This is a genomic window from Polyangium sorediatum, from assembly GCF_029946465.1.
In the GTDB taxonomy this organism is placed as follows: Bacteria; Myxococcota_A; Polyangia; order Polyangiales; family Polyangiaceae; genus Polyangium; species Polyangium fumosum.
In genome coordinates this window covers 401477-456859 of sequence record NZ_JARZHI010000003.1, presented here as the reverse complement: position 1 = coordinate 456859, position 55383 = coordinate 401477, and the positions used below count along the sequence as shown (strand labels likewise).

General features: G+C 69.0%; 56 protein-coding genes, 1 tRNA gene and 1 pseudogene (2 of these 58 only partly in view). 37 read left to right on the top strand and 21 right to left on the bottom strand.

Annotated elements, in window-relative coordinates:
* From QHF89_RS06060 to QHF89_RS06025, 8 genes are all read left to right on the top strand, one after another.
* Positions 1–146: the 3' end of a hypothetical protein gene (locus QHF89_RS06060; RefSeq protein ID WP_136967085.1), read on the top strand. Its footprint begins 301 nt before the window's first position; 146 of the gene's 447 nt are visible here — the last part of the coding sequence; the start codon falls outside the window, past its left edge; it ends in the stop codon at positions 144–146.
* The gene (locus tag QHF89_RS06055) at positions 127–327 is read left to right on the top strand and encodes a hypothetical protein (protein WP_136967086.1); all 201 of its coding nucleotides are present in this window, start codon (positions 127–129) and stop codon (positions 325–327) included. The genes QHF89_RS06060 and QHF89_RS06055 overlap by 20 nt, the downstream gene beginning before the upstream one ends.
* On the top strand, positions 327–548 hold the full coding sequence (locus tag QHF89_RS06050) for a hypothetical protein (RefSeq protein ID WP_136967087.1): 222 nt from the start codon (positions 327–329) through the stop codon (positions 546–548). Before QHF89_RS06055 ends, QHF89_RS06050 begins: the two co-directional genes overlap by 1 nt.
* An 87-nt stretch (positions 549–635) precedes the next feature.
* Complete coding sequence (locus QHF89_RS06045) at positions 636–1652, top strand: RNA polymerase sigma factor (RefSeq protein ID WP_136967088.1); 1017 nt, start codon at positions 636–638, stop codon at positions 1650–1652.
* Between the two features lie 391 nt (positions 1653–2043).
* A complete protein-coding gene (locus QHF89_RS06040; protein ID WP_136967089.1) occupies positions 2044–2895 on the top strand; it encodes a hypothetical protein in 852 nt (283 codons plus the stop codon).
* 2 nt (positions 2896–2897) lie between these two features.
* Positions 2898–3296, top strand: coding sequence for a helix-turn-helix domain-containing protein (locus QHF89_RS06035; protein WP_284720136.1), 399 nt, complete (start codon positions 2898–2900; stop codon positions 3294–3296).
* 47 nt (positions 3297–3343) lie between these two features.
* Complete coding sequence (locus QHF89_RS06030; protein ID WP_136967091.1) at positions 3344–4483, top strand: PEGA domain-containing protein; 1140 nt, start codon at positions 3344–3346, stop codon at positions 4481–4483.
* A gap of 197 nt (positions 4484–4680) precedes the next feature.
* Entirely contained in the window at positions 4681–5730 is a 1050-nt protein-coding gene (locus QHF89_RS06025; RefSeq protein WP_136967092.1) for a hypothetical protein, read from the top strand.
* 28 nt (positions 5731–5758) lie between these two features.
* Here the strand turns inward: QHF89_RS06025 and QHF89_RS50135 are convergent, their stop codons facing one another.
* The 8 genes from QHF89_RS50135 to QHF89_RS05985 form a co-directional block, all read right to left on the bottom strand.
* Positions 5759–6484, bottom strand: a complete 726-nt coding sequence (locus tag QHF89_RS50135) for a hypothetical protein (RefSeq protein ID WP_136967093.1) — start codon at positions 6482–6484, stop codon at positions 5759–5761.
* Between the two features lie 66 nt (positions 6485–6550).
* Positions 6551–7192 carry a transglycosylase SLT domain-containing protein gene (locus tag QHF89_RS06015; protein WP_284720145.1) on the bottom strand — a complete coding sequence of 214 codons (642 nt, stop codon included), beginning with the start codon at positions 7190–7192 and terminating at the stop codon, positions 6551–6553.
* On the bottom strand, positions 7189–7743 hold the full coding sequence (locus tag QHF89_RS06010; RefSeq protein WP_284720135.1) for a hypothetical protein: 555 nt from the start codon (positions 7741–7743) through the stop codon (positions 7189–7191). Before QHF89_RS06010 ends, QHF89_RS06015 begins: the two co-directional genes overlap by 4 nt.
* A 2-nt stretch (positions 7744–7745) precedes the next feature.
* Complete coding sequence (locus tag QHF89_RS06005; RefSeq protein ID WP_284720134.1) at positions 7746–8783, bottom strand: hypothetical protein; 1038 nt, start codon at positions 8781–8783, stop codon at positions 7746–7748.
* Positions 8770–9156, bottom strand: a complete 387-nt coding sequence (locus QHF89_RS06000) for a hypothetical protein (RefSeq protein ID WP_136967095.1) — start codon at positions 9154–9156, stop codon at positions 8770–8772. Before QHF89_RS06000 ends, QHF89_RS06005 begins: the two co-directional genes overlap by 14 nt.
* A gap of 126 nt (positions 9157–9282) precedes the next feature.
* Positions 9283–9432, bottom strand: a complete 150-nt coding sequence (locus tag QHF89_RS05995) for a hypothetical protein (RefSeq protein ID WP_284720133.1) — start codon at positions 9430–9432, stop codon at positions 9283–9285.
* Positions 9432–10013 (bottom strand): hypothetical protein, encoded by a 582-nt coding sequence (locus tag QHF89_RS05990; RefSeq protein ID WP_136967096.1) that lies wholly within the window; start codon positions 10011–10013, stop codon positions 9432–9434. Before QHF89_RS05990 ends, QHF89_RS05995 begins: the two co-directional genes overlap by 1 nt.
* Positions 10014–10016: 3 nt before the next feature.
* Positions 10017–10493 (bottom strand): hypothetical protein, encoded by a 477-nt coding sequence (locus QHF89_RS05985; protein ID WP_136967097.1) that lies wholly within the window; start codon positions 10491–10493, stop codon positions 10017–10019.
* Between the two features lie 129 nt (positions 10494–10622).
* Between QHF89_RS05985 and QHF89_RS05980 the strand changes: the two genes are divergently transcribed.
* Positions 10623–11243: a hypothetical protein gene (locus QHF89_RS05980; RefSeq protein ID WP_136967098.1), complete on the top strand. Its 621-nt coding sequence runs from the start codon at positions 10623–10625 to the stop codon at positions 11241–11243.
* A gap of 99 nt (positions 11244–11342) precedes the next feature.
* On the opposite strand, the gene QHF89_RS05975 is transcribed toward QHF89_RS05980, so the two are convergent.
* Positions 11343–12896: a DUF1254 domain-containing protein gene (locus QHF89_RS05975; RefSeq protein ID WP_136967099.1), complete on the bottom strand. Its 1554-nt coding sequence runs from the start codon at positions 12894–12896 to the stop codon at positions 11343–11345.
* 737 nt (positions 12897–13633) lie between these two features.
* Here QHF89_RS05975 and QHF89_RS05970 point away from each other — a divergent pair.
* The 3 genes and pseudogenes from QHF89_RS05970 to QHF89_RS50130 all read left to right on the top strand — a co-directional run.
* Complete coding sequence (locus QHF89_RS05970; RefSeq protein ID WP_136967100.1) at positions 13634–14392, top strand: hypothetical protein; 759 nt, start codon at positions 13634–13636, stop codon at positions 14390–14392.
* A 14-nt stretch (positions 14393–14406) separates the two neighbouring features.
* Complete coding sequence (locus tag QHF89_RS05965) at positions 14407–14538, top strand: hypothetical protein (protein ID WP_284720132.1); 132 nt, start codon at positions 14407–14409, stop codon at positions 14536–14538.
* Positions 14539–14754: 216 nt separating this feature from the next.
* Positions 14755–15513 (top strand): annotated as a pseudogene (locus QHF89_RS50130) (tyrosine-type recombinase/integrase); the annotation flags it as partial.
* Positions 15514–15630: 117 nt separating this feature from the next.
* Here the strand turns inward: QHF89_RS50130 and QHF89_RS05960 are convergent.
* Positions 15631–15704, bottom strand: a tRNA-Arg gene (locus tag QHF89_RS05960).
* Positions 15705–15862: 158 nt separating this feature from the next.
* On the opposite strand from QHF89_RS05960, the gene QHF89_RS05955 reads away from it, so the two are divergent.
* Complete coding sequence (locus QHF89_RS05955) at positions 15863–17437, top strand: L,D-transpeptidase (protein WP_136967101.1); 1575 nt, start codon at positions 15863–15865, stop codon at positions 17435–17437.
* A 30-nt stretch (positions 17438–17467) separates the two neighbouring features.
* Here the strand turns inward: QHF89_RS05955 and QHF89_RS05950 are convergent, their stop codons facing one another.
* From QHF89_RS05950 to QHF89_RS05940, 3 genes are read right to left on the bottom strand one after another with little or no spacing between them, the layout of a single operon-like run.
* Positions 17468–18154, bottom strand: a complete 687-nt coding sequence (locus QHF89_RS05950; RefSeq protein ID WP_136967102.1) for a class I SAM-dependent methyltransferase — start codon at positions 18152–18154, stop codon at positions 17468–17470.
* Positions 18155–18181: 27 nt separating this feature from the next.
* Positions 18182–19189, bottom strand: coding sequence for a pyridoxal-phosphate dependent enzyme (locus tag QHF89_RS05945; RefSeq protein ID WP_136967103.1), 1008 nt, complete (start codon positions 19187–19189; stop codon positions 18182–18184).
* Positions 19186–19689, bottom strand: coding sequence for an acyl-CoA carboxylase biotin carboxyl carrier protein subunit (locus tag QHF89_RS05940; protein ID WP_136967104.1), 504 nt, complete (start codon positions 19687–19689; stop codon positions 19186–19188). The genes QHF89_RS05945 and QHF89_RS05940 overlap by 4 nt, the downstream gene beginning before the upstream one ends.
* 47 nt (positions 19690–19736) lie before the next feature.
* On the opposite strand from QHF89_RS05940, the gene QHF89_RS05935 reads away from it, so the two are divergent.
* The 4 genes from QHF89_RS05935 to QHF89_RS05920 all read left to right on the top strand — a co-directional run bounded on the left by QHF89_RS05935 (position 19737) and on the right by QHF89_RS05920 (position 25129).
* The gene (locus tag QHF89_RS05935; RefSeq protein WP_284720131.1) at positions 19737–20165 is read left to right on the top strand and encodes a hypothetical protein; all 429 of its coding nucleotides are present in this window, start codon (positions 19737–19739) and stop codon (positions 20163–20165) included.
* 26 nt (positions 20166–20191) lie between these two features.
* Positions 20192–21748: a histidine ammonia-lyase gene (gene hutH / locus QHF89_RS05930; protein ID WP_284720130.1), complete on the top strand. Its 1557-nt coding sequence runs from the start codon at positions 20192–20194 to the stop codon at positions 21746–21748.
* A 55-nt stretch (positions 21749–21803) separates the two neighbouring features.
* On the top strand, positions 21804–22151 hold the full coding sequence (locus QHF89_RS05925) for a hypothetical protein (protein WP_136928615.1): 348 nt from the start codon (positions 21804–21806) through the stop codon (positions 22149–22151).
* Positions 22152–22273: 122 nt separating this feature from the next.
* Positions 22274–25129 (top strand): protein kinase domain-containing protein, encoded by a 2856-nt coding sequence (locus QHF89_RS05920; protein WP_284720129.1) that lies wholly within the window; start codon positions 22274–22276, stop codon positions 25127–25129.
* Positions 25130–25159: 30 nt separating this feature from the next.
* Here the strand turns inward: QHF89_RS05920 and QHF89_RS05915 are convergent, their stop codons facing one another.
* The gene (locus QHF89_RS05915; RefSeq protein ID WP_136967107.1) at positions 25160–25690 is read right to left on the bottom strand and encodes a hypothetical protein; all 531 of its coding nucleotides are present in this window, start codon (positions 25688–25690) and stop codon (positions 25160–25162) included.
* The gene (locus tag QHF89_RS05910) at positions 25687–27306 is read right to left on the bottom strand and encodes a hypothetical protein (RefSeq protein WP_136967108.1); all 1620 of its coding nucleotides are present in this window, start codon (positions 27304–27306) and stop codon (positions 25687–25689) included. Before QHF89_RS05910 ends, QHF89_RS05915 begins: the two co-directional genes overlap by 4 nt.
* Before the next feature lie 110 nt (positions 27307–27416).
* Between QHF89_RS05910 and QHF89_RS05905 the strand changes: the two genes are divergently transcribed.
* From QHF89_RS05905 to QHF89_RS49940, 6 genes are all read left to right on the top strand, one after another.
* Entirely contained in the window at positions 27417–28034 is a 618-nt protein-coding gene (locus QHF89_RS05905) for a hypothetical protein (protein ID WP_136967109.1), read from the top strand.
* A gap of 82 nt (positions 28035–28116) precedes the next feature.
* On the top strand, positions 28117–29568 hold the full coding sequence (locus QHF89_RS05900; RefSeq protein WP_136967110.1) for a serine/threonine-protein kinase: 1452 nt from the start codon (positions 28117–28119) through the stop codon (positions 29566–29568).
* Between the two features lie 90 nt (positions 29569–29658).
* Positions 29659–31839 carry a cytochrome c peroxidase gene (locus QHF89_RS05895; RefSeq protein ID WP_136967111.1) on the top strand — a complete coding sequence of 727 codons (2181 nt, stop codon included), beginning with the start codon at positions 29659–29661 and terminating at the stop codon, positions 31837–31839.
* A complete protein-coding gene (locus QHF89_RS05890) occupies positions 31836–32474 on the top strand; it encodes a hypothetical protein (RefSeq protein WP_284720128.1) in 639 nt (212 codons plus the stop codon). Before QHF89_RS05895 ends, QHF89_RS05890 begins: the two co-directional genes overlap by 4 nt.
* Positions 32475–32933: 459 nt before the next feature.
* The gene (locus tag QHF89_RS05885; RefSeq protein WP_170228992.1) at positions 32934–33269 is read left to right on the top strand and encodes a helix-turn-helix domain-containing protein; all 336 of its coding nucleotides are present in this window, start codon (positions 32934–32936) and stop codon (positions 33267–33269) included.
* A 162-nt stretch (positions 33270–33431) separates the two neighbouring features.
* The gene (locus QHF89_RS49940; RefSeq protein ID WP_136967113.1) at positions 33432–33965 is read left to right on the top strand and encodes a helix-turn-helix domain-containing protein; all 534 of its coding nucleotides are present in this window, start codon (positions 33432–33434) and stop codon (positions 33963–33965) included.
* A 102-nt stretch (positions 33966–34067) separates the two neighbouring features.
* Here QHF89_RS49940 and QHF89_RS05875 read toward each other — a convergent pair whose 3' ends face one another.
* Both QHF89_RS05875 and QHF89_RS05870 read right to left on the bottom strand, forming a co-directional pair.
* Positions 34068–34514 carry a hypothetical protein gene (locus tag QHF89_RS05875; protein WP_284720127.1) on the bottom strand — a complete coding sequence of 149 codons (447 nt, stop codon included), beginning with the start codon at positions 34512–34514 and terminating at the stop codon, positions 34068–34070.
* Positions 34511–37003: a peptidase U32 family protein gene (locus QHF89_RS05870; protein ID WP_136967115.1), complete on the bottom strand. Its 2493-nt coding sequence runs from the start codon at positions 37001–37003 to the stop codon at positions 34511–34513. The genes QHF89_RS05875 and QHF89_RS05870 overlap by 4 nt, the downstream gene beginning before the upstream one ends.
* 69 nt (positions 37004–37072) lie before the next feature.
* Between QHF89_RS05870 and QHF89_RS05865 the strand changes: the two genes are divergently transcribed.
* From QHF89_RS05865 to QHF89_RS05840, 6 genes are all read left to right on the top strand, one after another.
* Positions 37073–37336, top strand: a complete 264-nt coding sequence (locus QHF89_RS05865) for a chorismate mutase (protein WP_136928601.1) — start codon at positions 37073–37075, stop codon at positions 37334–37336.
* Positions 37337–37382: 46 nt separating this feature from the next.
* Positions 37383–37718, top strand: coding sequence for a YciI family protein (locus QHF89_RS05860; protein ID WP_136928600.1), 336 nt, complete (start codon positions 37383–37385; stop codon positions 37716–37718).
* Between the two features lie 3 nt (positions 37719–37721).
* A complete protein-coding gene (locus QHF89_RS05855; protein ID WP_136967116.1) occupies positions 37722–39038 on the top strand; it encodes a globin domain-containing protein in 1317 nt (438 codons plus the stop codon).
* Between the two features lie 49 nt (positions 39039–39087).
* Complete coding sequence (locus tag QHF89_RS05850; RefSeq protein WP_136967117.1) at positions 39088–42045, top strand: DEAD/DEAH box helicase; 2958 nt, start codon at positions 39088–39090, stop codon at positions 42043–42045.
* Positions 42046–42177: 132 nt separating this feature from the next.
* Complete coding sequence (locus tag QHF89_RS05845; protein ID WP_136967118.1) at positions 42178–43413, top strand: hypothetical protein; 1236 nt, start codon at positions 42178–42180, stop codon at positions 43411–43413.
* Between the two features lie 74 nt (positions 43414–43487).
* A complete protein-coding gene (locus QHF89_RS05840) occupies positions 43488–44414 on the top strand; it encodes an aldo/keto reductase (RefSeq protein ID WP_284720126.1) in 927 nt (308 codons plus the stop codon).
* Here QHF89_RS05840 and QHF89_RS05835 read toward each other — a convergent pair.
* The 4 genes from QHF89_RS05835 to QHF89_RS05820 form a co-directional block, all read right to left on the bottom strand.
* Positions 44411–45103: a hypothetical protein gene (locus QHF89_RS05835; protein ID WP_136967120.1), complete on the bottom strand. Its 693-nt coding sequence runs from the start codon at positions 45101–45103 to the stop codon at positions 44411–44413. The genes QHF89_RS05840 and QHF89_RS05835 overlap by 4 nt on opposite strands.
* A 12-nt stretch (positions 45104–45115) precedes the next feature.
* Positions 45116–45673 (bottom strand): hypothetical protein, encoded by a 558-nt coding sequence (locus QHF89_RS05830; protein WP_136928594.1) that lies wholly within the window; start codon positions 45671–45673, stop codon positions 45116–45118.
* A gap of 126 nt (positions 45674–45799) precedes the next feature.
* Positions 45800–46327 (bottom strand): hypothetical protein, encoded by a 528-nt coding sequence (locus QHF89_RS05825; RefSeq protein WP_136967121.1) that lies wholly within the window; start codon positions 46325–46327, stop codon positions 45800–45802.
* Positions 46328–46350: 23 nt separating this feature from the next.
* Complete coding sequence (locus tag QHF89_RS05820) at positions 46351–47634, bottom strand: penicillin-insensitive murein endopeptidase (RefSeq protein ID WP_284720125.1); 1284 nt, start codon at positions 47632–47634, stop codon at positions 46351–46353.
* A 92-nt stretch (positions 47635–47726) separates the two neighbouring features.
* Here QHF89_RS05820 and QHF89_RS05815 point away from each other — a divergent pair, with 92 nt between their 5' ends.
* The 8 genes from QHF89_RS05815 to QHF89_RS05780 all read left to right on the top strand — a co-directional run.
* Positions 47727–48488, top strand: coding sequence for a CoA transferase subunit A (locus QHF89_RS05815; RefSeq protein WP_136928591.1), 762 nt, complete (start codon positions 47727–47729; stop codon positions 48486–48488).
* 4 nt (positions 48489–48492) lie between these two features.
* Entirely contained in the window at positions 48493–49170 is a 678-nt protein-coding gene (locus QHF89_RS05810; RefSeq protein ID WP_136928590.1) for a CoA transferase subunit B, read from the top strand.
* 40 nt (positions 49171–49210) lie between these two features.
* Positions 49211–50068, top strand: coding sequence for an acetyl-CoA carboxylase, carboxyltransferase subunit beta (gene accD / locus QHF89_RS05805; protein WP_136928589.1), 858 nt, complete (start codon positions 49211–49213; stop codon positions 50066–50068).
* 4 nt (positions 50069–50072) lie between these two features.
* The gene (locus QHF89_RS05800; RefSeq protein ID WP_284720124.1) at positions 50073–51395 is read left to right on the top strand and encodes a bifunctional folylpolyglutamate synthase/dihydrofolate synthase; all 1323 of its coding nucleotides are present in this window, start codon (positions 50073–50075) and stop codon (positions 51393–51395) included.
* 79 nt (positions 51396–51474) lie between these two features.
* A complete protein-coding gene (gene sthA / locus QHF89_RS05795; protein WP_136967123.1) occupies positions 51475–52869 on the top strand; it encodes a Si-specific NAD(P)(+) transhydrogenase in 1395 nt (464 codons plus the stop codon).
* Positions 52870–53018: 149 nt separating this feature from the next.
* The gene (locus QHF89_RS05790) at positions 53019–53801 is read left to right on the top strand and encodes an alpha/beta fold hydrolase (RefSeq protein ID WP_136967124.1); all 783 of its coding nucleotides are present in this window, start codon (positions 53019–53021) and stop codon (positions 53799–53801) included.
* On the top strand, positions 53798–54793 hold the full coding sequence (locus QHF89_RS05785; RefSeq protein WP_136967125.1) for an STAS domain-containing protein: 996 nt from the start codon (positions 53798–53800) through the stop codon (positions 54791–54793). The genes QHF89_RS05790 and QHF89_RS05785 overlap by 4 nt, the downstream gene beginning before the upstream one ends.
* Positions 54794–54806: 13 nt before the next feature.
* Positions 54807–55383: the 5' portion of a hypothetical protein gene (locus QHF89_RS05780; protein WP_136967126.1), read on the top strand. It continues 530 nt past the right edge of the window; the window shows 577 of its 1107 coding nt (coding positions 1–577); its start codon is at positions 54807–54809; its stop codon lies off the right edge, out of view.

Here is a 55383-nt window from a genome sequence, read left to right as displayed (position 1 = left end):
GGCCGCTCGAGGTCATCGAAGGGCCCGAGGGATTCGAGGGGCTTCACGAGCCGCGCCGGATTCACGTGGACACCGAGGCCGATCGCGTCACGGAGCCCGGCCCCATCCTCTGCGATCGAGGCGAGCATGCCGCCGACGTGCGGTGAGCAGGTCCGCGCGGAGCTGGCCGCGCGGGGGCCGAGCAGCGCGGCGATGGTCGCCGCGCTGCTCGGTCTGCCGGCTAAGCGGGTCGAGGCGACCCTGGCCACACTCGCCCGCGACGGCCAGGCCTGGCAGTCGCCGGAGCTCGCCCTCTGGCACGTGGGAACGAGAAAGGAGCCGCGGTAATGGCGGTGGAAGAGGTTGTCCTGGCCTTCGCCGCGGCCGTCGAGGAAGCGGCACGGGGGCCCGCGTGGAACGAACCCGACGAGGCGCCGCCGGTATCGCCCGAGTTCGCGATCGCTCGGGGCGTCGCGGCCGCGCTGGAGCTTTGCATTACGCCTCGGGCGCGCGCCGTGCTGCGCTTGACCGCGCGCAACCTGCGCGAGCGACGCGAGCGCGGCGGTTGACCGCTCCAGGCCGACCAGGGCGGACCCCTCTCGAAAAAATCGACACCCGGGTAAATCAAAACGTCTCCGAGAGGGCCATATGGGGATGTGACACCCGCGCCCGTCGAGACCCCGCCCCGCGACGTCGCCTTCGCCGAGCTGTACGAGCGGTTCGCCCTGGAACTCCCGCGCTGGCTCCGTTGGTTTGGCGTCACCGGGGCCGAGCATGAAGACGCGGTCCAAGAGGCGATCGTTGCGATCTGGACGAACGCACCCGAGGTGATGCGAGATCCGCGCGGCCCGAGGGTGGCCATGTTGCGGCTCGCGCATGCGGTCGCTCAGAGCGTCCGCCGTGGCGCGGCTCGTCGGCGCCGGCTCGAGTCCGAGGCCGGGGAGCTTACGCCGTCGCGAGGTGTCGACATCGAGCGCTCGATCGAGCTCGTTCTGGCGATCGAAGCGTTGCGCCAACCGTATCGGCAGGCCGTGATCCTCTGTGACGTGTACGAATACACAGTTGCGCAGGCGGCGGCCGAAATGCGCGCCACCGTGCCTTCGGTGAAGAACTGGCTGGCCCGAGGTCGAGTGGACGTGCGGCGCGACGTCGACAACCGGAGCGAGCGCACGGGGCTCATCGTCGCGCCGTTTGCGCTGGGGCTCGATCCGGTCACGCGTGCGGCCGTCGCCGCGTTGCGCGCGGCGGAGGGAGGTGCCCCGAGCGTTGGGGGGCTGGGGGGGCCGCCGGGCCAGCCTCCTGCGGCCCCTGCGTTCTTCGGACCGCTCCCGCTCCTGCCGGTCAATCCATGGATCGTCGCGGCAATCATGGGAGGCGTGGTGCTCGGGTTTGGCGTCATCGTCGGCCTCGCGGTGCTGTTCGCACCGCGGCCGGTGAGGCGACCGCCGATGATTGCGCGTGACGGTCTGTACGTGCCCGAGGTAGGCAGCGACATGGCGCCCGAGGCGCCCGCGGAGGTCGCTCCCGTCGAACCCGCGCCGAGGCCGACGCAGGCCGCGCGCGGAGGCGCGCCCCGGAGGAGTTCGTCCCCGAAGCCTCCCGCTGACGCGCCTGAGCTTCCGGACGTGCCGGACGTGCCGCGGCATGTCGTGCCGCCTCGCGCCGGCCCGTAGTCGCAGCGTTCGGACGAGACGGCACGCAGAGCGGGCGCAGGCGTATGGACGCCCGGCTCGTGCACCTGGCCAAGGAACACGGAGAGGACTGCTCCTGCGTCCGCTCTGCGTGCCGTCTCGCTGAGCCTTGATCGCCGCGGCGTCGCATTCCGCCGCGCTGGGGAGAGGTGCGGCCATTGAATCCGAGACACGTAAACGCCGTGCCGATCGGGCCTGCTGGCGCGTCGGCCGAAGACCGATCGACGGAGCCCGGCACGTATTGGGAGCGCCCTACATTGCCGGAGGCCGGTCATCTGGCCAGGCGAGAATCGGAGCCGGGGCCCCCGTTGATTCCTCGGTGGTCTTTTCTGCGATGGCTCGCGGGTGCCGTGGCGTGCCTGAGGGGGCGCACATGATTGCCGCCCGTGTGCGAAGCTCCGCGCCCGAGACGGTGCCCTGGCGAAAGGGGCCGCGGTCCTCGGCGGCCGGGGTTCTCGAACGTCTGCCGCTGTTGAACCGCGCCGAGATGGCCGACGCTCTCGACATGCTGCGCGCCGAGCTCGCGATGCGCGGCGATGGGCACGACGTGCGGCCGCTTCTCTTGGCCCTCGAGCGCCTTGCGCCTATCGCCCTCGATAGAGGCGCGCCGGGCGTCCCGTTGGTCCGCGTGCGCCAGGCGTTCCCGCTCGTGTCGCGTGGAGATCTCGACGCGGCCCTGCTCGACGCGGAGGCGCGCCGCCTTGTGGCGCTCGTGCCCGCCGACTACGTGCTGCGGGGCATTGAGCGGGCCGCCGCGCTCCCGACCCTCGACCGGGGGCTGCTCTACTACTGCGCGCCGCCGGATAGCGGGAGCTTGCCGCCGTCGCGCCGCACCGTGCCCAAAGCCCTCGCGCTCATGCGCGAGCTGGCCAAGCGCGAGGACACCGCCGAGGCCTTCGCCAAGTTGGACGCGTGGATCGTGCGGCTGCTCGAGGCTCGCCACGCGCCTCTTTCGACGGACGGGCGGGAGGTGCTTCGGAAGATCGGGTCCTTCGCGGCCAGCTACCAGGGATTGCCCGGGGTTCCGTTCTCCGTGCTCCGGTACGCGTTCGCGGAGGAGCTGCCGCGCCCTGCATTTGATCGCGTCGTCCTCGCGCTCGAGGCGGAGAGGCGGCTGCGCCTCTCGCCGCTGTTTCCCGGCGAGGCCTTCGCCGATCCATGCGCGGCCATCGAGGACCCGCGCGGCCAGCTCTACTTCTGCGCCGCCGACCTCGGGAGGCGCTGACCGTGGACCGGCTCGCGTTCTCCTGGTGGCTCCATGCCCTGGGAAAACGGGTTCGGGATCTACGTCTCGCGCTCGACTTATCCCAGGCGGTTGTCGCGGCCCGGGCGGGAATCAGCGCCTCGCACCTGTCGGCGCTCGAAAACGGCTGCGCGAATGCCGCCGTGGACACGCTGCACGGGCTCGCGGTGGCTCTCGGCGTCGCGTTGATGGACGTGCTGAACATCGAAAGCGGCCCGCGCGGCGTTTTCATCGAGGCCACCCGCGGCCTACCCCGCGGCGCCCTGGCGCGCGCGCGGAAGCGGCTTGAGTCGAAGAGCCCGCCGATCCGCCCGGGCCCGAGGTCGCACACGGGGGGTCGCGTCCGTCGTGGCCGTGCGCGACGCCTTGCGCCGCGAACCTAGAATCACCTCGCCAATCGGAGCGGTTTGTCAGAGAATGACCGCCGCCCATGGCCCGCGCCTTCGTTCGGCTTACCGTGACTGCCGCCGCGCTTGCGTTTACGCCCGCGGCCGCGGCAGAGACCTCTGCCGCCGTCGCGCCGACGACCACGGCGCAGGGCCTCGACTTCCAAACGCTCGTCGACCTCGGTGATGCGGCACGCGCTCAGGGCAAGTCGGAGGCCGCGCGCCGTGCGTACCTGCACGCCCTGACACTCCGGCCGAACGAGCCGACCGTTCTGGGCCGCTTGGGCCTCACCGCTGCGGAGCTCGGGCAATGGGTCCGGGCGGTGGAGCTCCTGCACGATGCCATCGAGGGCAACGGCGGTGACTCCGACGCCGAGCGGGAGACGTTCGGAAAAATGTTCACCCGGGCCCGTAACGAGATCGGGCTGGTCCGGGTGAAGCTCAACGTCGTTGGCGCCGTCGTGCGCATCGACGCGGAGCGGCTGACCGGCACGGGGGCCGGGTTCGTGGCGTACCTCGAGCCCGGCCGGCACGTGCTCCGCGTCGAGGCCCCGGGGTTCGCGCCGTACGTGCAAGCCTTCATGGTGACGAAGGGAGGGACGCTTCCACTCGACATCGAGATGCAGCGCGTCCCGGAGCCGTCACCGGACCCCGCGCCAAGCGCTGCGCCGGCCCGCGAGCCGGTAGGCCCATCCCCTTCTCACAGCCCCCGCTTTCTCGTGGGCCTCGGGGCCTCGCTTGCTGGGGGGTTCGCTCCGGGGTCGGCGCTCGGTCCGGTCGGGCTCTTCGAGGTTCGATGGCCCGTGGGCAGCATCGGGCTGTCTGTGGGGCTCGATGCGCGCGGAGTGATGGGGCTCGGTCGTCTCGAGTTAGCCCCCAACTCGGCGCTCTGGTCGGTATCGGCAACGCTCCCCGTCTGTGTCCACGCCCATCGCGTTTTCTTGTGCGGCTTGGGGCAGATCGAAGCCGTGATCACACCGGGGGTCACGGACACGGTCCGCCCGCTGGCGGGCGGCGGGGCGCGGGTCGGAACGGAGTTTGTCTGGGGGGCTTTCGGCGTGCGCGCATGGGGCGATGTGGTGGTGCGACCGTCGCCCCCGGATTATTCGCTTGGCGGTGTCGAGGTTTGGCGAGGCTCGCCCATTGCCGGGGCTCTGAGCATCGCGGGGGTACTGACTCTCTAGGCCCGGGAGGTTTTTCCGTGTATCGTGCAGCCATGCGGCGACAAACTTGGATGGGGGCGGCAATAGCGGCAGCGGTTGCTGGCGCGGGCCTTGTGCATGGGTGCGGCTGGGACGGTCACGCCGCAGACAGATGTCCGTACGGTCCCGATCATCCGCAATACAATGAGCCTGCTTGCCGCTACGCGCGTGGAGAGTGCGTGCCGGAGCTCCCCGCGTTCTCGAAATACTGCGACGCCGGCACCGATGCTGCCCAGGCTGACGACGCGGCCATGGAGGCGAAGAGCTGCGAGCCACGCGGCGACTGCATCCCGAACGAGCCCGATGGCTTCGAGCCGCCGCAACCCTTCTGGATCGGCCCGCACGACAAGGCGAAGCTCTTTTGTCCCGACGACGTGGGCTCGTTCGGCTCGCTCGCGTACGCCGATCTTCAGCCCGTTACCGCAAGCTGCCCCGCGTGCGTGTGCGGGCCGATCGAGGGCACCTGTTCGCCGAGGCCGGGACAGATCCAGATCCGCGCGGGCTCGTGCGCCGAGGCGCAGACGCCCACCGTCGACTTCGGAGCGCCGGCCGGTTGGGACGGCTCCTGCACGAGCGCAGGCGCGCTCCCGGCCGGCGCGGAGTGCCCGCCAGGGAGCGGCATCCCGTGCGCGCAATCGGTCTACGCTTCGGCGCTGCCTGACCCGGTGGAAGGGTGCAAGCCCGAGCCGGTGCCCGTACCCAAGGCGACGGCCGACGCGCCGTGGTGGGGCCAGGTCGCGCTATCGTGCAGCGCGAGCCCGCCCGCGCCCGCGTGGACGTGCGAGGCGGCGGATACCACGTGCCAGTGGAAGCTGCCCCCGGGCTATCGGCACTGCGCGCGGCGCGAGGGGGTCCACGCGTGCGTCGAGGGATCGCCCTACGCGGAGCGGTTCGTTGTCTATCCGTACGACGCGATCAAGGACTCGCGAGGGTGCAGCCCGTGCGAGTGCAAGGCCTCCGGGGGCGCGTGTTACGGGTCGTTCCGCGTGTACGAGGACGAGGCGTGTTCGGTCCCGCTCATCGTCCAGCCGAAGGACTCGATCCAGCACTCGTGCGACCCCGTGACGCCTCCCGGCGGTCCGATCGGCAGCAAAGAGATCACCGATCTTCAGTACGCGCCGGGGAAGTGCCAACCGTCCGGGGGCGCGGCCTTCGGGACGGTTGAGCTTGACGACGCGCGCGCCGTCACGTGGTGCTGCATGGCGGAGACGAAAGCGCCCGACCTATGATGCTGTCGGCAAATTTTGACTGCATGCCCTATGAAGACAGCGCCGTCAATTTTTCCGTGATCCGATCAATAAGTAGTTTTTGGCGCGCTGCCTTGAACCCCTCCCAATTTACGCCTTGATATTCCATCAATGGGATGCACTGAGTGGGAAGGGACGATTTTTTGAAATTCGGTCGCGCTGTCGTCTCCGCTGGACTCTCGTTCCGAATGGTTGCGTTGGTGCTCTCCGTGACGATCGCGAAATTGACGATTGCATCGCAGTCATCAATTTTCTTGGATCCAAGCTTCTTCGGAAAAAGATGATGGATTTCCAATGGCTTATCAACATCGCGAAGCCGTAGATCCGCCAGCAGATCGCGTGCATCGTATGACGCCAGGAGGCACAGCATGCCTCGGAGGAAAATCTCGTTTCGCTTTCGGTGGTCTGCAAGTAGATCTCGGTCCAGGCGAAAACCCGTGACGCTTGCGGGCGCTGCTGAGGCATCGAGGCGCCAGGCCCTCAAGGCGCGAGCATCGGCGATGGCCTGCGTGTTAGCGCCCTGCGCGGCGGGCGGCGCGGGAGGATCCGGCGGAGGCCGGAACGCGCTCGCGGTCATCCGCCCCGCGACGACGGCCGCAATCCACCCCGCCGCGGCCGTCCCGTCGAGGACCCGCGCCCAGGCGAGCACCACGAGCCCGAGGATTGCAACGACGTCGACCACGACGCCGGACCACGGCCGATGGCTTCCGCCGCCCTGCTCCGCGTGGTTGCTCATCGACGAGCCTCCGGGCACGCCGGACGCGAGTGCTCCGCGTGCGCGATTGCGATGCCTCGGACGGCCCTATAACTCAGGTAAGCCATCCCAGCCCACATGAGCAGCGATATCAGGTCGCCCGCGGCCAGGGTCCTCCGGCTTTCCCGCCTCGTCGGGTAGGAAGTTCATCATGTAGAGGTGGCCCGGCGTCGCGCGTTTCGCGCGAGGCATTCGCGCGTAGAGCGGCGCAACGATCGCCTCGAGCTGCTGCTCCGGGCTCATGTTCAACACGCCCAGGATCGCCTCCTTCGTGCCGAACCCGGGGAGGTGTGCCCCGACCGTCAACTGGATCAGCCCCGCCGCCGGCAGAGGGTTTAGAGCCTTCGGGTTGAAGCCGCTCTCGCTCGACATGATGGCGGCCATCGAGTCGACAGGAATGCCGAGCCCTTCGCAGAGGTCGAGGAGCCGCGCGCGGAAGGCCGGCGTCATCTTCTCGAGACCCTTGACGGCGAGAATCGTGTTCCTTGGGGCGCCACGCAGCTCAGGGCGCGCGCCTCCGTAGCGGGCCCACTCGGGCGGGACCGGGCCCGGCTTGTCTTCGCCGACTGCATAGGCGCGCGAGCGCCAGAACTCGCGGCCGCCGCGGCGGAAGCGCTCGCGCAGCGCCGCGAGCAGGTCACGCGCGGCCGGGGCGCTCAGCGCGCCGAGCTGTAGAATGACGTCAATCATCCCCACCACTCCGTGATGAAGGTCACCCCGCGTTCAGCGAATGCGATCAGGTCACCACCGATGCAAGGGATCGGGATGTGATCGAGGGTGCCGGTCATCGGTCCGAGCACGAAGCCCACAGCCTGTTTCGTGCACCGGATGCGGCTGTGATGCTTCGGCACGTAATACGGCAAATCGATGTTGACCACTCTCGTCGTGAGCGGGTGCCATGTGAATTGAGGCGCGCACCGCAAAACCGACGTTTCGACCCGGTACTCGAGCTCCGGATCGCCGTCGCACAGGTAGAGGGATCCGGGCCAATTCAGATGGATCGGCCCCGCGAGGTCGAAGTGCACTTCGATCGCGGCGTCCGTCGCATCCCCACCGAGCCCAGCGGCAGCCGGCCGGATCTTGCCGTGGTCGATGACATACACGGCGTGCAGGTTGCGGCCGGTCCCCCCGTAGACCCGCTCCGCGCCGAGCACACTACCCGTCAAGAGGCAGGGCGAGCAGACATCGAGGAGTTTGACCCAGCTCCCCCGATCAGCGCCGAGGCCGCGAATGGCCCACACGACTATTCCTCGTCCTCGTCGTCGTCCTCATCGAAGGCGCCGCCATCGTCGTCATCCTCGTCGTCGTCCTCATCGAAGGCGCCGCCATCGTCGTTATCTTCGTCGTCGTCCTCGTCGAAGGCGCCGCCATCGTCGTCATCCTCGTCGTCGTCCTCGTCGAAGGCGCCACCCTCGTCGTCATCCTCGTCGTCGTCCTCGTCGAAGGCGTCGCCCTCGTCGTCATCCTCGTCGTCGTCCTCGTCAAAGGCGCCGCCCTCGTCGTCATCCTCGTCGTCGTCCTCGTCGAAGGCGCCGCCCTCGTCGTCATCCTCGTCGTCGTCCTCGTCAAAGGCGCCGCCCTCGTCGTCATCCTCGTCGTCGTCCTCATCGCCTTCGGCGCCGCCGTCGTCGTCCTCGGCACCGTGCGCGCTGCACGTTCCGCCCTCGCAGGGCTTGCCGTGGGCGCACGCCTCGCGTCCTGTGCGCGCTTGATCGCCGCGTCGTCGACGGGTTGCATCCCGCGAGCGACAGCCACGAGCCGAATCCGCGAAGGAGGCGCCCGCAGCACCTTCGCCGTGATCACCTTCTCGGGCCGCGCGGCCTTGCGCGGCTTCTTGCCCTGCGCGCGGCGCGCGCGGGCCTTGGCGAGTGCGTCTTGCTTGGCCTGCTCGATCGCGCCGCCGACGAGGCCGAGCGCGGCCGAGAGGACTCCTGCCACGGCCCCGGCCGGCGGGAAGACGGTGGCAAGCCCGGTCGCCGCGACGGCAGTAACCTGGCTGGCGGTATTGAAGGCGCGGATCGCGTCGTCGGCTTTGACCGGGCCCGCCCCCTGCTCGCCCATATCGAACATCGTGGGATCGATTCGCACCTGATACCCCTCGCCCTCGTATTCGCTCGGCTGCATTGCCGGCATTCCGTGCCGCACCGAGGGATCCAGGATCGTCCCGTCGATCTCTCGGAGATAGTAATGCCACATCCGCGCCCCCGTCCGCACAATGCAGAGCAGGATTGGGCGGCGTCGCGCGAGGAATGCGGCGTACCGGATCATCAGATCCTCGCAATCACCGCGCCCTTGCGCGTCGGTCTGCTCCGGGCGTTGCCATTGGTCCAGAGCCCGCAGGCGACGATCCCGACGCCGTGTATCCCGTTCATATCGCAGGGCCGCGCTCGGGGCGCCCGGATCGGGGGCCGCGAGCACGAGCGCAGCCCGTGGAAGAGCTGCGGCGTGGACTGGATGTTGCGGACCGTGGCCTCCACGGTCGTGCCGCTCTGGAACACGCGGCCCGTGAGGGGGCCGGGGCGATCGCAGCGGTTGACGTTCGCGAGAAAGCTCGCGAGGTTGATCGGCGAGCCGCCCACGACGTCATAGCCCGCCACTTTGAGCGACGTCAAAAGGAAGTTCGTCGCGTCCTCGTCGACCGCGGACCAGTACACGAGGTAAGCGTCGTCAGGCAGCGTGAAGGATGCCGTGGCCGTCGCGCTCGCGTGGATGGCCGCGGTCGGGTCGGAGGGAACCAGGCTGTAGGCCTTGTTCGGGCGCGCGTTCTCCTCCGCGGACTTCTACGCCATGGCCCCGAGGAACGCGCCGATCGACCGATCGACGACGGGATTGACCGGCGCCGCAGGCTTCCGAAGGGGCGCAGGCACCTTCTTCGTCAGCTTCATCTTGATACGCTTGGTCCCCTCGGTCAGCTCGTCCAGAATATCCATCAGGTCGTCTTTTCTTCCCCCTGGGGCATCGCCCCAGAAACTTCGGTAAGAAGCTCGTGCACCAATTCGATGCCGGCATCCTGTTGCAGTCGTTCGATCGTTTCGTCGGACAACCGAGCCCATATCTCCGCGAGCACCGCCGCAATGGGCCGCCCCTGCTCGGGGCGCGCGATGGCCACCGCCGGCTCAGCCGCAGGCGTCGCCGCGGCGAGCATTCGACCCGCGACGACCTGCTGCACGACGGAGCCCCCCACCTCGCGAAGCGTGCCGATGATCGCAGCGCTCCTCCGTTCGCGCCCCTCCATCTCGGCGCGCTTGAGCTCGATCTCGGCGACGAATTTTGCCCGCTCGAGGTCGGAGCGCTGAAGCCCTGCGATCTCGGCCCCCTGCGCCTTGATCGTCGCGGCCTGTTCGCCGATGGTCCCGGCCAAACCCTTGACCATGCTGTCGTAAGTCAAGAGCGTCCCGGAGATCTGCGCGAGCGTGTCGTTTTGCCGCGCCATGATCTTGTCGGCGAAGCGGGTAAACGACTCGGCAAGCTCCGAGGCGCCTGAAAAGTCCGGCTGGGCGCGGCCGGACATGGGCTACACCCGGGCCGGCGCCGTCGTGGTGAGCCCAGGCTGCTGCGCGGTCTGTCCGCGCTGCGCCATCTTGCGCCCGTTGTCCCGGCCCGACACATAGAGCGGGCCTGCCGCGAGGCCGCGCGCGAGCGCCGACGCGCCCTCGGCGAAGTCGGGATCGTCGAGCCACACGCCCGCGAGCGCGAGGCCGAGGCCCGCTACGGAGACGAGCTTGAAGGGGCCCACCTTGTCGGAGCCCTTCGCCTCGAGATAGCCATCGGCGACGCCCGCGCCGAATGCCGCGCCCGCCGTGATCGCCGAGGAGAGGCCCGAGCCCACCCGGTCACGCACGCCGCGCGAGAGCACCGCGAGATCGGCCTTGAGCGCTGCGTTTTCCTTCTTGATCGCGCTGGCCTCGCGGCGAACCTGGGCCATCTCGGCCTGGTTCTTCACGAGCGCCAACTGCGCCGGCCCGACGGCCGGCATCGCCATGGTTGCCATTTCCTGCGTTTCCTCCCGCGTCCCTGCTGCGCCGTGAGCGCAGGGAGGATGTTGGCATTCGATGGAACAGTCGGTTCTTTATGTATCTCGGGTTGCGGGTATCCCGACGCGGGATACGTTGGCCCTCGTATGCCGCTTCCCGAGGTAAAAACGCGCTGGTTTTCGGTCGCCTGCAAGGTCGCGCGGACGCCCGACGAGCTTCTGCGCGATGTTCTCCAGTTGAAGCGCGCCGCGCGGTGCTCGTTCCGTCGAATCGCGAACGTGCACCCGGTGATCGGCCGGCTCATCGACGAGTTGCGCGCGCCGCTCAGCGTCGCAAAGCGTATCGCGCACGCGCCGCCCGCCGAGCAGTGGCGCAGGGCAGAGCAGGAGCTAGCGGCGCTCGTGGAGAAGCGGGAGGGCCGGGGATTGGCGGGCCTCTACGAGCGGGACCTGCTCGCGGAGCTCCAAGCCGCAACGGTGCCTCAGGTAGGCCACGGTGCCGCCCGCCGACCCATCCCGGGGTCCAACAATCGAGCCAGATCCGAGGTGGTGTCAGCGGTGTCGGCGGTGTCGGCGGGTTCTGGGGGGTATAGGCAGACCGAGCACGCCCCCCCGGTGCCGGCACCCGCTGCCGACACACCGCCGAGGCCCCACGTAGCACGAAAAAAAAACGAAAAAGCCCCCACGGGGTTCCTCCGCGGGGGCTTTGTTCTGAGTTGGTCCGGGCTATTCTTCGGCGTGTGGCGGGACCTCGGCGGCTGTCTGTAGACGACCATCGCGATCTGCGGGAATCAACGGGCGAGAGCTTGCTCTTCAGCAGGGCATCGATGGGCTCTCGGCTCGAGCGCAGCCCGATGCGCTTTGCGGTCAGAGGCCTGTTGCGCCGGGGGAGACGGCGGGTATCAGCTCGATCTCGCCGGGGCGCCACGTCTTGTCGAACCAGGGAGCCAGCGGCCCGTAGAGGCGGAGCATACCGAACCACCCCTTTCCTGCGATGGTCTGGATCCAGTTGTTCGGGTGACTCTCGGGCGGCTGCATCGGCCCGAAATAGAGGTCGACAGAGCCATCCGTGTTCTTTGCGAGTTCACTCCGCTGGCTGTTCTTGCTCGGAAACAGCTGGCTCGTCTGGAGCTCGGAGCGCGTCTGCGGATCATAGACGACGACGGACCAGAAGTCCTTCGCGGGCACGTCGCGGGGAATCCTCAGCCTGTAGACATTGGCGCCATCGAGGAAGTTGCCCCCGCTGTCCTTGTTGATGTACGCGTACTGGGAGCCCTTGCCGATCATCTCGACGACCATCGCCGGGGTGTTGACGGTGGCCTGATAGAAAAACAGCGTGCGGGCATCCAGGTACCGGCCGCCGAGGCCATCGTCCTTGAGCCACTCGAAGCTGCCCCCGAGAAATCCGGTCTTCCACTCGCTGCCCGTGCCCGGGTACAGGTAGGCTTCGCTCTCCCGCGTCTGAAAGACGAGCGCCCGGGCGGTGGCGTTTCCGACCGCGACCGCGTCCGTCAGGATTCCCCTCATCCTGGGATCGGGCGCGAACGTCTTGTCTTTCTGGATGCCAATGCTGGCGATGAGCCCGCGAAGCTCCAGATCGATCATTTCGAGCGGCTCCTTCTCGATGACGCGCGCGAGCTCGTCGTAGAACGAGAAGTCGTTGCTGTGGATCGTGTTGAAGATCTTGTTTGTAAAGTTGACGAACTTCATCGCCGGCGGCTTGTCGGCGAGCGATTGCGGATAGATCTTGAGACCCGTCTTGAACAGATCCGTGGCCGCGTCGGGGCTGCCGTTGACGAGGAAACCTCTGAGGATCACCCAGTTGACGTAGGTACGCGACTTGGCGACAAAGTAGCCGTCCTCGACCAGGAAACGGCCTTCCGGATAGTCCCCTGGGTAATCGGGCGGTAAGATCAGGTACTTGCCCCCGTGGCCCGCGTCGAGGCCCGGAATACCCATGTCCACGACGAATCGGAACCACGCATCGTTGATCGTGCTAGGGCCGCAGTTCGGCGGGATCTCGATCACGGTGGGGCCATCTCGTTTCAGGTCGAGGAACGCCGACGCGTAGACGGTATCGGTGTTGCCGGTGAGGAGCAGCGAGTTGGAGTCCAACAGCTTCTCGGCGATGCCGACGTGGTTGCACTGGGTGACGCCGATATCCTCCATCCCGATGCGTATCGCCTCCAGCGATGCCGCCGGGATCCCGTCGAGGAACACCTTCACGCCACGCGACATGTCCAGGAAATCGAAGACCTTCCGCGCCGTCTCCTCGGTCGGAAAGCCATCGAAGAACTCCAGCGTACCGATGCTCGTCTCCACCCTGGGCGGTGTCAGGATCGAGACCGGAATTTCGGTGTTATAGCCCGGCGGCTTTACCATTATCGTTTCATCCGAAGTTTTCGCTTTGGTTGCACTCATGCGATCAAAATCTCCCAAATCTCGGCGCACTGGCCATCTCGAAGCGCTCGACGAGGCGCCTCGGGAAAGGCGGAGGCCGAAAATCTATTCCTTGCTACGTCCTCGCCGCTACGTTCGTTGACGGAGCGCATAACTCTCCTGCGTTTTTTGATCGATCCTGCGCTTTTCGATCAGCGCACGAGGGTCGGCAACGCGAAGGACTTTGCCCAGGTCCGCCCCCCGCCGCCGAGGCCGCGGCGGGGGGTCTTCGAGCGCACCCAGCCGCAACGGTGCCCAGAGTCGCCTTCCCTCGGGCACACGTGGGCCTTGGCGGGCAAGCGCTCGCCTCTGTCGGCGGCCGCCGCGAGCGGGCCGCTACGCCGCCACGAACCCCAGCTCGGTCTGTTCCCAAGAGGGATCGCGAGCCGAGTGCGCGGGGCAGCGGCGACGAGCGGATGCCCAGGTGGTCGAGGATCCTGCGGACGATGGTGGGGTCGGTGATGGTCGCGAGCACCCTCATCTTGCGCCCGCACGTCGGGCGCGTGAGCACATCGAGGCCCCACGTGCGCTTCATGAGCACGGTCCACTCGACGTAACGCGAGCGAGCGAACAGCTCGCCGTGACGGACGGAGCCCCCATCGTCGAGGGGGCTGGTGCGCCCTTCGCGACCGAGCACGGCTTCGCTTCAGCGTTGCCGCATGGCACGCGCTGCGACGCCCGCCGGGCCGAACTCGTAGTCACGTTTTCCGCGGATCCGGGTGATCGTCTACAGCTGTCTCCCGGCGCTTCCACATTCGGGATCTATTCGGACGCTCAAGGATGGCCATGCGCCAGAGTTGGCCATGAGCAGATTGGCCAGGCCAAACACCTTGTGGAACACCCTTCAGAGGATGCACGCCCGGCCGGGCGGGGTGCAGATGGTCCGCGGGGAGGGGGAGGCCGTCGGCATGTTGACCGTTGACACGACGCGGCGAACGTGCAGCGACGATCCGCGTTTTCTGGCGGTGCGGCATGCGCTCGACTACGTGCACGACCTGGTCCGCACGTGGCCGGCGCTCGGCTCGGATGCGCTGCGCGTGGTCGAACTGCTGAGCGAGGACATGATCGCGGGGAGGCTCGACGCCGACGCATGGGCCGGGATCTGGTCCTGGCTCGGTACGCTCGTGCGAACGCACGGCGAGGGTTGGGCCGCGAGCGGCCGGCAGATGCTCGAGGAGAAAGCGCTCGATGCGCGTGCTCGTCGGTTCGCGTTGCAGCGCGTCGTGGAGGGTGAGGCCGAAGCGGCCGCAGGCTGGCTCGCACGTGCCATATGGGGCGCGTGTGCAGGGGGGGCCGGCCTCGAGCTCGCGCGGCAGGCGATCGATCCGTGCGTCGTCGAGCTGATCGAGGCCGAGGCGGCCGCGCTCGTCGACGAAGAAGATGACGGGGGCGCGCATGCGCGACGCCGCGCCCTGCATGAAGCGCTCGCGTCCCGCTGGGCCGAGACGGCGCTAGGACGCGCGGCGATTCGATGCTGATGTCGGGGGACGCCATGGACAACACGAACAAGCCGAGCGGGAAGAAGGGCGGCAACAAGGACAAGAGCACCTACGGGCTTGGAACGGTCGAGCGTCGGCCGTCCGGCGTGGTGCGCGCGCGGATCTACGAGGGCGGTCGCTACTAGGACGTCGCCACGTGTCGAGACGAAGAGCAGGCAGGGAGCGTGCTCCGCGGCCTCGCGAAGCTCCGAGAGGAGCAGGGCGATCCGAACGATCCCACGCTCCGCACCTACGGGGCGCGGTGGCTCGACAAGCGCGAGAAGCGCGGCGTCAAGAGCATCGCGACGGACCGATCGCGGTTCGCACGGCACCTGCTGGAGGCAGACTTTGCCGACGAGCCCATGCGCATCGTGCGTCCACGCGAAGTGCGCGCGTGGGTGGAGAAGTTGATCGAGAAGGCGACCGCGGACCGACGCAAGAAGCGGCGCCTCTCCGCGCAGACGATCAAGCACTGCGTGAACCTCATGGGGAAGGTGTTCCGCGCGGCCGTGGCGGATGAGTACGTCGAGAAATCTCCCGTGAGGGACATCGAGCTACCGAAGATCGATGTCCGCAAGGGCTGGTCGTACCTCTCGCTCGCCGAGCTGCGCGCGCTCGTGCACTACGCGATCGAGACGAAGGACCCGATCGCCCTCATGGCGTGCTTCGCGATCGGCACGGGCCTCCGACAGTCGGAGCAGTGGGATCTGGAGCTGCGGCAGGTTCACCTCGACGACGCGCCGCGGATCGTCGTGGAGAACGCGAAGAACGATCGGATCCGCGTCATCCCGCTCTTCGGTCTCTCGCTTTGGGCGCTTCGTGTGTGGCTGCAAGTCCTCCCGCAGTACGCGCGCGAGAACCCGCGCGGCCTCGTCTTCCCCACGCCGCGCGGCTACCGCCAGTGCGACCGGAAGCCGCCGCGCGGTGGGTCGCGGCTGAAGGCGCGGTTCGGCCTCGATCGTCCGGAGAAGCGCCACGACCGGCGCACGGTTCGCTGGCACGACCTCCGGCACACCTGCGCGAGCGCGCTCGTGTCCGGTTGGTGGGGGCGACGATGGAGAATGGAGGAGGTCCGCGAAGTGCTCGGGCACACGTCCATCAAGATGACGGAGCGGTACGCGCACCTCGCCGCGTCGGCCCTCACGCAGGCCGCGGCGGAGACGGTGCTGGCGCTGAACTTCCCCTGCGACTTCCCCAGGGCTGAGGAGGCTGCGCCAAATTCCTCAGTGATTTCGCTGCGCGCCACAGTGGATTCGAACCACTGGCCTTCGGCTCCGGAGGCCGACGCTCTATCCAGCTGAGCTAGTGGCGCACGCCGCGTTTTCGACGCGGGGGCCAGCAACCTAGCGGGAAGTTTGCCCCTGCGCAAGCTCTTCGAGCGTCCTTTGGTGCGGAGTCCGTCGGGACCGTCGTTTCGGGGCTCGGGTTCAAAACTTGGCCCTCGCGGCTGACTTCCGGCATCCGGGCCCCATGGACGCACGCAAGCGGCTCTCCCTCCTGGCCCTCGGTGTGCTTGTGCTCGCCGGGTGCAAGGGCAAGGGCTCTCCCGAGGGCATCGTCAGCTTGTCCGCGCCTGCGGAGCAGGTCGCGGCGGATCCGGCGACGGTCCCCAAGGAGGGCGGCCCCCGCATCGGCGCCGTGGAAATGGCGGCGCCCGTCTACCTGAAGCCGGATCGGAGGTCGCCGAAGATCGGCTACCTGCGCGCGGGCGCGACCGCGGTGCGCGGGGAGAAGCCGGCCGCGTTCGACGACTGCCAGGGCGGGTATTACCGCGTCCTGCCGGCTGGATACATCTGCGCCGAGGGCAGCGCCTCGATCGACATGAAGCACCCGATCTTGCGGGCGCTCACGCGTCGGCCGGACCTCGCGAAGCCGATGCCGTACCCTTACGCGTTCGTACGAGCCATCGCGCCGAACTACTACCGGCCTGCGACGAAGGCCGAGCAGTTCCAGTACGAGATGCGCCTCAAGGAGCACCTCCGCAGCTACAAGCGCCTCCAGAAGAAGTGGGACGCGATCGAGGTCGGCGCGAACGACGTGCCGCTCGACGCCGAGGGCAACGCGATCGGCGAGCCGCCGACCGAGGCGCCCGACCTCCCGGATCAGGAGCTCTACGGCGGCGACGGGAACGACGCGATCCCCTGGTTTTTCCAGGGCGGCCGCAAGATCCCGAACATCTCGACGTTCAAGGTCCCCGACTACGCGATCATCACGAACCGCGTCGCGCGGCACGCGGGCCTCGCGCTTATCGGCACGTTCGTCGGCGACAACGACCGGCGCTTCGCGATGACCACGGATGCGCGCCTCGTGCCGACGTCGAAGCTCAAGCCTGCGCGGGGATCGACGTTCCACGGCGTCGACATGCGCAAGGGTTGGGAGCTGCCGCTCGCGTTCGTGCGTGTGCCCGACGCGTACAAGTACGACACGAGCAAGCGCTCGCTGGAGAAGGCGGGCAAGCTCGCGTTCCACACGCCCATCCAGCTCACGGGCAAGAGCATGCGGATCGGCGAGACGCGCCTCGTCGAGGCCAAGGACGGGACGTGGCTCAAGGACAGCGACGTGGCGATCGCGGTCAAACCCTCGGAGCTGCCGAGCTTCGCGGCGAAGACGAAGAAGTGGATCGACATCTCGATCCTGAGCCAGATCCTCATCCTGTACGAGGGGACGAAGCCGGTCTACGCGACGGCGGTGGCGACGGGCCGCGACGGGCTCGGGGATCCCAAGAAGACGTACTCGACCGTGCGCGGCACCTTCAAGATCCGCGAGAAGCACGTCACGACCACGATGGACTCGCACGAGGTCGGCAACAAGTTCGAGCTGCGTGATGTCCCGTGGGTGCAGTACTTCGAGGCGGGCTACGCGCTCCACGCGGCGCCGTGGCACGACGAGTACGGAAAGCCCCGGAGCCACGGCTGCATCAACCTCTCGCCGATCGACGCGCGCCGCGTCTTCATGTGGACCGATCCGCCGCTCCCCACGGACTGGCACGGCGTGCAGGCGAGCGAATCCACGGGCGAAGGCACCGTGGTGAACATTCATCCCTGAACCACCACGTGCGCGGGGCGCTCTTCGACGTCAGGGTTTGACGGCGGAGAGCGTCCAGTGCCGATCGCTCGTCTTCCGCACGGCCGACGCCGCGATTCCGAGCGGCGCCACGAACGCGGCGACCTCCGAGACGGTGAGCGCCGCGGCGAGCGAGGCGCGGAAGAGAAATCGTTGGTGCTCGAACGAGGGCACGGCGGCCGGATCGGCAGGGCGTTCGCCGCCGTGGAGCGCGACGAGGTGATCGATCTCGGCTTCGGTTTCGGGCCGGTGCAGGTCGCGCACGAAGAGCAGGCCGCCGCGGGAGGTCACGCGCCACATCTCGGCGAGGACCTGCGCGGGCTCGGGGATGTGGTGGATGATCGAGTTCGACACGACGGCGCCGAAGGATCCGTCGGGGTAGGGCAGGGCCTTCGCGTCGATCTTCGCGACGGTCACGCGGGAGGCGAGGCCCGCGCGCGTGATGTTTTCCCGCGCGAGCGTGAGCATGTGCTCGGCGAGGTCGATGGCCACGACCTCGGCGCCCGGTGAGCGCGCGCAGAGCTCGATCGGGATCCGCGCCGTGCCCGTCCCGACGTCGAGCACGCGCTTCGGGGTCGGGAGGACCGCGAGCACATCCTCGCAGAACGCGCGGTTCACCGCGGCGTGGTCCATGGCGTCGTAGTCACGGGCCTCCTCGGGGGTGTCCATGACCTCGGGTTCGAGGACGCGCGCGAGCATGGGTTCGCCTCTTTCTTCTTTGGTTCTTCAGTCGAGACCGAGCGCGTCTTCGAACGTCGCCCCTTGCGCCAGGAGCCCCGGCAAGCCGCCCGTGTGCACGAACAGGATCCGCTTGCTGGCGAGCGGCCCGCCCGCGCCCGCGAGATCCATCAGCGCCGAGAACGCCTTGCCCGTGTACACCGGGTCGAGCACCATCCCGGACAAACCCGCCACGCTCGTGATCAGGCGGCGTTGCTCGGGCGTGCTCACCGCGTAGGCGGGGCCCTTATGGGCGTCATCGACCGTCACGCGTACGGGCTCCGGCAGGCGCGGGTCGAGCGAACGCGCCTCGCGGACGATGCCCTCGATCCGCGCCTCGAACGTGGGCGCATCGTCGCAGACCGCGACGGCCACGACCTCGCTCGCCACCCCGTGCAGCGCCGCGCCGAGCGCCGCGCCCGCCGCGGTGCCGCCCGATCCACACGCGACGACGACCGCGTCGAACGCCTTGCCCCCGCCGAGCCCGAGGTCGAGCTGCCGTCGCACCTCGCCCATGGCCTCGACGTACCCGAGCGCGCCGAGCCCGTTCGACCCTCCCTCGGGGATCACGTACGGCTTCTGCCCTTCGGCCCGCAGCTCCTCGGCGGCCCGGTCCAGGATGCGCTCGCGATCCCGGTACTGCTCGGGCGTGATGAGCCGGATCTCCGCGCCGGCGAGGCGGTCGATCAGCACGTTGCCCTCCAGCGGAGGGTCGAGCGACGGATCGTTCGTCCTCAAAAAAAGCACCGCGCGCAGGCCGAGCGACGCGGCCGCGAGCGCCGTGGCGCGGGCGTGGTTCGATTGCAGGCCCCCGCAGGTGAGCACCGTGTCGCACTCGAGCGAGAGGGCCTCGCCGAGCAGGAACTCGAGCTTGCGGATCTTGTTGCCCGCCTCGGCGCCGCCCGTCATGTCGTCGCGCTTGACCCAGAGGTCGATGCCCGTCGCGGCGGCGAGCCTCCGCGGGCGCTGGAGGGGGGTCGGCAGGTGGGCGAGCGGGAGGCGCTTTCGAAGACTCATTCGATCTCGACGAGCTTGGCACCCCCCTCGACGGTCGCGCCAGCGGTCACGTAGACCTTCTTCACCCGACCGTCGCGCGTGGACGCGAGCTCGTTCTCCATCTTCATCGCTTCGACCACGACGAGCGGCCGCCCCGCGTGGATCTCGTCGCCCTCGGCCACGAGCACCTTGAGCACGCGGCCCGGCATCGGCGACGTGACGAGCCCCTCGCCGCCGCCGCTCTTGCCGCCCTGCACGCTCGAAAGCGCGCGCAGCCGTTCGTTCTCGACGCGCGCGTAAAACCGCCGCGACGACGTGACGACGCCGACCTCGGGGGGCGTGCCTTCCATCCAGAGCTCGACCGAGCGCCCGCCGAGGTCGAGGTGCACCGCGCCCTGGTGGTCGTAGGCGTCGATCGCGAACGAGCGACCCTCCACCTCGGCGCGGATCTCGCCCGAGGGCAGCACGGTCAGATCGACGGGGACCTCGCGACCGGAAGGGAATTTGACGAAGTAACGCATGAGATCAGTTGGCTTTCGGCACCAGAGCGCAGCGGCCCTCGTAGCACATGCAAGGGTTCACGTCGGCGCTCTGGCAGTCGGCCATCATCGAGCAGACCGTGTCCGGCCTCCGCGGCTCGGCGCGGGACGCAGCGACACACGCCCGCGCGTGGCACGGCACCGAGGGCGCGCAGTCGGCGTCCTTCGTGCACGCGTCGTCGCTCTTCACGGGCGCGGGCAAGCTGCAGACGAACGGGCCCGGCGCTGCTGCACTGGGAGGACTGCTCGCCACGGGCGAGCTCACGGCGGCGCCGGGTCCCCCACCTTCCGACACGCCCGGCCCGGCCGTCGGCTCGCCGCTCGGGGGCGACGTGCTTGGTCCGGGTCCGGGTTCGGCCGCGCCTGCGCAGGCCACGAGCGCGAGCGCGAGCGCCGCGCAGATCGATCGCACGTTCCGCATCGGGGGCGGGAGCTTAGGCGATCCCCCCTTGCCGTGAAAGTGCCGCTTACTAACGTGGCGCGCGTGCACACCCTTTCGCCTCTTCTCGTCGGACGCCCGATCTCCCTCGCCGATCTCGAGGACGTGAGCCGTCGCGGCCGCCCCGTCGCCCTCTGTCCCGAGGCGCGCGCGCGCATCATCGCCTCGCGCCGCGCCGTCGACGCCATCGCCGAGGCTGGTGACGCCGCGCCCGCCGTGTACGGCATCAACACGGGCTTCGGCGCGCTCGCCGAGACGCGTATCGCCGAGCGCGACGTCATCGCCTTGCAGAAGAACCTCGTGCGCAGCCACGCGACTGGCGTCGGTCCCGATCTCGGCGAGCCCGAGATCCGCGCCATGATGGTCCTTCGCGCGCAGGTCGTCGCGCTTGGTTACTCGGGCGTGCGCGCCGAGGTCGTCGATCTCCTCCTCGCCATGCTCAACGCGGGCATCGCGCCGCGCATCCCCTCGCAAGGATCCGTTGGCGCCTCGGGCGACCTCGCGCCGCTCGCGCACCTCGCGCTCGCGCTCATGGGTGAAGGCGAGTCCTCCTTCCGCGGCGAGCGCATGACGAGCGCCGAGGCCCTCGCGCGCGCCCATCTCCGCCCCGTGATCCTCGCGGCGAAGGAGGGCCTCGCGCTCATCAACGGCACGCAGTACATGGCCGCCGTCGGCGCGCTCGCCGTGCGTGACGCGCTCGCCCTCTGCACGATCGCCGACGTCGCCGGGGCGATGAGCCTCGAAGCGAACAAGGGCTCGAAGCGCCCCTTCGACGAGCGCCTCATGGCCGTCCGCCCGCACCCGGGCCAGGCCGCTTGCGCCGCGAACCTCCGCGCGATGCTCGACGACAGCGAGATCATGCAGAGCCACGCCGACTGCCCGCGCGTGCAGGACGCCTACTCGCTCCGCTGCATGCCGCAGGTCCACGGCGCCTCGCGTGACGCCCTCGGCTGGGCCGCCGACGTCCTCACGCGCGAGATCAACAGCGTCACCGACAACCCCACCATCTTCCTCCGCGACGACGGCGGCGCCGATCTCCTCTCGGGCGGCAATTTCCACGGCCAGCCGCTCGCGCTCGCGCTCGACCTCGCGGCCATGGCCGCGGCCGAGCTCGCGAACATCAGCGAGCGCCGCGTCGAGCAGCTCGTGAACCCTGCGCTCTCGAGTGGCCTCACCCCGTTCCTCGCGCCCCAGAGCGGCCTGCACTCCGGCTTCATGATCGCCCAGGTCGCGAGCGCCTCGCTCGTCAGCGAGAACAAGGTCCTCTGCCACCCCGCCAGCGTCGACTCGATCCCTTCGAGCGCCGGCCGCGAAGACCACGTCAGCATGGGCAGCGTCAGCGCCCGCAAGCTCGCGCAGGTCATCGAGAACGTCCGCACCTCGCTCGCGATCGAGATCCTCACGGCCGCCCAGGGCATCGATCAGCGCCGCCCCCTCCGCTCCTCGGCCGCCGTCGAGCGGGCGCACGCGGCCGTCCGCGCCGTCTCCCCCACGCTCGACGAGGACCGCCCGCTTTATCGCGACATTGCCGCCGTCCGCGACATCGTCCTTTCGAGCGTCCTCCGCCGCGCGGTGGAAGAGGTCACCGGCTCCCTCCGGTAACCTCACGAAACACGCCGACTCGCCATTTTGATACGAATACGATACATTCGTTCAGGTGATTTCCGGGCGTGAAGATCCCTTTCCCGCGGCGGCCGTGCGCGACCTCATCGGCATCGTGCGGGCAATGTATGCGGCCGCCAAACTCGCGGGGGCGGGTCGCGTCGAGCTCCAGCGCATCGAGCGCGTCGGGCGGGACCTCGCGTCGGCGCTCACGCTCGCGCAGCGGAGCGGGCCGAACACGATCGGCGCGGCGGCTGCGTGGAAGCGGGCCGAGGAAGCGGCGCTGCGTGCGGGCGACCTCGTCGACGCGTTGACGCCGGCCGAGCCGCTCGTGCACGCGGCCCGCGCGCGCATCGCGGGCAAGGCCGTGGCCGAGGGGAACAAGAAGGCGAGCGCGCGGTGAGTTCGCTGGCGGTGCTCCTCTGATAGTCTCGCGGTTTCCGCGAGGGACCTCTGGACCAAGACCAAGCGATGCCCCGTTCGCCGCGCCGGCGTACTCTTTTCGCCGGAACTCTTGCCCTCGCGATGCTCTCGGCCTCGCCGATCACGCGCGCGGACGTGCCTGCTCCCTCTGCCGTCGATGCGCACGCCCACGCGTACCAGGGCACGTGGGAGTACCGCTGGGGCGACTCGCCGCGCGACCCCACGGGCGCGCTCGTCTGGGCCACGCCCGCGGTGAATGACGGATGGCGCGCCTTGCCCCCGCAGGCCACGCCCGAGGGCCGGAACGGCGAGCGTTTCCTCTGGATGCGCACGCGCCTCGTCGGCCACGTCGAGCGTGAGCCCGTCCTCTACCTCCGCGGCGTCGATCAGATCGTCGAGGCGTACCTCGACGGCGCCCTCGTCTACCGGTTCGGCGCGTTCGAGGGCGACGGCGCGCTCCGCTTCCAGGGCTACAAGCCGCACTTCCTCCCGCTCGGATCGAACTTTGCGGGCAAGACACTCACGCTCCGCATCCACTCCGATCACGTCAACATCGGGCCCTACGGCGACACGCTGATCGGCCCGCGCGCCGACCTCGCGCTCGATGCGGTCCGCGCCGACCTCCCCGCGCTCGCGATGGGCATCCTCCTCGTATCGGCGGGCCTCTTCGTCCTCGGCCTCTTCCTCTCCGAGCGCCGCGACAAATCGAACCTCGCCTACGGCCTGCTCGCGGTCACGCTCGGGATCTACCTCCCCGCGGCCGCGCCCATCCGCGGCCTCCTCGTCGACGCGCCGCTGCTCTGGGTCCACGTCGAGCTCGCGAGCCTCTACCTCACGCCAATCTTCTTCGCCGCGTACTTCGAGCACGTCTTCGGCCCCGGCCGCTTCCGCCTGCTCCGCGGTCTGCAAGGGCTGCACGCCGCGTACTTCCTCGGCTCCGCCCTCCTCGTCGCGCTCGGGCTCGTCCCGGTGCTGCGCACGCTCCTGCCCTTTCAGATCCTCCTCCTCGTCACGATCCTCCTCATGACCTCCCGCGCGATCCTCCACGCGACGCGCGGCAACCTCGACGCGCGCATCTTCACGGGTGGGTTCCTCCTGGCCGCTGCGGCGGCCTCGTACGACGTGCTCAAGGCGATCGGCATCGTCCCGCGCCACCACGTCTCGCTCGGGCACGTCGGCATGTTTGCCTTCACCCTCTCGCTCGGCATCATCCTCGCGCGCCGCTTCGTCGAGGTGCACGAGCGCATGGGCCGCTCCTCGCGGGTCCTCGAGCTCAGCCTCGCCTCGGCGCAGGTCCTCGATCGCGGCGGCCAGGCCCGCGTCGCGCTCGACGAGATCATCCGCCTCCTCGGCGCGCGTGCGGCTCTCCTCTTCGTCACCCACGAGGGTGGCGCGGTCGCGGGAGCTGATCTCGAAGTCGCGGCGGGCCGCGAGGCCGGCGGCGCCGAGAGCCCGCTCGCCTCGGTCATCGCTGGGGTTGCCTCGAACCTCGACGACCTCGTCGAGCAGGTCCGCCTGCGCCGCGAGGCGCGCGTGTGGAAGCGCATCGAGGGCACGCGCCGCAGCGCCATGGCCGCGCCGCTTCTCGTGCGGGACGAGCTCCTCGGCGTCCTCTACCTCGAAACGGACGAGTCGCGCCGGCACTTCGACAACGCCGACCTCTCGCTCCTCAACGCCCTCGGCGAGAAGCTCTCCATCAACATCGTCTCCACGCGCGCCGTCCGCGCCGAGCTCGAAAGCTCGCTCCACCAGAAGCGCATCGCCGAGCAGGCGGTGCTGCTCGAAGCCGCCGCGCGCCTCGCGTCGGGTGACATCAAGACCCCGATCCCCGTCGACGAGAAGAGCGAGTTCGCGGACCTCGCGCGGGGCCTCGACCAGATGCGCCGCGACGTGCAGGCCAAGATCCGCACGATCGAGACCAAGAAGGCCGAGGTCGAGGTCCTGAACGAGGAGCTTCGCCGCAAGATCCAGCAGCACACGACGAGCCTCCTCTCCTCGCTCCGCACCGACGTCGAGGTCGACGAAGACGAGCTCGTCACGGCCACGCCGAGCTTCGAGGTCGGCGCTCTCATCGCTGAGCGGTACCGCGTCATCGAGGAGCTCGGCCAGGGCGCGATGGGCGTCGTCTACGAGGTCGAGCGTGTCCGCGACGCGCGCCGCTTCGCCATGAAGGTCCTCACGAGCCGCAGCGACAAGCTCGCGATGGCGCGCTTCGTGCGCGAGGCGCAGATCCTCTCCCGCCTCGACCACCCGAACCTCGCCTCTATCGCCGACGTCGACGTCACGCCCGAGGGCCTGCTCTACCTCGTCATGGAGCTTTGCAAGGGCAAGCCGCTCCATCGCTGCAAAGAGCGCTACCGCGACGTCGCCTGGTCCTGCTCGGTGCTCCGCCAGATGGCCGCGGGCCTCGCCGCCGTGCACGCGCAGGGCGTCATCCACCGCGACCTCAAGCCGGGCAACGTCATGGTCGCCGAGGACGCCGACGGCCATGCGCAGGTCAAGCTCGTCGACTTTGGCATCTCCACCCTCACGGGCGAAGTCCAGGAGCGCCCGCCCCTCTCCGAGCGGCCTCGCGAGCTCGACTCGCCGCCGTCCACGCGCCGCAGCATCGCGCCGCCGCCGCAGGAGGTCACGCGCACGGGCATCCTCGTCGGCACCCCGACCTACATGGGCCCGGAGCTCGCGCAGGGCTCACGTCACTGGAAGGCGCACTCCGACGTCTTCAGCCTCGGCGTCATCGCCTACGAGATCCTCACGGGCAAGCGCCCCTTCAACGTCCCGCCCATCTTCGTCGGCATGCAGGGACAAACCCTCCCGCGCCCCACGGGCCTGCGCCGCGTCGAGGGCCTCCAGGGCGGCCTCGCGCTCCTCTTCGAACGCTGCATGGATCCCGACCCTGCCGCGCGCCCCACGGCCCACGAGGTCGCGGACTCGCTCGGCAAGTACGGGTATCGCTGACGTCGTCCCCGACGAACCCGCCCGCGCCGCTTATTCCGGCTTCATCACCCGCACGGGTTTTCCATCCGGCCCCGTACGAATCTCCCCCGGCGGCTGCGTCAAGCTCGGCGCGCCCGCGTTCACGGTGAACGACTGCACCCGCTCGCGCACCCGCCCGTCGAACGTCCCGCGCACCCGCACGGCGAGGTCGGCCCGCGTCGCCGGCGCCGTGAACGACACCTCCACGGAGACCTTCTCGCCCTGGCCGAAGCGCCGGTTTTGCACGGGCTCCTTCGCGCTCGTCACGACGAGCCCGTCCACGCCCCAGACCTCCACGGTCACGTCGCTCGCGGCCTCCTCGAAATCGACCGTCAGCGCTGCGCTCGACGCCCCGAGCTTCCCCTCGACCTTCACGGGCGCTCCCGGCTTCTGCGTCCGGACCTCGCCTCCCTCCTCGGCCTTTGGCTCGGCGAGGGGCGCCTCCGGACCGACGTGATCGGGCTCCTTCCGATCGACCGTCCCGCACCCGGCCACGACACAAGCGAGCATCCAGAGCACGCGCATCTCGTTCCCTCTCTTCATGGCAGGACCTCGATCATCACTTCATACGGGCCCGAAAATTCTCCGTAGCCCTGCACGTTCACCACGTAGTCTTCGCCGACAGTCGTGGCGAACGACACCGTCTCCTCGCCACTCTCCGACGCGGCGCTGTCGAGCTCCTTGCCGCGCAGGTACACGTAGAGATCCACGTCGCTCGTCGCGCTCGAGCTCACCTTCAGCGTCCCGCCCGTGCCCTTCACGCGGAGGAAGCGGTTCTGCCCGAGCAGCGCCGGATCGATCCCGCCGATCAACGTCAGCTTCACCGACTCGTTCACCGCCATCGGCACGAACACCGGCAGCGCCCCCGGATCTCCGGCCGTGTGCGTCTCGCCCGTCCCCCACGCGTCCGCCACCGGATCGATCCCGAACGAGCTGCCCGACCCGTGATGCCCGACCAGCGCGTCGATCGCCGTCGACGCGTCCGGATGCGCGCCCTTCAGCCCCGCGACGAAGGGGAACAGCGTGGTCATCGCCGGCGTCGACTTCAGATCACCGATCATCACCGCGTACACGCCTTGCAGCTTCACCTCGACGTTGTCGAAGGCCTCGGCGTTCCCGTCGTACGCGTCGAACACCACGTTCTGCACCGTCGTCTCCGAGTACCAGCCGGGCTTCGCGGACTGGCTCGTGTCGTTCTCCTCGATGTCCTCCCAGAACCCGTCTTTCTGCCCGGCGCCCATCGCGTCGCTGTAGATCGTGTCCGGGTCGAGGATCATCGCCGAGAGCGCGTTGCAGAACCCCTCGCTGAACGCGAGCCGCGGATCGAGCACGTCGCCGTACCCGTGCGAGCCGCCCCAGCTATCCGAGCGCGTGATGTGCTCCTCGAACGAGTGCCCCCACTCGTGCACCAGCACGTGCGTATCGAACTCGTCCGTGTCCACGTTCTCCTTGCCGAGCACGTAGATCTCGTCGCCGTCCCAGTGCGAGGTCCCGATCTGACCGAGCCCGACGAGCCCGTCCTCGGGCCGGTTCTCCACGCTCCAGTTGATCTCGAGCTTCGGGAACACGGGCGGCGGCGTCGTCTCGTCGAGGAACCGCCGCGCCGCCGTATAGGCCGCGTCGAGCACTGAAAATGGCGCCGCGAGCCGGGGTTTGCCGTACGAAACCCCCGTCCAGCCCGTCGTCGCCACCAGGTCGAGCGACCTCGGCTCGTCGACCACGACCTCGCCGCTCTCCATCACGTACGTCGCGTCGCTCGCCGTGTTGTCCACGACGAGGATGGAGGGCTCCTTCGTCTCGGCGTAGACCCAGACCTTCACCTGCGTGGTGCCCTCCCAGTCGAAGGCGTACTGGCCCATCGCGTCCGATGTCGTCTCGGCGATCAACGCATCGTTCGCCGCGTCGAGCAGCGCCACGCGCGCGCCGCGAATCGGCTTTTGGTCCACCTTCGAATAGTCGAGCCCGTCCGCCTCGTAGTCGTACGCGACGCTCTCGTAGAGCAACGTCCCCGCGAGCCGCGGACGGTCGGGCGGCGGCTCGCCCGTCCCGCCGGGCTTCACCGCGGGTTCGTCGCTGCCGCAGCCCGCGAGCGAGAGCGCGCCGAGCACGAACAGCGTCGTCAGCCGATATCCCGAACGTGCCGATCCCGCGCCGAACATCCCCCCAAAGTATCGAAGGCTCGTCCGCCTCGTCAACGCCCGGCGCCGTGTTTCCCCGCGTCTGTCCCCGTCGTTTTCGGGCATCTCGATTGCAGATGCCGGAGGGAACCATGCATTCGACGACGCTTCGGCCGTTCGTGTTGTCCCGAGCTGCGCTCTTGCTGCTCCTCGCCGCCGCGGGTTGTCAGGCACGAGAGACGCGTGACGACGCTTCCAGAAGCGAGGGGATTTCGCACGACGCGTCGGGGGACGCCGACAAGCAGGACGGAGGATCCGACGTGGGGGCATGCGACGAACACGCGAACCTCGAACCTGGCAGCGACGTCGATCCGAACGATCCGTGCGGCACGCTCCTCGGCGAGGGCGAGCCGCTCGCGCGTGCTGCGTGGGTGAGCGCGCCGGACCCGAACTTCCAGATCTCCCAGGCTGTCGCGGTCACGTGGTTTGCCGAGTACGCCGCCCGCGTGCCCCTCGATCCGCGCGACGGCTACGTGCTCGAGCTCGAGCGCTGCGACACCCCGGCGCACAGGGTGACCACCTGCGCCACCTCGCCGCTCGTGCTCCCCGCGGACGCGTGCGGCACGGGCATCGTCCGTTTCGGCGTCGATCCCATCCAGTACCAGCCCGGGACGAACCTCTACACGTTCACCGTTCGCCTGCGCCGTGGTTGTGTCGTCGACAGCGCCGACATGTTTTCCCTGACCGTCGAATACGACGCGGGGCCTTAGGGCGCGGACGCGCGGCGTCACCTCGGGAAAAAGCGCCGAATCCTCGTGCTGGGGACCCGTCCTCGGGTAGCATCCTCGGCCGATGGACTTCGTCCCGGGGGCGATGATTGGGGGGAAGTACCGCCTCGAGCGCAAGATCGCCGAGGGCGGTATGGGCGAGGTGTGGATCGGCGCGCAGGTAGGGGGCGCGCAGGTCGCGATCAAGCGCCTCTTGCCCGACGCCGCGCGTGATCACCACCTCGTCACGCGTTTTCGCCGCGAGGCGCTCCTCCTCGGCAAGATCGAGAGCGACCACGTCTCGCGCGTCATCGAACAGACGACCGATCCCGACTTCGGCCTCCTGCTCGTGATGGAGTACGTCGAGGGCACCTCCCTCGCCGATCTGCTCGACAAACAGGGCACGCTCGCCGTCGAGGAGGTCCTCGACATCGGCGAGGGCGTCGCGCGCGCCATCGCGGACCTCCACCGGGCCAGCATCGTCCATCGCGACGTCAAACCCGAGAACGTCATCCTGCGGCGCCTGCCGAGCGGCGAGCGCCGCGCCGTGCTCATCGACTTCGGCCTCGCCCGCCTCCTCGATCCGGCCGAGGACCAACGCGGCAAGGAGGAGACGCTCACCGGCATCACCCGCGCCGACATGGCCGTCGGCACCATCCCGTACATGGCGCCCGAGCAACTCCTGAACTCGCGCGACGTCAATGGAACGGCCGACGTCTACGCGCTCGGCGCGATCCTCTACCGCGCCGCCTCGGGCCGGAACGTCTTCGGCGACCAGGACGACCTCTCCTACGCGCGCCAGAAGTTGAGCGACGACGCTCCGCCCATCGCGCTCACCCGCAAGGATCCCGCGGCCGAGCGCCTCTCCGCGATCGTCATGCGCGCCGTCAAGCGCAGGCCCGCCGAGCGGTACGAGGGCATCGAGCCCATGCTGAAGGAGCTCGCCGAGGCCCGCGCCCTCGCGCGCCCGCAAGGCGGAGACGTCGACGCCCCCACCCAGGCGGCCCCTGTCTCCTCGCTCCTCGGCTCGGCCGCCACGCAGCTCCCCTTCGCCACGCCCGCCGCGCCTTCCCCCATGGCTCCGCCTCCTGCGTCCGCGCGTTTTGGTCCCTCGGCCCCGATCCAGCGCCCGTCCCCTGCGCTCACCGTGCCGATGCCGGCCGTCTCCGACATCCCCGACCCCGGCCCTCCGGCGGCCCTCCGCCGCCCGTCGCCCGCGTTTGGAGTACCCGCGGTCGCTCCCGCTGCGGCCCCTCCGCAGGTCATCATCACGCCGCCCGCCGCGCCGCCGCCCCTCGCTGCCATGCCGATGGCTGCGCCGCCCGTCGCCCCGCCCCTCGGCCGTCCGCCGGTCCAACCCGTCGCTGGTTTTGGCGAGATCCCGGCCGCCCCGAGGGCTGCTGCGCCCGCCGTCGTCATTCCTGCCGACGCCGTCCCGCGCCGCGCCGCGTTTGCGTTTGGCCTCGTCGCGCTCGGCGTCGGGTTCGTCCTCGGATTCGTCGCGCACGCCCTCCTCGCGGGCGGCGGATCGCCCTGACAAACCCGTTTTCACCGCGCGCCCCGCGCGGCCGGCCGTAGCCCTCGGCTGGAATGTCGGGGTACCCTGGAGCGTACCCGGATCCTGCCGATGCGAACCTCCGCGTCCACCTTCCTCCTCGCAGGCTTCACCTCGCTCGCGGCCCTCGCCGCCTGCAAATCCGGCGACACGTTCTCGCCGACCGATGCGACGCCAAAGCCCACCGCCTCGAACACGGCGGCCCCGGACGTGCTCCAGCCTGCCCGCGCGCGCAGGCCGCCGCTCGTGCGTGAAGGCGGCGCGCTCGTCCGTTCGCCGTCCGAGCCTGCGCTTTGGCTCGCGGACGAGGATCAGCAGGTCGTGCGGCGCATCGCGCTCCCCGCCGACGCGCAGAACCCGCCGGTCGCCGTCAAGATGCCTGGGCCCCCGGCGGCCGTCCTCGCCCTCGACGATCGTGTCCTCGTCACCGTGCGTGGCCTTCGCAAGACCGACGATCCCGCCTCGCCTTACGAAGGCCCGGGCCTCTTGCTCGTCATGCGCCCCGATCCCGCGGCCGGCCTCGTCGAGATCGGCCGCGTCGAGCTCCCGGCCGATGCCTGGGGCCTCGCGATCACCCCCGACGAATCCACCGCGCTCGTCACCTCGCCGTGGACCCACGCGGTCTCTGCCGTCGACCTCAAAACCCTCCAGAAACGCTGGACCCTCGACGTCCCGCGCGAGCCGCGCGCCGTCGTCGTCTTGCCGGACGGAAAAACCGCCTACGTCACGCACCTCGTCCGCGCCACGCTCTCGCGCATCGACGCGGTCGACGGCGAAGCCCGCGTGAAAGACGTTCCATTCCCGGCGGCCCCCTTGCGCACCCCGCCCGATCCGGCGCGGCGCGAGGCGGCGACGCTCGCGTATTCGGCCGTCCTTTCTCCGGACGGCGCGCGCCTCTTCGTCCCGCGCCAGGCACTCGGGGCCATGGGCGAGAGCGCGTGGAATGGGCAAAACACCGTCGATATCCTCTCGACGACCGACGAAAGCCCGCTCGCCGTGCGCGCGCCACGCTGGTTCGTCATGCAATCGAAGCCGTTCCAAAAGCTCCTCGGCGAGTTCGGATTCGAAGAGGCCGACCCGCACCTCACGGGCCCTGCGCCCGCGCAGATCGGCGAGCTCTTCGTCCAGCCGCGCGCCGTCGTGTATCGCAAGAAAACCCGCACCTTGCTCGTCGCGAGTGAAGGCACCGACCACCTCGTCGAGCTCGACGCGCTCTCCCTCGATCCTTCGCTCGGCGCCCTTCGCAAGTACGACCTCGGCGGCGGCAATACCGAGGACGACAAACCGGGCGCCACCCGCTGCGGCGCGCCCACCGGAATCGCGCTCTCCGAGGACGAGGGCACCGCCTTCGTATTCTGCCGATCGAGCCACGACCTCGCGATCGTCCGGCTCGACGCCTTCGACAAACGCGCGCCCTACGAATCCTCGCCTCCTGCCACTTTCTCCCTCGGCCCGGATCTCCTGCCCGAGCAGGCGGCCCTCGGTCGCCGCCTTTATTACAATGCGCGCGACTGGCTCATGAGCGCCTCGTATGGCTGCGCCGGCTGCCACCCCGAGGGGCGCGACGACGGGCACGTGTGGCACGAAGACATCCGGGAGAGCTACGAGGAAAAGGGTAAATTCGAGCCCAACGCGATGCATGCCTTCGAGGACAAACAGGCGTTCGAGGGCTTCTTCAAGGGCGTCCCGCGCCAGACGCCGATGCTCGCGGGCCGCGTCGCCGCGTTCGGACCTTATGGCTGGAAAGGCGAGAGCCCGAACCTCAAGCACCGCGTGATCATCGGTTTTGGCCTCCACCGCTGGCTCGGCGGCGGGCCCTTGAGTTATTCCGCGGATAAGACGATCCCGCGCGCCGAGGCCATCGCTGCCTTTGCCCGCAACGGCCTCGTCCCGCCCCCGCGCGACAACCACGAAAAGACCGCCGCGGAGAAACGCGGCGAGCAGCTCTTCAACGACGCTAACGTCGGCTGCGCGACCTGCCACGTGCCGAAGACCGACTACACGAACCGCGCTGTCGTCGGGCTCGGCGCGTGGGCGTTCGACAAGGCACGCTTCGAGACGGAGGCCGAGGACGACTGGAAATTCAAGACGCCCTCGCTGCTCTACCTCGCCGGAAGCGCGCCCTATTATCACGACGGCAGCGCGGCCACGCTCGAGGATCTCGTCGAGCGCAATGGCAAGCGCATGGGCCATACGGATCATCTCTCCAAGGAGGATCGGGCGGCGCTCGTCGCCTTCCTGAAGACGTTATGAGCAACTCGAACCTGCGCCGCGCCCTGGCCTTCTCGCCGCCTTTCCTGGTCCTCCTCGGCTTCTTTTCGTTCGCCGTGGCCGAAGAGGTCCCTGCGCCCGCCGCCGCGCCTGCGTCCGCCTCTGCCGCCGCTGCGCCCGTGCCCCCGCCTGCCTCCGCGGCCGCGCCTACGCCCGCGGAGCCGAGCGCGCCTCCCCTCGCGGAATGGTCTCCGCCCGAGACAGCGTCCGACAAACCCACGCCCGAGGAATGGGAAAAGGCGACGCCGCTCGAGCTGCTCCGGCCTCACGAGTTCTGCACGGCGTCCGCGGTCCGCGAATGGCTCCGCATCTCGTGCCGGGATCCGGGGGACGTGTTCAAGGGCCTCCGCGTCGTCGGCGGCTCCGAAAAGGACGTCTCGATCACCGACTTCAAGGTCAAGGGCAAGAGCAAGGACTTCCAGGGCAAGGAGATCGACAAGACCTTCGATGGCCTGCACGTGGTGTTTCCCGTGCGCAAAGAGGATCGGCGCGTGCTCAGCCTCGTGAACTGGGCCTCCTGCGGCTGGAAGTGCTGGTACTTTCGCGAGGACATGTTCGTGACGATCTCCGAGCTCTGGCTGCCCGGCGAAGAGCGCCCCACGATCGTCCTTCATTGACATTCCTCCCCGTGGGCGTGCCTCGACGCCGACGTCGACGCCGTCTGCGCCCCCGCGGACAATTGCCCCGAGGTTGAAATCTTCTCGCAGACCGAGACCGACGGCGTCGGCGGCGGCTTGACGCGGCTTCTTCTCCCTCGCGATCGGGGCCATCGTCCGCCGTCGACACAAAGGAACGCGCAATAGGACGAAGAACGTCCGATCTGCCTCGCGTTTTCCCTCCTCTCAATGCCGCACCCGTGCATGGTAGGACAATTGCTGTCCTACCATGATCACGTTTTTCGGTGCGGGTTCGTCCAATGCGGTGCATATTCGCTCCTGGTCGTACCGAGCCGAGCGCGAAAGGCGCGAAGAGGCCGGACGGCCGAGAGCTTCACCAACGAAAAGAGACCCTTGGATTTCCGGCGAGAAGGAGGCCGGTCGGCGCGTCCGCGAGGGCGAACCGAGAACCACATCCCCATGCCCCGACGTTCTACTCCCGATGCGTTTGCACTCCAGGTCGGCGCCCGTATTCGCGAGCTCCGGTACGAGATGAACATGTCCCTCGCGGCGCTCGCCGACGCGAGTGAGCTCTCGAAGGGCCACCTCTCGAGCGTCGAGCACGGTCTCGCCGCGATCACGATCGGCACGATCGCCCGGCTTGCGCAGGGCTTCGGCGTGCCTCCGATGTACCTCCTCACGTTCGCGGCGGAGGACGAGCGCGCCCACGCGGCCGAGCTCCTCCGCTACCTGCCCCAGACCGAGGTGAGGAAGCTGCGCCGCCAGATCCAGGCGCAGGTCGCCGCCCGCAAGTAATCGCATCCCACCCCCAAAATCACCTGGAGAGCGCTGATCGGCAGGTCCGATCGGCGCTCTCGCTTTTTTGTCCACCACGAAAGAACCTAGGACAATCAATGTCCATCACGCCCCACGTTTTCCCTGGCCTCGATACGGCGGCCATGCTGGATAGGACATTGAATGTCCGATCGACTTGCGGTTTTTCGTGCGGGTTCGTCGGAATGGGTGCATAGTCATTTTCGTGGTCGCCGCGGTGGTCGCGAACGAAAGCGACGCGGGGCGACGAGAGCTTCCGAAACGACAGACGAGACCCTTTTCCCCGGCACGAAGGAGGCCGGTCGGAGCGCCCGCGAGGGCGAACCGAGAACCTTAATCAAAATGCCGCGACGTTCGACCCCCGAGCCGTTTGCCCTCCAGGTTGGTACCCGTATTCGCGCGCTTCGCAAGGAGCGCAACATGTCCCTCGGCGCCCTCGCCGACGCGAGCGCGCTCTCGAAGGGCCACCTCTCGAGCGTCGAGCACGGCCTCGCCGCGATTACGATCCAGACGATCGCCCGCCTCGCGGAGGGCTTCGGCGTGCCCCCGATGTACCTCCTCACGTTCGCCGAGGAGGACGAGCGCGCCAAGACCGCCGAATTGCTCCGCTACCTGCCTCAGACCGAGGTGAAGAAGCTGCGCCGCCAGATCCAGGCGCAGGTCGCTGCGCGCAAGTAATCGATTCCGCGCCCTGGAGCTTCCCTCCGCTCCCGGGCGTTCCAGGGCCGCACCACTTCCTTGGCTTTCGACCGGGGGTGCACGGAGACGTGCGCCCTCGGTCTATTGTTTGTCCGCCGCGAGGTGCTTTGCGCGGCACTCGATCAGCCAAGCCCTGGCCGATGCGTGATCATCGAAAAAGCCGAGCACGGTCTTTTGACCTTGCAAGAGGTTCGCGGCGCGCGTGAACAGCGAGATAACCACGCGCGTCTTGAAGCTCGCGCCCACGTAGGCCGCGTAATACGTCCCCGCCGGCCTCGGCCGCTCGGCGCCCAGCTTGCGCGCGGCAGCGTCGAGGCCACCGAACTCCTGCATATGGTAGAGCGAGAGCTGAAATCGGCCCCCGTGCTCGTCCATGTCCGGGAGATCGACGAGGACACGCATGTCCTCCAACGTGATCGGCCCCCGGTACACATGCACGGCGATCCCGGGTTCTTCGAACGACAGCGTATGTTTCCCGATCTGGAGCGACTCTCGCTTTTCCATCGCGTGCGTTCCGATCTCCTTCACGCCGGAAGCACCCGGAGTGACCCCTTCACCACGCCATATCCGCCCTCGGTCCGGAGCGCGCGGAACACCTCGGGCGCATGCATCTTGCCTTCGAGCAGGCGCCGATACGTCCCGACGATCGTCGCCACGTCCTCCGCCGTCTCGCGCACGAGCTCGATCCGGAATCGCCGCACGCCTCCCCGCGTCGCCGCGGACGCGAGGCTCGCCGCGCTCTGCGCCGCCGCGTGAAACACCGTGTTCCGGCAGCCCACGTCCGCCTCCACCGGGTGCTCCATTCCTGCCCGGTCCCGCAACGACACCTTGTGCTTCTCGCAGGGCCGCCCGCAATCACGAAAATCCTTCCCCGTCGAGAGCAGCGCCGCGATCACGCAATGCTCCATGTGGAAGAGCGGCATCGGGTGATGCAGGACCACCTCGGCGAACGGCCCGAACGGCGAATCGAGCAGCCGCTCGAGCTGCGCCGCGTCGAGGTCGAACGAGGGCGTGAACGCCGAGAGCCCGCGCGAGAGCACCTCCGCGGCCGTCAATCGGTTCGTCACGTTCAGCGAGAAATCGCCGATCCGCGGAATCGAGAGCCCTGCGCCCTCCCGCAGCGCGCCGAGCCCACGCACGAGCAGGAGATCGGGCTCCAGGGACAGCAGGTACCGGTCGATCTTCTCCTCGCCCGGCTTGCGAATACGCGGCGGCGCGACGCCGATCGTCACGTTCGGCCGCGACGCCCGGAGCGCGCGCAAGGCCGCGCCCGTCCCTACGAGCTCCAAGAAATCGAGATAGACCCCGTCCGCGCCTGCGTCGAGCGCCGCCGCGGCTTGCGCCTCCGTCCGGCAGAGCACGAAAAGACCGGCCGTCGGCGGGCTCCGGTCGGGCGGGCTCGCCGCGCGCACGAGGTCCTGGAAATGCACCGACGTCGTCTCCACCTTCCGCGCGGCCGACGCGAGCAGCGCCTCCACGAGCGCGCGGCGCGCTCGGTTCAGCGACGACGGCGGGATCATCACGCCCGCCGGCAGGTCCGCGTCGATCGTCGCGATCTCGAACGGCGTATCGCCGAGCCGCCCGAGTTTGTCCTTCAGCACCGCGGCGACGTCCGCGCCGCCGCGCGCCTCGCCGAGCGGCGCGTCGCCTGTCACGACGCCCCAGAGCCCCGACGTCGTCGACGCCTCGAACCGCGGCATCTCCCCGATCGCCCCCGACACCCGGATCGAGAGCGGCACCTTTCGCGGCGACCGCTCGATCTCCGCGAGGATCGCCTTTTCCGTCGCCGGATCGTCCGTCTTCCACACACGCCGGCCCGGCTTCGCGACGTCGACCCGCGCATCGGGCCCGAGCCAGACGGAGACCTCCTCGCCCGCCTCGGCGCGCGGCGTGTCCGCGCCGTTCTTCGCGATCGTCCAGACGCGTCCGCCGATCTCGCCTGCGCCCGCGAACCCGCCCTCCACGAGCACGCCGTCGCCGCGTGTGATCGCTTCCGCGAGCCGGATCTGGAGCAGCGTTTTTCCACGCGCGCGCGTGGTCCCGACGAGCTCACCCACCGGCAAACCTCGATGATCACAGGCGCGCCCCTCCACGAGCCGCTGATGATCCACGCCGGCGAGAAAGCCTGGGCCCGACCCTCGTGAATACGTTTGCAGCGCGGTTTTTCGGATCGAACCGAGCGCCTCGCTCGTGCCCGCGCTGCTCGCTTCGAGCGCCGCGCGGTAAAGCCGCGTCGTCGCGGCCACGTAGTCGGGCCCCTTCAACCGCCCTTCGATCTTCAGCGACGAGACGCCGAGCGCGGCGAGCTTCGGCACGAGCGCGCTCGCCTCCAGATCCTCGGGGGACAGGAGATACGCGTGATCCCCGAGGTCTCGTTTTTCCCCGTCGACGACGAGCTCGTACGGCAGCCGGCACGCCTGCGCGCACGCCCCGCGGTTCGCGCTGCGCCCGCCGATGGCCTCGCTCGTCAAGCACTGCCCCGAATACGCGATGCAGAGCGCGCCGTGCACGAAGACCTCGATCTCCACGTCCGTCGTGCGCCGGATCGCCGCGATGTCGTCGACCGACAGCTCGCGCGCCAGGATGACCCGGCTCGCGCCGAGCTCGCGCGCGAGCTCCGCGGCGCCTGCGTCGGTGCACGTCATCTGCGTCGAGGCGTGGATCGCGAGCGACGGCGCGATCGCCCGCACGATCCGCGCGACCCCGAGGTCCTGCACGATCACCGCGTCCACGCCGGCCTCGGCGCACGTACGCACGGCGTTCTCGACGTTCTCGAGCTCCTCGTCGAAGACCAGCGTGTTCAGCGTGACGTACCCGCGGACCCCGTGCTCGTGCAGGAACGCCATCGTCCGCGCGAGCCCTTCGGCGTCGAAGTTTTTCGCGCGCGCCCGTGCGTTGAACCCTTGGAGCCCAAAATAGACGGCGTCCGCGCCGGCCAGCACCGCGGCCCGGAGCGCGGCGTCATCACCGGCGGGGGCGAGGATCTCGGGGCGCCTCGGCAGCGCGGGGGTGCTCATGGTCGGACGCTATAACGCAACCCGAAAGCGGTGGCACGCGCCCGACGCGGTTGTACCCTTGGGCCCGCCATGCTTCCTGCCGATGTTCACGAGACCCGCCGCGCGCTCGACGAGCTCGACCATGCGCTGCTCGAGCTCGTCGCGCGGCGGAGGGCGCTCGTCGGCGCGCTCTTCGTCAAAAAGCGGGCGCTCGGCCTGCCGCTCGTCGATCCGAGCCGCGAGGTCGAGCTCCTCGCGGAGCGGCGCGCGTACGCCGCGTGTCATGGCATCCCGGCAGACCTTGCCGAAGTGATCTTCCGGGCCATCCTCGAGGACAGCCATACAAGGACGTAGGTTCGAGTGGATTTATCGCGCCGCGATGGACCATGATGCGATGCCCATGAGCGACCAACCTGCCTCTCAGCCCACGGACAAGTGGATTTACGTCGTCCGGGCCGTGCGAGCGGATCTCCTGCAGACCGGCCCCACGGAGACCGAGATGGCCACGCTCGGCCGGCACGGCGCGTACCTCGAAGAATTGAAGGCGCGCGGCGTGCTCGTCTTCGTCGGTCGCACGTTGACGACGGGCCCGGAGACGTTCGGCATGGCCGTCGTCGAGGCGGCGGACGAGGCCGCCGCGCGCGTGATCGTCGACGCGGATCCGGTCGTCTCCGAGGGCCTGATGCGCGCCGAGTTGTATCCCTTTTTCATCGCCGGCATGCGCGCGGCGGGTTGAGCCATGAGCAGAAAGTCCCTCTCGGCCGAGACTGTCGCGATCGTGAAGGCGACGGCTCCGGTCCTCGCCGAACATGGCGCGACGATCATTCGTCATTTCTACCGCCATCTGCACGACGATCACCCCGAGCTCGAGCTGCTCTTCAACCCGGCCAACCAGCCCACGGGCGAGCAGAAGACACGCGCCTCGCAGCAGGAGGCGTTCCGAGGTGATTTCTTCGGCCGAGAGGGCGCCCCGGGCGCCGCCCTGACGAACGTGCTCAATGGCTCCATCACGAGCCTCGACGACCTGCCCGCGCTCAAGGCCACGGTGATGCGCATCGCGCACCGCCACGCCTCGCTCGACATCCGGCCCGAGCATTACCCGATCATCGGTCACTACTTCCTCGCCTCGGTCAAGGCCATCCTCGGCGACGTCGCGACGGACGAGATCATGGCCGCCTGGCGCGAAGCGTATGGCGTCCTCGCCGACCTGTTCATCGAGATCGAGCGGGATCTCATGCAGAAAAGCGCCCGAGCGCTGGGCGGATGGGAGGGGTTCCGGCCTTTCGTGGTCCGGCAGAAGGTCCAGGAGTCGGCGGACGCCGCCTCGTTTTACCTCTCGCCCCGCGACGGCGGCCCCCTGCCGCATTACGAGGCCGGCCAGTACGTCACCTTTCGCGTCGAGGTCCCCGGGTATTCGCGCGTCGGTGGCAGCGCCGTGTATCGCAATTACTCGCTCTCGACCGCGCCGGGGAAGGGGTATTTCCGGGTCACGATCAAGCGCGAGCCCGGCGCGGAGGGGAGCCCCGACAGCGTCTGCTCCCGGTTTTTCCACGACCACGTGCGGGAAGGGGACGTGCTCGACGTCTCGTCGCCGTACGGCGAGCTCGTCCTCGTCGAATCGCCGCGCCCGCTCGTCTTCATCGCCGCGGGCATCGGCATCACGGTGATGTTCAGCCTGTTCCAGAGCGCCCTCGATCGCGGGATCGACCGCCCCATTTACTTCTTCCAGATGATGCACGACGGGCGCCACCACCCGCTCCGGCGGGAGATCGAGGAGCTCGCGCGCCGCCACCCGAACGTCACGCTCCACCGCTGCTATTCGCAGCCTTCGGCCGAGGACGAGCCGGGGCGCGATTACGAGACGCGGGGCCGGCTCGGCCTAGGCACGCTCGGGCGGAACCTCCCCGGAAGCGATTGCGATTTTTATTTCACCGGCCCGATTCCCTTCATGCGATCGATCCGCGGCGCGCTGCACGTCTTCGGGGTGCCGGCCGATCGCGTCCACTACGAGTGCTACGGGCCTCACGGAGCGGAGATCGAGGCGGACGTGCGCTGACCCGAGGGAGGCGACACGCGCGCCGTCCCGTGCTACCGCTCCCGTCGTCATGGACTCGCTCCTCCAGGCGGTTCGTAAAGCCTGCCCGCCCGGTCTCTGGACGAAGGGCGTCAACCTGGCGCGCGACGGCGCCGTGATCCTCGACAGGCGGACCGCCACCGAGCTCACCTATCGCATCCGCGTCCCCGGCGTCGCCATCGCGCCCACGGTCACGTTGTACGTCGCGGACGAGGAGTGGACGTGCGATTGCGGCGGCAAATTCGATCCCTGCCAGCACGTCGCGGCCGCCGTGATCGTCGCGGCCCAATCCCCCGAAGGCCAGCGCCCCGCGACCGGGACGGATGCTGGCCCGCGGACTGCGCCTGTGCCGCAGCGCGCGCTCGGCAAGATCGAATACGAGTTCAGCCGCGACGCGGGCACATTGTTCTTGGAGCGCGCCGTGATATTCCCGGATGGCCGCCGCGAGCCGTTCCAGGGCTCGATCACGAATCGCGTCTCGCGCGGGGATCTACCGGTCTTGCCCACACACGAGGACATCACGATCGATCGCATGTTCTCGACCTGGAAGGGCGGCGTCGTCCCGCTCTCGCGCGTGCGGGAGCTCTTCGCGCTCCTGGAGGCTGTGCCGAGCGTCCTCTTCGACGGTTTTCCCGTCCGCACGAACAAGCAGGCCGTTCGCCCCTCGGCCGTCGTGCTCGACGGCAAGAATGGCGGCGTCCTCGTGCGTGTCGAGAAAGACCCCTCCGTCGACGAGGTCATCGCCCGCGGCGCTGCGCGCACGGGGGACGTCCTGCGTCCGCTCGGGGATACCTCGATCACGGGTGATGCGTGGGAAAAATTGCCCATGGAGCGTCACGTCGCGAAAGAGGAGCTCGGCACGTTCGTCACGAAGATCCTCCCCGACCTCGACAAACACACGCGCCTCGTCGTGCGTACGCGCAGGCTCCCGGGCGTCGCGCGCAAGGGCCGCCCGCGCATTTCGATCGAGCTCTCGCAGGCGGGGCATACGCTCTCCGTGCTGCCGCTGCTCGTGTATGGGGATCCGCCGGAGGCCCGCGTCGATCAAAATGTGCTCGTCCACCTCGGCGGGACCGTGCCCGTGCGCGACGAGGCCGAGGAGCGGAGGCTCATCGAGCGGCTCCGCGACGAGCTCAACCTGATCCCCGGCCGGCGCGTCGATCTCGACGGCGAAGCCGCATTACGATTTGCTCAAAAGCTCAAAGGGTTTCGCGGCGGCGAGCAAGGCGAGACGCTCGGCGAGCTGTTTGGCAAGCGCCCGCTCGTGCCGCGGTTCGACATCCAGGGCGATGGCTTCGACGTCGTCTTCGAATCCTTCGCCGAGGGCGGCGAGGAGGGCGGGGCGACGAAACACGCGAGCGGCGCGGCCGTCATTCGTGCATGGAAAGACGGGCTCGACATCGTCCCGCTCGAAGGCGGAGGTTTCGCGCCGCTGCCTTCCGATTGGCTCTCGCGGTTCGGCGATCGCGTGGCCGATTTGCTCGCCGCGCGCGCGGAGACCGACGACCAGACGATCCCGCCCGCGCTCCTGCCCGCGCTCGCGCGCCTCTGCGAGGAGATCGACGCCCCGCGCCCCCCGGGGTTTTCCCGGCTCGCCCCCTTGCTCGAAGGTTTTTCCGGGATCCCCGAGGCGCCCTTGCCCGGGGGCCTCTCCGCCACGCTCCGCTCCTACCAGCGCCGCGGTATCGATTGGCTCTCGTTCTTGCGGGACACGGGGCTCGGCGGGATCCTCGCGGACGACATGGGCCTCGGAAAGACCTTGCAGGCGCTCGCGTCCACGCGCGGCCGCGCGCTCGTGGTTTGTCCGAAGAGCGTGCTCTTCAACTGGGAGGCCGAGATCCGGAAGTTCCGGCCAAACCTTTCGGTGGCCCTCTACCATGGCCCGAAGCGCGCGCTCGATTCGAAGGCCGACGTCACGCTCACCACGTATTCGATGTTGCGCATCGACATCGAGGCGCTCTCGGCCGTGGAATGGGACACCATCGTGCTCGACGAGGCGCAGGCGATCAAGAACCCCGACAGCCAGGTCGCGCGGGCCGCGTATGCGCTGCGCGGGAAATTCAAGGTGGCGCTCAGCGGTACGCCCGTGGAGAACAGGCTGGAGGAGCTCTGGAGCCAGATGCATTTCGCGAACCGCGGCTTGCTCGGCGGGCGTGGCGATTTCAAGGAGCGTTATGCCGGGCCGATCGAGGCGGGCCACGCCGGCGCGGCCGAGCGGCTGCGCGAGCGCATTCGGCCCTTCGTCCTGCGCCGCCTGAAGCGCGAGGTCGCGCCCGAATTGCCCCCGCGCACCGACCGCGTGCTCAGCGTGGAGCTCGACGACAAGGAGCGCTCCGTGTACGACGCCGTGCGCGCGGCGACGCTCAATGACGTCGTCAAGCGCCTCGCCGAGGGCGGCAGCGTGCTCGCGGCGCTCGAAGCGTTGCTCCGGCTGCGTCAGGCCGCCTGCCATGCGGCGCTCGTGCCCGGGCAGGTCGCGAATGCCTCGTCGAAGGTCGAGGCGCTCGTCGAGGCGCTCGCAGATGCGGCAGCGGATGGCCACAAGGCGCTCGTCTTCTCGCAATGGACGTCGCTGCTCGACCTCGTGGAGCCGCACCTCGCCGAGGTGGGGATTTCCTTCAATCGGCTCGACGGCTCGACCGTGGATCGCGCGGGCGTGGTGAACGAGTTCCAGGCCGAAGGGGGCCCGCCGGTGATGCTCCTCTCGCTCAAGGCGGGCGGCACGGGCCTCAATTTGACGGCGGCCGATCACGTGTTCTTGCTGGATCCGTGGTGGAACCCCGCCGTCGAGGACCAGGCCGCGGACCGCGCGCATCGCATCGGCCAGGACAAACCCGTCTTCGTGTACCGGCTGGTCGCGAAGGACACGGTGGAGGAGCGTATCCTCGCGCTCCAGGAGAAAAAGCGGCTCGTGGCGGACGCGGCGCTCGGGGAGGCGGCGCAGGCGGCGGCGATCACGCGCGACGATTTGTTGGCGCTCCTCAGTTGAGTTGATTCGACTGCCAACGAGGTAGACATTCCGCGCCGTGGAGTTGCCGTCGTGTGCGCGGGCGACCCACGCGCTAGGCCGGAAACCATAAGCTTTTCGGCGTGGGCACACAAATTGCCGGCCGAGCCCACCATGAAGTGGGGATCGAGATTCTTTCTTATGCTCTCGATGGGGCTCGTGGCGGCGGCGTGTGAGGGAACGGACGCGGTCCCGCTCGTGCCCGGCACGACGTCGCAACTCACGTCGGAGGGGTATTACGGGAAGGGGGAGCCGATCGTGCACGTGCTCGTCGTTGACGACGCGGATACGCCTGAAGCGGCCATGCTCCGGGCGCGCGCCGCGCAGGCGTTACGCGCGGGCCTTATGGGCGCCGTGCAGAACCGGGCAGAGTTTTGCAGGGGGACCGAGGATCCTGCCGAATGGCGTCCGGGCGACGATCGTGTGCTGATCGTGCATCCGAGCGCGCCGACCTCGCTTTCGCTGGTCACGCCCATCGACCGGCCGGCGCTCGCGTGGACGACGATGACCTCCCGAGCGGAAGAGGTCGACGCCGTCGTCGCGGCTGCGCTCGAGGCCATGGAGGAGCGGCTCGCCATGCCGGGAGAGGCGTACCGGCCGCTCCGCGCGGCGAGCCGCGCGCTCGATCTCATGAAGGGATTGCAGGCGCCCGAGACCGAAGCGGAATCGGCGTTCGTCGCGTCGCTCGCCAAAGGCACGCACTACCAGATCATCGTCGCGAGCACGAGAGACGACGAGGACGTGAAGTCCCCCGCGGAGCTCGTGCCGAACGAGGTCTCGTTATCGTCGACGTATCGTACGGTCGTGGTGGTCCCGTCGAAGGCGGAGGAATTCGGTTGTCAGAAACGGGAGAGAGGCGATACACGCCTTGAAACGTGGGGCGAGCTCGTCGGCTCGTACGACTATACGTGGCCGTGTGACGACGACATGGAGTGGTATTTCATGCTTCATCCCGGGTGGATCGATTGTGGCGCTCCCTGCATGGAACGACCGATCAAGGTGGACTCGAATGGGAGCGCCGCGTGCAAGATTCTCGTCGACCAGCCGGAGCTCGATCGATGTGATCCGGAAAAGGGGTGGCGGGATCCGGACGGGAAAGAGACGCTCGTCGAGCGTTACGGGGAGACGCTCCGTCGTTGCGAGGTCATGCAGCACGAGGGCGCGGCGCTGGAGAGCTGTCGGACCTCGTTCGATTGTCCTGGCTGTTCGAGTGGTTTTTGCGTGACGGAGGTGTCCTTCAGCGACTTGAGCTGTGATGTGGGGGAACACCTCTGGTCCTTGCGATTCACCGGCGGCGCGAGGGCCCTGCCGTATGGGTACATGGATATCACGTGCGTGACGGGCGATTGAGGGGCCCTGCCCCCGAGCTCGCCGGGCTTTTCACCGCGTGACAAGCGGCGCCGCCCTTGGGTAGGATGCCGCGTGTGAGCATCACGGAGACGAATCTGCGCGTTCGTTTGGCCGGCGAGGGACCCACGGTGTCGCGGATCGCCTACGGCGTCTGGCGGCTGCTCGACGATCGCGAGGGGGCGTCGGTCCGGCGCGTCCTCGACAAGATCCACGCCTGCCTCGATTGTGGGATCACGACCTTCGATCACGCCGACATCTACGGCGGATACGGCTGCGAGGAGGCGTTCGGCGAAGCCCTCCGCGCGTCGCCGGGCCTGCGCGAGAAGATCGAGATCGTGACGAAATGCGGGATCATGCTGGTCGACCCTGCCCGGCCGGAAAACCGCATCAAGCATTACGACTACTCACGTCGCCACATCGTTTCGTCCGTCGAGCGATCACTGAGAAACCTGGCGACCGATCATCTCGACGTCCTGCTCTTGCACCGGCCGAGCCCGCTGCTCGATCCGGACGAGGTGGCCGGGACGTTCGAACGGCTCCGCCGGGAGGGCAAGGTCCTGCACCTCGGCGTCTCGAACTTCGCGCCCTCGCAGCTCGAAATGCTCCAGAGCCGGCTCGCGTCGCGTATCGTGACGAACCAGGTCGAGGTGAACCCGCTCCGGCAGGATGCGTTTGTCGACGGGACGCTCGATCAATGCCAGCGCCTCGGGATCTCGCCAATGGCCTGGTCGCCGACGGCCGGCGGGCGGATCTTCCATGGCGGCGGTGACGTCGAGCGGCGCGTACGCGGCGCGCTCGGCGAGCTCGCCCGAAAATACGCAGCCACGCCTGACGCGATTCTCTTCGCGTGGCTCCTCAAGCACCCGTCGAAGATGGTCCCGGTGCTCGGGACGAACCGGATCGACCGGATCCGCAGCGCGGCGAGCGCGCTCGCGATCGATCTCGACCTGCAGGATTGGTTTTTCCTGTGGACCGCGTCGACGGGCTGGGAAGTGCCTTAATCGCGAGACCCGGCGAGCGTCGCCGTGCCCGCCATCCAGGCGACGAGCGCGAGCGCGGCGAGCTTTTGCAGCGCCGGGAGCAGCGCCGAGGTGATCTCCACGCCCGACGCGACGTGCGCCGCATAAAGCGCGCCGTCGAGCGCCGCGAGGCCCGCCGTGAGCCCCGCGAGGCGCGCGGGCGTGCGCGCCCCTTGGTTTGTCGTGACGAGCCCGAACGTGGCGAGCCCGCCCGCGAAGAGCCCCGGCACCCCCGCGACGAAGATGAGCCCCGCGTGGAGCAAGCCATACCGCTGTGACGGCGCGAGCGGCACCGCAATCGCCGCGAGCGCCGAGGCGAGCCCGAGCCCACGCACGGCAAGCCCGAGCCGCGCGCGCTCCGAAAACAGCCGCGTGACGAGGAACCAGAACGGCAGCGTGCCCGCGGACAGGAGGACCATCCCGGCCTTGGCGAACGATGCGCCCGGGTTCGTTTGCCCATTGAGCGCGCGATCGGCCGTCAGATCGCAGAAAAAATTACGGAGAAAATCGTGCCCGGGGGACCCGCGATCGAGCCACGTGCCGCCGGGATAGAGGGCCATCGCGGCGGCCATCAGCAAAAGGGAGAGGACGAGCGCGCCGAGCACGAAGAGCGCCGCGGCGCGCACGGCGGGCGGCGGAGCGGGGCTTGGTTCGGCGACGGGACGCGCCATTGCCGTCCGAGTTTACTTCGATCCCTCCGACTTGGGGCGACGCACGAGCACGAGGTGGAACGTCGCGCCGAGGTGGCGAATCTCGGAGGCGGTGACGGTCGCGGCGTCGGCGCGCTCGTGCGGCTCGAAGCGGCTGAGCACGAGGAGACCCGCCTGGTGCGCCATGAGCAGCCGGTTCTTGAACTCGGCGAGCCCGAGCCCGGACGTCTCTCCGCGCTCCTCGAGCGAACGGAAAAGCGAGGCGATGAACATCCTGCCGTCGTCCCGCGCCACGATCAGGTCGCTCGCCGCTTGCACCACGCGGGCCGCGAAATCACGCGGGGAGAGCACGATGAGGGGAGGTGACGCGCCGCGGCGCCGCTCGTCGTCGCGCAGCTTGCGCGCGTGGGCGAGGAGCGCGGCCACGCCGTGCGGCGAGAGCTCGGCGAGGACGGCCGAGAGCTCGCTCGCAGGATCGAGCAACGGCGGCGGGACGCTCGCGCGCGGCGGCGCGATCGATCCGGGTCTCTGGGCACGGAGCTTCGTGCTGCTTTTGCGCTTGGGAAATGGGCTGAGTCGACCCGGCGACATGACCGGTCAACCTACCAGCGACCCGCCGCCCGACGCAACAGGCCTCTGCCTGCCTTGTACGTATCGAAACGTGGGAGCGTCAACGAATCAGCGCTCTTGTTGTTTTGCGCGCAGAGGAGCCGTGCTTCATCCACACATGGGGATCGTGGTGCAGATGGAGACGTCCATCTGGCCGGCATAACTCGTGTCGTTTGGCGTGACGAACGTGTACTTCACCTGGGCCTCGTCGGCGCCGACCGAAACCACCTCGACGGAGGCGGTCTTCGGTGCTTCGGAGTTGCCGCCGATGCCATTCGCATACCACCACGCCTGCACCTCGTTCGTCGGCATGGCGGCGTTGAACGTCCACGATTGTCCGGCCGCGAGCATGGACGTGTTGCCGGGGTAGATCGCGAAAAGGAGCTGGGGCTCGGAGCCCCCCGCCTGGCCACACGTCGACGCGGTTCCGAGGGTGAACACGAGCCAGGGGCCGTCGTTCGGCGCGCAATCGTTGCTCACGATGCCCTGGGCGAGCAGGCTCATGCTCGGCCCGCCGCCGCCCTGGCCCCCGCTGCCGCCATTGCCGCCGCCGCCCTGCTGCACGTCGGGGCCCGAACATGCCGCGGCCAGGACCAACGTGCCCAGCGCCGCGGCGAGGAAAAGACCTTGTCGCATGAAAGAGGCTCCTCGGCGCGTGATCACCGCGTGATGCGCGGCGCGCCTTCCTCGTCGACGGCGTCCTTCACGTCGGCCGCGTCGGAGGCGGCCTCGTCACGCCCGTCGTCCGTCTTTGCCGCCTCGGCGCGCGCCGCCTCGCCGCGGCCGATCGAGGCGCCCGCGAGCGCCCACAAGGAGACCGGGACGTCCGGGCCCGTCGTCGCTTTCGTGGCGCGGGAGAGGTAAATGCCACCCGAGCGCTCGCCATTCTCGATGCGGGCCTCGGCCGTGCGGCGCGGGGGCGGAGCCGGGGGGGCCGCGCGGCGCTCCGGGGTCTTCACGCCGCGCTTGCCCTTCTTCGCGATCTTGAGCCGCGCCTTGCTTGGCGCGTTTTTCGCGATCTCGACGCAGCTCTTCGTCATCGAGGGCGGGCATGAAATGCGCACGTGGAAATGGTCGTCGTGGGGCAAACCCCCCGTCGGCTGCATCATGACCTGCGCGGCCCGCACATAGAGAGCGCGCGAGACGCCGCGCGCGCGGGCATGGGTGAGCAGGGCGTGCTTGAGCGGCTCGGACACGAAAATATGGCTCACGCGCGCGTCGCGATCGAGCAGGAGGTTCTGCAAAAAGAGCCAGTTCCGCGCGACGTCGAAGCGCGCGCCCGGCACGCTCGGCGCCGCGAGCTTCTCGTCGACCTTCACGAACGAGGGGCGCAGCACGGGTTGTCCCTTTTCATTCACCAGGTAAAACCCGAGATCCGCGTCGCGCCCACTCTCGTGGGAGTGGTGGTGCGCGAGCTCGCCGCCGTTCTTGCGCGAGATGTCCCCGACGCCGAGGACGGCGCCCGGAAACTTCTTGTTCACGGCTTTGGCCGCGCGATCGATCGCGCGGACGAGCGCAGGCAGGCCCCAGCGGGTGTCCGCGTCCTTGTAGTTGTAGGCGGGGACGACGCGCAGGTAAGGTTTGTCCGTCGTATCGAGACGAATGCCACCTTCGAGGCGGCCGTCGTTCGGCGGGCCGACGGAATCGGCGCGCGGCGGGGGCGCGGGTTTCTTCTCCGGCGTCGCGACCTCGGTCTTCTTTCCCGCCGCTCCGCTTGGGGCTTCGCCCGGACGAGCCGGGCTACGCCCCAAACCCCGTCCGGGGCGTCCCGTGGCCGCGGGCTCGGTCTTGGCGCGGCGCGAAGGCCCCTGGGCTTTGTTCGCCCCCGCGCGTGCTCCTTGCGGGGCGGCGGACGCGGGCGGCGCGGCTTCAGCGGGGGTCGTGGGCGTGCCGCAGAGCGCAATCGCGAGCGCGGCGGCGAGGGAGCGGAAGGGGCTACGCACGGCCCCGGGAATACGCCTACGCGGAGGGCGTGGCCAAGTTCGAGGGATCCCCCTGGCCACCTGGGCGCGGCTCTGGTAGCACTCCCGGCCGTATGAACAAGGTCTACCAGAGCGCCCTCGACGCGTGCCGGGACATCCCCGACGGCGCGACGATCCTCGCGGGCGGCTTCGGCCTCTGCGGGATCCCCGAGAACTGCATCGCCGCGCTGCGCGAGCTCGGCACGAAGGACCTCGTCGTCGTCTCGAACAACTGCGGCGTCGACGATTTTGGTCTCGGCGTGCTCCTCCGGAACAAGCAAATCCGGAAGATGATTTCGTCCTACGTCGGCGAAAACAAGGAGTTCGAGCGCCAGTACCTCTCGGGCGAGCTCGAGGTCGAGCTCACGCCGCAAGGCACGCTCGCCGAGCGCATCCGGGCCGGCGGCGCGGGCATTCCAGCGTTCTACACCCCGACCGGCGCGCACACGGCCATCAGCGAGGGCGGGCTGCCGGTCCTCTACAACGCCGACGGCTCGGTGAAGAAGTTCTCCGAGAAGAAGGAGATCCGTTCCTTCAATGGTCGGGATTACGTGCTCGAGCCTGCGATCCGCGGCGACGTCGCGATCGTGAAGGCCTGGAAGGCCGATCGGTACGGAAACCTGGTCTACCGTCGCACGGCGATGAACTTCAACCCGATGATGGCCACGGCCGCGAAGGTGACGATCGCCGAGGTCGAGGAGCTCGTGGAGGTCGGCGCCCTGGATCCGGACACGGTCCACACGCCTGGCCTCTACGTGCACCGCGTCGTCGTGGGCGCGAAGTACGAAAAGCGCATCGAGCGCAGGACCGTCCAGAAGTCCGAGGGAGCGAAGTAGGAAGATGAGCCTTTCGCGAGAGCAGATCGCACGCCGCGCGGCCGGAGAGCTCCGTGACGGCTTCTATGTGAACCTCGGCATCGGCATGCCGACCCTGGTCGCGAACTTCATCCCGAAAGGGATGGATGTCGTGCTCCAGAGCGAAAATGGCCTGCTCGGCATCGGACCCTATCCGGAGGCCGGCAAAGAGGACGCGGATCTCATCAACGCGGGCAAGGAGACGGTCACGATGATGCCCGGCTCCGCCACGTTCTCGAGCGCGGAGAGCTTCGCCATGATCCGCGGCGGACACATCGACCTCGCCATCCTCGGCGCGATGGAGGTCTCCGAGAAGGGCGACCTCGCGAACTGGATGATCCCGGGCAAGATGGTGAAGGGCATGGGCGGCGCGATGGACCTCGTGGTCTCGGCCAAGCGCGTCGTCGTGATCATGGACCACGCCGCGAAGAACGGGTCGCCCAAGATCCTGCGCGAGTGCAGCCTCCCGCTCACCGGGCGAGGCGTGGTGCACCGGATCATCACGGATCTCGCGGTGATCGACGTGACGCCCGAGGGGCTCGTCCTGCGCGAGCTCGCGCCGGGCGTCTCGGCGCGCGAGGTGCAGGCGAAGACGGAGCCTGCCTTGAAGGTCCCGCACGACGTGGTGGAAATCGACTTCGGCGAGGGAGGGTTGGGGGCGTAGCTCGGCTCGTCCGAGCCTACCTCCCAAGCGTCGACGTAGCATGAGCTGGCCCGACAAAACACCGCCCAGCGCCGGGGAAAAGCGCTCGATCGGCGCGGGCGTGTTCCGGCGCTGCGAGGGCTGCGGCGAGACCGTCACGGCCGACGATCTCGCCGCGAGCTTCGAGGTTTGCCCGCGCTGCGGACACCACCACAAGCTCTCCGCGTCCGGATGGCGCGCGCTGCTCTGCGACGAGGGCGCCCTCGAAGCGTGGGACGAGCACCTCGTGCCCGACGACCCGCTCCGCTTCAGCGACGGCCGGAGCTACAAGGATCGCGTCGCCGCCGCGCAAAAGAAGACCGGCGCGCGTGAGGGCATCGAGATCGGCAAGGCGTGCCTCGGCGGTCGGCCGATCGGGTATGGCGCGTTCGTCTTCGCGTTCATGGGCGGCAGCATGGGCTCGGTCGTGGGCGAGAAGATCACGCGCCTCTTCGAGCGCGCGGCCGAGGAGGAGCTGCCCGTGCTCCTGCTCTCGGCCTCGGGCGGCGCGCGTATGCAGGAGGGCATCCTCTCGCTCATGCAGATGGCGAAGAGCGTGGCGGCGCTGGAGCGCTTCCGGCAGCGCCGCCTGCCCTTTCTCTCGGTGCTCCTGCACCCGACGACGGGCGGCGTGGCCGCGAGTTTTGCCTTCCTCGGCGACGTCAACATCGCCGAGCCGAAGGCGCTCATCGGCTTCGCGGGCCCGCGGGTCATCGAAACCACGATCCGGCAGACCTTGCCGCCCGGCTTCCAGCGGGCGGAGTTCTTGCTGGAGCACGGCATGATCGACGCGATCGTCCCGCGCCTGGAGATGAAGCAGACGATCGGCCTTTTGCTCGATCACCTGCAGGACGGCCGCGCCGCGCGGACCCCACGCTGAACGGATGCCCTCTCCACGTCTCGCTCCCCTCGTCGACGAGCTCCTGCGGCGCGCGAGCCGTCGGGGCATGTTGCTCGGCCTCGAACGCATGCACGTGGCCCTCGCGGCGCTGGGAAATCCTGAGAGAAAGCGGCCGTTTTTCCACGTCACCGGGACGAACGGGAAGGGCTCGACGAGCGCGATGCTGGAGTCCATCGCGCGGGAGGCGGGCTTTCGGACCGGGCTCTACACCTCGCCGCAGCTCTGCCGGATCGCCGAGCGCATCCGGCTGAACGGCGAGCCTATGGCCGACGACGGCCTCGCGGACGCGCTCGAACGCGTGCTCGTGGCCGCGCCCGATGCCACGTTTTTCGAGGCGATGACGCTCGCGGCGTTCGTCGCGTTCGACGCGGCGGACGTCGAGGTCGGCGTGATCGAGGTGGGCATCGGGGGGCGGCTCGACGCAACGAACGTGCTCGAACGGCCGCTCGGGACGGCGATCACGTCGGTCGCGCTCGACCACACGGCGCTGCTCGGCGACACGCACGCGGCGATCGCGCGGGACAAAGCGGGCTTGTTCCGGCGGGACGTGCCGGTTGTGCTGGGGCCGCTCGATGACGAGGCGCTCGCGGCGGCGCTCGACGTGGCGAGGGACGTCGGCGCGCGGCCGATCCTGCGGGTGGCGCGGCCGGGCGAGGCGGCGTCGGACGCGGACGGGGTGTTCGTCTTCGAGGCGCGCGCGCTCCCGGACGGACGCGCGCGGATCGAGCTGCCGGACATGGTCGTCGAGACGCGCCTCGGCCTCGCTGGTTCGCATCAAATCGCCAATGCTGCGGTGGCCGCGGCGCTCACGGCGGTGAGCTCGGTCCCGCGATTCAAAGCGCTGCCGGGGCTGCTTTCGCGTGGCCTCGCGGCGGCGCGATGGCCGGGGCGGCTCGAACGGATCGACAAGGACGGCAAGGCTGTCCTCCTCGATTGCGCGCACAATCCGCACGGCGCGGCGGCGCTCGCCGAGCACGTGCGTTCCCTCGGTGTTTCGCCCGCTCGGGTCGTGCTCGTCTTCGGGGCGCTGGCGGACAAAGCGTGGACGGGCATGCTCGACATGCTCGGCCCGCTCGCCGATCGGCGCGTGTATGCCGAGCCGAAGGGCCGGGCGCCGGTGCAGGCGAGCGAGCTTTCGGCGCGGTTTCCCGGCCTGCTCGTGCCCGAGGGGCGGGAGGCGATCACGCGGGCGCTTGCAATGGCAGGACCGTCCGATCTGATCGTCGTGGCGGGGTCGATTTATCTCGTGGGTGAGGTGCGGGGCGAGCTCCTCGGCGTGGCTTGTGATCCCGTCGTCGCTCTCTGACGGCGCGCGCGGACGGCGCGTGGGCGTGTGACCGCCGCTTCGTTGCGAGTTTTGCCGGCCCGACGTACAGTGCGCGCCGATGAGCTCGCGATCGTTTGACGTCATCGTGATCGGCAGCGGCCCCGGCGGGGAAGGGGCGGCCATGAAGTGCGCCAAGGAGGGCCGGAGCGTCTGCGTCGTCGACCAGCGCCACCTGGTCGGGGGCGCCTGCACGCACACGGCCACGATCCCCTCGAAGGCCCTTCGCCACGCGATCCAGCGCTTCGTGGAGATGCGCCATGTCCCGGGGTTCCGGGCGAGCCCGGATGCGCAGCCCTCCTTCGGCGACCTCACCCGCACGGCGAGCAGCGTCATCGCGCGCCAGACCGACATGCGGCAGACGTTCTACGAGCGGAACAAGGTCGAGGTCGTCGAAGGCCACGCCCGTTTCCTCGACGCGAACACGCTGGAGGTCGGGCAGCCGAAGGGCGCGGTCGACGTCCTCACGGCGAAAGCGTTCATCATCGCGAGCGGCTCGCGCCCGTATCACCCGCCGGACGTCGATTTCAATCATCCGTGCATTTACGACTCCGACACGATCCTCCGGATGGAGGAGATGCCGCAGTCGATGATCGTGTATGGCGCGGGCGTCATCGGCTGCGAGTGGGGCAGCATGTTCCGCATGCTCGGCGTGAAGCTGAACCTCATCAATACCCGCGACAAGCTGCTCTCGTTCCTCGACGACGAGATCGTCGACGCCCTCGCGTATCACCTGCGCGACATGGGCTGCTTGATCCGGCACAACGAGGAGTACGAGCGGGTCGAGGGCCAGGACGACGGCGTGGTCCTGCACCTGAAGAGCGGCAAGAAGATCAAGTCCGACGTCTTGTTATGGGCGAACGGGCGCACGGGCAATACGAATGACCTGGGGCTCGAGCAGCTCGGGATCCCCGTCGATTCGCGCGGAAACATCAAGGTGAACGAGGCCTACCAGACGTCCGTGCCGCACATCTACGCGGTGGGCGACGTGGTGGGTTTCCCCGCGCTCGCGAGCGCGGCGTACGATCAGGGCCGTTTCGCCGCGACGCACCTCGTCGAAGGGCGCCTCGAAACGAAGCTCGTGGAGGACATTCCGACGGGCATTTATACCTCGCCCGAAATCTCCTCCGTGGGCCGGACCGAGCGCGAATTGACGAAGGCGGAGATCCCTTACGAGGTCGGCCACGCGCAGTTCAAGTCGCTGGCGCGCGCGCAGATCACCGGACGCACCGTGGGGATGCTCAAGATCCTGTTCCACCGCGAGACCTTGGAGCTGCTCGGCGTGCATTGCTTCGGGGACAACGCGAGCGAGATCATCCACATCGGCCAGGCGATCATGTCGCAGGAGGGCAAGGCCAACACCCTCCTGTATTTCGTGAACACGACGTTCAACTACCCGACGATGGCCGAGGCGTACCGCGTCGCGGCGCTGAACGGTTTGAACCGGGTGTTTTGACGCGAGATTGCGAAGCGAGCTCGCCCGAGAGGGGGACGCGAGGCGTCCCCTCGGGATGAACGTGGGGCTCTTCGCCAAGGTACGCGTATTCGTGCTTGAGTCGCGGGGGAGGGGTGCATAAGGTGTCCCTCGACCAGAGGAGGGCATCCATGCACGTCACGCAGGCGAACGACGGAATCAAGATTGCTTACCGCAGCTTCGGGGACGGCCCCGAGGCGGTGTTCCTCGTCCACGGGTGGACGGTCTCGGGCGCCGTTCATGACGACCTGCTCGAGCACCTCGATCGCGACGGCCTGCGCGTGATCGTGCCGGACCTGCGCGGCACGGGGCAATCTGACAAACCCGAGTCGGGCTACTCGATCCAGCGTTATGCGGACGATATCCTCGCCATCGCCGACGCCGAGGGGATCAAGTCGTTCACCGTCGTCGGGCACAGCATGGGGGGTCAGATCGCCCAGTGGCTCGCGGCCTACCATCCGGACCGCGTGAACGGTGCGGTGCTGCTTTGCCCGGTGCCCGCGAGCGGCGCGCCCCTGCCCGAGGAGGCGATCGGCCTCTTCTCGAGCGCCGGCGGCAACCGCGACGTGCAGCGGACGATCCTCGGCATGGCCTGCAAGGAGCTCTCGCCGGCCTCGCTGGAGCGGCTGCTCGACGACGGCGCCCGCACCTTGCCCGAAGCCGTGCGGCTCTCGTTCGACGTCTGGCGCAAGGGCGGGTTCGCCGAGGCGCTCGGCTCGATCAAGGCCCCGCTCCTCGTCGTCGGCACCGACGATCCCTTCCTCCCGGTGGCGGCGCTCCGCGGCGAGATCGTCGCGAAGGTCCGGGGCGCGCGCTTCGCGTACCTGCCGGGGCCGGGGCACTACGTGCAGGTCGAGCGTCCGCGGGAGACGGCTGCCTTGTTGCAAGCTTTCCTCGCCGCGCGCCGGCCGTGAGCCGCGCGCGTCGTGCCCGGACGCGGCTGCTCGCCGCGGTGCAGAGGCGCCGCGCGGGGCCGGTCCGGGCGCGGAGGGGGGCGGAGACGCCGGGGCTCGCGGCGCTGCTCGGCTTGCTCGCGCGACGAAGGGAGGACGTGCTGGAGCGCGGCACGGACTGGGTCTTCGCGCTCGCGCCGGACCTCCAGGGCAAGCGGCCGCGCGACGAGACGCGCGACCTCGTCGACCGGGTGATCACGACGAACGTCGCCGTCCTCGCGTCGGGCGATCGGGCGCCGCTCGGCGCGTTCATCGCGTACGTGACGAGCCTGCGCGCGGCGAGCGAGTTCCGCGTCTCCACGCTGCTCCGGGGGTTTCTCTCGTTCAAGCGGGGCGTCGCCGTCGTGATCGCGGAGGAGCGCTGGCCCGCGCGGGAGGCGCTCGCGGCGCTCGGGCTCGTCGAGGAGGTCTATTACGAGGCCATCTTCGAGCTCTCGGACGTGTACGGCGAGAAGCTCGTGGGCTCGGTGGTGGCGCGCAAGCGTGAGCTCGAGGTCGAGCTCGGGGAGAAGCGCGCCGAGCTCGAAGACAAGATCACCACGATCGACGCCCAGCGCGCCGAGCTGCGCGCGCTCTCCTCGCCGGTCCTCCGCGTGTGGGAGGGGGTCCTGCTCCTGCCGCTCGTCGGGGAGATCTCGCCCGAGCGGGCCGAGCACGCGAAGGGCGTGTTGCTCCACGCGATCGGGCGGCATCGGGCGCGGGTCGTGCTCATCGACGTGACGGGGCTCAGCGTGGTGGACGCGCACGCGGCGGGGGTGCTCGGCGCGATGATGCGGGCCACGGGGCTCGTGGGGGCCGAGGGCATGCTGGTCGGGGTGCGCGGCGACGCGGCGCGCATGTTCGTGGAGATCGGCGAGCTTTTTCCGGGCGCGCGCACCTTTGCGACGCTGGGTGACGGCCTCCGGCATGCGATCCGGCGCGTGCTTCACCTTTCGAAGGCGCGGTCCTTCTGATAAAACCCCGGCCGTGGCCCTCCCGCCGAACATCTGCCTGGTGAACGCCGCGCGCAGCCTTTGCGACGACGTGTTTTTTGCAATTGCCTCGACCGCCCGCCTCGACGACGGCACCCTGCGTGCCCTCGCGAAGCGCCGCGCGCCTGTGCTCCAGGCGGCCGCGCGCGGGGCGCCCGGCGAGCACCTCGGCGCGTGGGACACGTGGCTCGTGCGGATGACCGTGGCGATGGCCCCGATCCAGCCGCTGCGCTGGCTCGCGATGGCGGACGTGATCGACGAGGGGATCTCGCTCGAAGGCGGCGCGCGTGGCGTGCGGTCGCTCTTCACGTCGAAGCCGAGCGAGAAGGACGTGGCACGGGTGAAGGCGTTCGGCGGGTTCGCGGCGCGCGCGCTCGCGGCGGTGCTCGGGGCGACGGGCACGTTCCAGATGGAGGCGAAGTCGCAACGCGGCTGCTTCATCGCGTCGCTCGGGTTGCCCGAGGAGGACGAGCGCGCGCTCGCGAAGGAGGAGCCGGTGCGGGCCGAGGCGCTCGACGTGCCCGAGGGCTTGCCCCCGAAGATCGCGCGGGCCGTGCTGCGGGGCGCGTTTT

What these genes read in the sequence shown, in the direction of transcription:
- QHF89_RS05825 (WP_136967121.1), bottom strand. Translation starts at nt 46,327, where the DNA reads ATGCGACAAGGTCTTTTCCTCGCCGCGGCGCTGGGCACGTTGGTCCTG.
- QHF89_RS05850 (WP_136967117.1), top strand. Translation starts at nt 39,088, where the DNA reads ATGGACTCGCTCCTCCAGGCGGTTCGTAAAGCCTGCCCGCCCGGTCTC.
- QHF89_RS05865 (WP_136928601.1), top strand. Translation starts at nt 37,073, where the DNA reads ATGCTTCCTGCCGATGTTCACGAGACCCGCCGCGCGCTCGACGAGCTC.
- QHF89_RS05920 (WP_284720129.1), top strand. Translation starts at nt 22,274, where the DNA reads ATGCTCTCGGCCTCGCCGATCACGCGCGCGGACGTGCCTGCTCCCTCT.
- QHF89_RS05940 (WP_136967104.1), bottom strand. Translation starts at nt 19,689, where the DNA reads ATGCGTTACTTCGTCAAATTCCCTTCCGGTCGCGAGGTCCCCGTCGAT.
- QHF89_RS05790 (WP_136967124.1), top strand. Translation starts at nt 53,019, where the DNA reads ATGCACGTCACGCAGGCGAACGACGGAATCAAGATTGCTTACCGCAGC.
- QHF89_RS06015 (WP_284720145.1), bottom strand. Translation starts at nt 7,192, where the DNA reads ATGATTGACGTCATTCTACAGCTCGGCGCGCTGAGCGCCCCGGCCGCG.
- QHF89_RS05965 (WP_284720132.1), top strand. Translation starts at nt 14,407, where the DNA reads ATGGACAACACGAACAAGCCGAGCGGGAAGAAGGGCGGCAACAAGGAC.
- QHF89_RS05890 (WP_284720128.1), top strand. Translation starts at nt 31,836, where the DNA reads ATGAGCAACTCGAACCTGCGCCGCGCCCTGGCCTTCTCGCCGCCTTTC.
- QHF89_RS05910 (WP_136967108.1), bottom strand. Translation starts at nt 27,306, where the DNA reads ATGTTCGGCGCGGGATCGGCACGTTCGGGATATCGGCTGACGACGCTG.
- QHF89_RS05895 (WP_136967111.1), top strand. Translation starts at nt 29,659, where the DNA reads ATGCGAACCTCCGCGTCCACCTTCCTCCTCGCAGGCTTCACCTCGCTC.
- QHF89_RS05980 (WP_136967098.1), top strand. Translation starts at nt 10,623, where the DNA reads ATGCCGCTTCCCGAGGTAAAAACGCGCTGGTTTTCGGTCGCCTGCAAG.
- QHF89_RS05935 (WP_284720131.1), top strand. Translation starts at nt 19,737, where the DNA reads ATGCAAGGGTTCACGTCGGCGCTCTGGCAGTCGGCCATCATCGAGCAG.
- QHF89_RS05870 (WP_136967115.1), bottom strand. Translation starts at nt 37,003, where the DNA reads ATGAGCACCCCCGCGCTGCCGAGGCGCCCCGAGATCCTCGCCCCCGCC.
- QHF89_RS05985 (WP_136967097.1), bottom strand. Translation starts at nt 10,493, where the DNA reads ATGGCAACCATGGCGATGCCGGCCGTCGGGCCGGCGCAGTTGGCGCTC.
- QHF89_RS06055 (WP_136967086.1), top strand. Translation starts at nt 127, where the DNA reads ATGCCGCCGACGTGCGGTGAGCAGGTCCGCGCGGAGCTGGCCGCGCGG.
- QHF89_RS05950 (WP_136967102.1), bottom strand. Translation starts at nt 18,154, where the DNA reads ATGCTCGCGCGCGTCCTCGAACCCGAGGTCATGGACACCCCCGAGGAG.
- QHF89_RS05905 (WP_136967109.1), top strand. Translation starts at nt 27,417, where the DNA reads ATGCATTCGACGACGCTTCGGCCGTTCGTGTTGTCCCGAGCTGCGCTC.
- QHF89_RS05995 (WP_284720133.1), bottom strand. Translation starts at nt 9,432, where the DNA reads ATGGATATTCTGGACGAGCTGACCGAGGGGACCAAGCGTATCAAGATG.
- QHF89_RS05835 (WP_136967120.1), bottom strand. Translation starts at nt 45,103, where the DNA reads ATGGCGCGTCCCGTCGCCGAACCAAGCCCCGCTCCGCCGCCCGCCGTG.
- QHF89_RS05945 (WP_136967103.1), bottom strand. Translation starts at nt 19,189, where the DNA reads ATGAGTCTTCGAAAGCGCCTCCCGCTCGCCCACCTGCCGACCCCCCTC.
- QHF89_RS50135 (WP_136967093.1), bottom strand. Translation starts at nt 6,484, where the DNA reads ATGAGCAACCACGCGGAGCAGGGCGGCGGAAGCCATCGGCCGTGGTCC.
- QHF89_RS05915 (WP_136967107.1), bottom strand. Translation starts at nt 25,690, where the DNA reads ATGAAGAGAGGGAACGAGATGCGCGTGCTCTGGATGCTCGCTTGTGTC.
- QHF89_RS05800 (WP_284720124.1), top strand. Translation starts at nt 50,073, where the DNA reads ATGCCCTCTCCACGTCTCGCTCCCCTCGTCGACGAGCTCCTGCGGCGC.
- QHF89_RS05900 (WP_136967110.1), top strand. Translation starts at nt 28,117, where the DNA reads ATGGACTTCGTCCCGGGGGCGATGATTGGGGGGAAGTACCGCCTCGAG.
- sthA (WP_136967123.1), top strand. Translation starts at nt 51,475, where the DNA reads ATGAGCTCGCGATCGTTTGACGTCATCGTGATCGGCAGCGGCCCCGGC.
- QHF89_RS05860 (WP_136928600.1), top strand. Translation starts at nt 37,383, where the DNA reads ATGAGCGACCAACCTGCCTCTCAGCCCACGGACAAGTGGATTTACGTC.
- QHF89_RS06050 (WP_136967087.1), top strand. Translation starts at nt 327, where the DNA reads ATGGCGGTGGAAGAGGTTGTCCTGGCCTTCGCCGCGGCCGTCGAGGAA.
- accD (WP_136928589.1), top strand. Translation starts at nt 49,211, where the DNA reads ATGAGCTGGCCCGACAAAACACCGCCCAGCGCCGGGGAAAAGCGCTCG.
- QHF89_RS05830 (WP_136928594.1), bottom strand. Translation starts at nt 45,673, where the DNA reads ATGTCGCCGGGTCGACTCAGCCCATTTCCCAAGCGCAAAAGCAGCACG.
- QHF89_RS05885 (WP_170228992.1), top strand. Translation starts at nt 32,934, where the DNA reads ATGCCCCGACGTTCTACTCCCGATGCGTTTGCACTCCAGGTCGGCGCC.
- QHF89_RS05975 (WP_136967099.1), bottom strand. Translation starts at nt 12,896, where the DNA reads ATGAGTGCAACCAAAGCGAAAACTTCGGATGAAACGATAATGGTAAAG.
- QHF89_RS05845 (WP_136967118.1), top strand. Translation starts at nt 42,178, where the DNA reads ATGAAGTGGGGATCGAGATTCTTTCTTATGCTCTCGATGGGGCTCGTG.
- QHF89_RS05990 (WP_136967096.1), bottom strand. Translation starts at nt 10,013, where the DNA reads ATGTCCGGCCGCGCCCAGCCGGACTTTTCAGGCGCCTCGGAGCTTGCC.
- QHF89_RS05955 (WP_136967101.1), top strand. Translation starts at nt 15,863, where the DNA reads ATGGACGCACGCAAGCGGCTCTCCCTCCTGGCCCTCGGTGTGCTTGTG.
- QHF89_RS05810 (WP_136928590.1), top strand. Translation starts at nt 48,493, where the DNA reads ATGAGCCTTTCGCGAGAGCAGATCGCACGCCGCGCGGCCGGAGAGCTC.
- QHF89_RS05815 (WP_136928591.1), top strand. Translation starts at nt 47,727, where the DNA reads ATGAACAAGGTCTACCAGAGCGCCCTCGACGCGTGCCGGGACATCCCC.
- QHF89_RS06040 (WP_136967089.1), top strand. Translation starts at nt 2,044, where the DNA reads ATGATTGCCGCCCGTGTGCGAAGCTCCGCGCCCGAGACGGTGCCCTGG.
- QHF89_RS05855 (WP_136967116.1), top strand. Translation starts at nt 37,722, where the DNA reads ATGAGCAGAAAGTCCCTCTCGGCCGAGACTGTCGCGATCGTGAAGGCG.
- QHF89_RS49940 (WP_136967113.1), top strand. Translation starts at nt 33,432, where the DNA reads ATGTCCGATCGACTTGCGGTTTTTCGTGCGGGTTCGTCGGAATGGGTG.
- QHF89_RS06030 (WP_136967091.1), top strand. Translation starts at nt 3,344, where the DNA reads ATGGCCCGCGCCTTCGTTCGGCTTACCGTGACTGCCGCCGCGCTTGCG.